Origin of the sequence: Pseudomonas viridiflava, from assembly GCF_900602065.1 — a bacterium.
In the GTDB taxonomy this organism is placed as follows: Bacteria; Pseudomonadota; Gammaproteobacteria; order Pseudomonadales; family Pseudomonadaceae; genus Aquipseudomonas.
This window is the reverse complement of sequence record NZ_UWFN01000265.1, coordinates 1-57,671: the sequence shown is the minus strand read 5'-3', so window position 1 is coordinate 57,671 and position 57,671 is coordinate 1. Positions and strand designations below refer to the sequence as shown.

The following is a 57,671-nucleotide window of genomic DNA, read 5'->3' as shown; positions in this document are numbered from 1 at the left end:
CTCGGTTGTACGGACTGAATACGAGTAGACAAGAAAAGGCGATAACTGAAAATGACCAAGACTTCGCGACCTTTATATATTTCCTATGCCGGCCCTTCGCTGCTGGAAATGCCCCTGCTGAATAAAGGCAGTGCTTTTACCCCGCAAGAGCGGGTCGAATTCAATCTGATCGGGCTGCTACCGCAAAACGTAGAGACGATCGAAGAGCAAGTGACGCGGGTGTACAGCCAGTATCAGCAGTGCGCGAGTGATCTGGACAAGCATATTTATCTGCGTTCGATCCAGGACAACAACGAAACGTTGTTCTTCCGCCTGCTGGATTCTCACCTCGATGAAATGCTGCCAATTATCTACACGCCGACGGTAGGGCAGGCCTGTCAGGAATTCTCCAAAATCTATCGTACTCACCGTGGTCTGTTTATTTCTTATCCGGATCGCGACCGTATCGACGATATTCTGCGCAGCGCCACCAAGGACCGCATCAAGATCATCGTAGTCACGGACAGCGAGCGGATTCTCGGTCTGGGTGATCAGGGCATCGGTGGCATGGGCATTCCGATTGGCAAGCTGTCGCTGTACACCGCGTGCGGCGGGATCAGCCCGGCTTACACGTTGCCTATCGTGCTGGACGTCGGCACCAACAATCAGGAGTTGCTCGACGACCCGATGTACATGGGCTGGCGCAACAAGCGGGTGACCGGCAAGGAATATGAAGACTTCATCGCGCTGTTCATCGAGGCTGTTCAGCGTCGCTGGCCGGACGTGCTGCTGCAGTTCGAAGACTTCGCCCAGACCAACGCCATGCCGTTGCTGGACAAGTACCGCGACGAGCTGTGCTGCTTCAACGACGACATTCAGGGCACTGCATCGGTTGCGGTCGGCACCTTGCTGGCGGCCTGTAAAGCCAAGAATGAAACCCTCGGTCAGCAGCGCGTGGTGTTCCTCGGCGCGGGTTCGGCCGGTTGCGGTATTGCCGAGCACATCATCGCCGCGATGGTGATTGAAGGCCTGACGGAAGCAGAAGCCCGCAAGCGGGTGATGATGGTGGATCGTTTTGGCCTGTTGACCGACAGCATGGACAACCTGCTGGACTTCCAGAAAAACCTGGCTCAGAAAGCTGGCGACGTGGCGGGCTGGTCGAGTGGCTCGGGCTACCCTGAGCTGCTGGACGTAGTGACTAACGGCAAGCCGACTGTGTTGATCGGCGTGTCCGGCCAGCGTGGCCTGTTCACCGAGCAGATCATCCGCGAGATGCATAAACACTGCGCCAAGCCGCTGGTCATGCCGTTGTCCAATCCGACGTCGAAGGTCGAAGTCACCCCGCAGGAAGTCCTGACCTGGACCAACGGCGATGCGCTGGTAGCAACCGGTAGTCCATTTGCCCCGGTGACTGTGGGTGATCGCACGTTCCACATCGCACAGTGCAACAACTCCTACATCTTCCCGGGCATTGGTCTGGGTGTGATCGCGGCAAAAGCCACACGGATCTCCGACAAAATGCTGATGGCGGCGTCCAACGCGCTGGCTGAGTGTTCACCGATGGTGACGGGCAAGGGCGACGCGGTATTGCCGCCGCTGAAGGAGATTCAGGAAGTCAGCAAGAAGATCGCTCTGGCCGTCGCCAAGCAGGCTCAGGCTGATGGCGTGGCGCTGGAAACTACTGAAGAGTTTCTGGTTGAGGCGATCCAGCGTAACTTCTGGCAGCCGAAGTACCGGGCTTATCGTCGCAGCGCGGTTTGATCGCGGGCTGACGGGATGAGCGAAAGCCGCGACAGGCAAACCTGTCGCGGCTTTTTTATGGGTTTAAACTTGGCTCATCTGGCGCTTTTATGCAGGATCTTTGCGTCACGCGTGACTTGTAGGAGCTGCCGAAGGCTGCGAAGGCGTTTTATCAGATAGATCGCTTTCGCAGCCTTCGGCAGCTCCTACAGGTTGGCAGTTTTTCCACTGATAACTGGCAAGGCACAGGAGAGATGTATTGGAAGGAATCGACAAGGCAGGAACTGAACAGATCTTCGCCTTCAACGCCGCCCTGAAAAATCTCCTCCAAACCAAACCGGCCAAACCCTCCACCGGCGAGCCGCTGTATTTCAAAATCTTGCCAACGCCTCTGGGCCCTATGCTGGCCATGGCGGAGAAGCGCGGGCTGGTAATGCTCGAATTCCTTGATCGACCGATCCTGATGCGCGAAATCGAAGAGCTGCGCAGCCGTTATGGTTACCTGGTTGGCGCAGGTGATACGCCCCATCTGCTGCAGGTCGCAGACGAACTGAAACGCTACTTCGAAGGCGCGTTGACCCGCTTTGAAGTACCGCTGCACACGCCAGGCAGTATTTTTCAGAATCAGGTGTGGGAAGCGTTACGTCAGGTCCCTTACGGCACCACCTGCACCTATGGCGAAATCGCGCTGTTGCTGGGTAAGCCGGGAGGCAGTCGCGCTGTAGGGCTGGCTAATGGCAGTAACCGCATGTCCATCGTTCTGCCGTGCCATCGGGTGATCGGCGCGGACGGCTCACTCACCGGTTATGGTGGTGGCAAGCATCGCAAGGAATTCCTGTTGCGTCTGGAGCGCGTAAAGCTACAAATCGACGAGCAAGGGCAGTTAGCGTTCTGAAGGTCGGCGCGCTGGCCCGATGAACGGTCGGTTTTTGCCCTTATTAGCCGCAAATCCAAGATGAAGATGTTCAACACTTGTAGGACAGATGCGCGGTAATTGCTGACGGCGATATATACTGCGCGCCATTCTTCAAGGGAGAGCCGTGTGGCCATCGATATTCACTGGATTCGCGACGACGACAGCCTCGCCCTGCATTGCGCACAGTGGCAGTCATTGCCCTTTGTTGCCCTCGACACCGAGTTCATGCGGGTCGACACTTTTTACCCTATCGCGGCCTTGCTGCAGATCGGTGACGGTACCAGCGCCTGGCTGATTGACCCTCTGTTGATCAATGACTGGCGGCCGTTGTCGGCACTGCTGGAAAACCCCGGCGTCATCAAAGTGGTTCACGCCTGCAGCGAAGATCTGGAAGTCCTGCTGCGTCTGACGGGCAGTCTGCCAGCGCCGCTGTTTGATACCCAACTGGCAGCGGCTTACCTGAACCTTGGCTTCTCGATGGGCTATTCGAGACTGGTTCAGGACGTACTGAACATCGATCTGCCCAAGGGCGAAACCCGTTCAGACTGGTTGCAACGCCCGCTGTCCGAGACCCAGATCAGCTATGCCGCCGAAGACGCGGTGCATCTGGCCGAGCTGTACGGCATTTTGCGTCCGCGCCTGTCAGATGAAAAATACGTCTGGCTGCTGGAGGACGGGGCGGAGCTGGTTGCCAATCTGCGTCGCGACGTTGACCCGTACGAGGTGTATCGCGACGCCAAGCTGGCCTGGAAGCTGTCCCGCGCGCAGTTGGCAGTGTTGCGTGAACTGTGTGCCTGGCGTGAACGTGAAGCCCGTGCCCGTAATGTGCCGCGTAATCGTATCGTGCGCGAACATTCGCTATGGCCGCTGGCCAGAACGCAGCCCGACAGTCTGGCCGCGCTGGCGAAGATCGACGACATGCACCCCAAGACAGTGCGTCAGGATGGCGAATTCATTCTTGATCTGATTAAAAAATCGGCCAGCGTGCCGCCAGATCAATGGCCGCCAGCGTTGCCGGAGCCTTTGCCGATCGAGGCTGCGGCCGTGATCAAGACACTTCGTGCCGTCGGCCAGCGCTATGCCGAACAACTGGATATGGCCCCAGAGTTGATGTTGCGCAAAAAGACCCTCGAAGCCTTGCTCAAAAGCGGCTTTCCCGATGGCCCCTATCAATTGCCCGATTCGCTGCGTGGCTGGCGCCGCGAATTGATGGGCCAAGCGCTGCTCGACAGCCTGGCCAACGCAGGAGAACAGCAGTGAAGCGTATTTGCTCGATTTACCGCAGCAGCAAGAGAAATGAGATGTACCTCTACGTGCTCAAGAGTGATGAACTCAAGCGCGTACCGCCGGAATTGATGGTTGCTTTCGGCAAGCCGTTTCACGCGTTTGATCTGGTCCTGAGCCCTGAGCGCACCTTGTCTCGCGAGGACATCAACAAGGTATTGGAAAACCTCGACACCCAGGGTTACCACCTGCAGATGCCGCCAGCAGAAGATGAGTACATCGAGCACTTGCCCGAAGAGTTGTTGCGTCGCAACGACCCGGTCTGAGCCTGAGCGAACAACCGTTAGCCGACGTTATAAAGACTGGTACTGGTCAGTGCGCACGATGATGTGCGTATTACCGGTCATCGGTCGCATGTATTGTTTTTAAGGTTTTGAAACCATGCGCGTTCTGATCGCCGAACACGATTACCCTGTCTATACCCAGTTGTTGCGCAAGGCTGCGCCTGAGCTGGAAATCCTCAGTACTGGCGACTCTGCCGAGCTGTCCAGGTTTGCCACTGATTGCCCGGTCTGGCTCGGTCAGCCGGACTTGCTGGCCAACCTGTTACGTCAGGGACACAAACCCGCATGGATGCAATCAACCTGGGCTGGCGTTACGCCGCTGCTGGTTGAGGGCCTTACCCGAGATTACCGTCTGACCCGTGCCGTGGGCATTTTTGGTCAGGTGATGGCCGAGTTCGTTCTGACCTATATGTTGGGGCATGAACGCGAAGTCCTGGCCCGCCTGGTCAGCCAGGTCGAGCGCAAATGGGACAACCGCACGGGCCACAGCCTCGCAGGCCGCAAGGCGTTGATCGTGGGGGCGGGTGATATCGGCCTGAGCGTCGCGCAGTTTCTCGTGCCATTTGGTGTGCAGGTCTACGGCATCGCTTCAAGCGCTCGTACTCAAGCGCCTTTTGTTGAAGTTGGCGCCATGGAAGATCTGGATCGGCTGGTAGGGGAGGTTGATTACGTCATTAACCTGCTGCCGAACACGCCGCAAACCCACGATCTGTACGACGCGAAACTGTTCGCCAAATTCAAGCCTACGGGTTTGTTCATGAACGTGGGACGCGGCGTGGCCGTGGTTGATGCCGATCTGGTGGAAGCCCTGAAAGAAGGCCATCTGGCTGGTGCCGTGATTGACGTATGCCGCCAGGAGCCTCTGCCGCAACGCCATCCATTCTGGACCGCCTGGGGCTTGTTGCTGACAGGGCACAGTTCCGCGCCGACGTCGCCAGTGGCAATGGTCGGTTTGTTTCTGGAAAACCTGAAGGCGTACGAGGCGGGTGATCAATTGCGCGGGGAAGTGGATTTTTCGCGGGGGTATTGAAGTTTCAGCCCGCTACGAGACTTGTGGGACCGGATTCATTCGCGAAGGGGGCATTACAGACGGCATGATTTTTCGACTGTACTGACCTATTCGCGAATGAATTCGCTCCCACAGGTAATCATCAGATTCACCTCGGCTTACAGGCTGAAATCACCTTCAGCCGCCAGCTGCGCCACGGTCTGACGTGGGCTTGGGACTTCGCGGCCTTGCAGGTACTCAGGCAAGGTCGATTTGTCGCCCAGCTTGCCGATCGCTACCGCTGCGTGCAGTGCGTAGCCTTCCGGAACGTTCAACTCTTTACGGGTCAGCTCCTGATCGAAACCGGCCATGCCGTGGGTGTGCCAGCCGCTCAGGCTGGCTTGCAGCGCCAGGTAACCCCAGGCAGAACCGGTGTCAAAGGTATGCCACAGCGCCGGGCTTTCTTCAGTCGCGCCAGGGGCTGTGAACGTCGTCTTGGAAATCACGATAACCAGCGCTGCCGCATGCTGCGCCCAGTTACGGTTGAACTCGTTCAGCAGGCCCAGGTAACGCTCCCAGTTTGGCGTGTCCCGACGTGCATACAGAAAACGCCAGGGCTGCGAGTTATAGGCCGAAGGTGCCCAGCGAGCGGCTTCGAAAACGCTCAGCAGGGTTTCCTCTGGGATGCTTTCGCCGCTGAAGGCGCGAGGCGACCAGCGCTCGGTGAATTGTGGGTCGATAGGGTAATCGGCGACGCGAGGGTTTGTGCTCATGAGAATCCTGAAAGGCAAGGATGGAGTAACGCTCAAGCGGTGGGCCGTTGACGGCAGGCATCGCGGATGTTGTATAGCGAATGTTGTAAAAGCAGCGGACTAAAGCTACTGCGCCGTCCGTCAGATGACAAGTATTGCGTACCGACAGTCGACCACACTTGGCCCACAGGCCTTGTCGCACTAGACTGGCCGCCTTTTTTCCTACCTGATGCTGATAGCCCGAACCCATGGCCGCTAAAGTCGAACCTTTCTGGATCCGCAAGACCCTCGCCCAACTGGACAATACCGAGTGGGAGTCGCTGTGTGACGGCTGTGGCCTGTGCTGTCTGCAGAAGCTTGAGGACGAGGACGACAACAGCGTCTATTACACGCGTATCGCCTGCAAGTTACTGGACCTGAAGACCTGTCAGTGCACGGACTACCCGAATCGTCGCGCCTCGGTGCCTGACTGCATCCAGCTCACGCCGGGGCAGGCTGATGAATTCAAATGGCTACCGCCAACCTGTGGTTATCGTTTGGTCAGTGAAGGCAAGGACTTGCCGCTCTGGCATCACCTTGTGTGCGGTGATCGGGATGCAGTGCATCAGGAGCGTATTTCCCAGTCTGGCCGTATGGTCAGCGAGAACAGCGTGCCTGAGGACGATTGGGAGGATTACCTGATCTTTCGGGCGGGGTAATGCGTGCTTCGGTTAGATATTCGTGGGAGCGAATTCATTCGCGAAGGCGGTATTTCAGCCGCTGAAAATGGGCCAGACATATTGGCCCCTTCGCGAATGAATTCGCTCCCACAGGTCATGCAAAATCCTACAAGCCGTTTTTAGGCTTGGTCAGCGCTTCCAGGCCTTCGGTCAGCGCATCTTCTGTGGCTACTTCAGCCTTGGTCTTCAACAGGCTCAATTCATCGCCGGCACGCTTGATACGTGATTTGGCGATGTCCAGGTCGCTGCGGCTTTTCTCGACGAGGCTCTTGGCCGAGCAATGCCCGGTGATACCGCGGGCCAATACTGCGCCACCGATGGCCAGCTGAATCAGGCCGAAGAAACCGCCACGGCGCAAGCCTTTACCCATCATCAGGACGCCTCCTGCCAGTGAGCCGACGCGCTCCCAGCCTTGAACGTTCTGTTGCGGTTGGCCCTGGACTGCGTTGTCGATGCGCTCAATGATCGGGGTATCGCTCATGATCGTGCTCCGTGATGAGATGATTTCGGTTCAGTAAGAACTGACTATTGCCATCCGAAACTGTTCAATCCATTTCTGCCGAGTGTTTACGAATCAGCTTGTTCGCGACCGAATTGCGGACCCGAGCGGGTGTTGATGCCTTTGGCCATGCGGTCGTACAGCACGACGTTTACGGTTGCAGCGAGGTTCATGCAGCCTTGGGTCGGGATGTACACCACGTCCTCGCACCAGTCACGAATCTCTTTGTCCAGCGAGCCATCTTCAGGGCCGAAAATGTACAGCGCGCGATCCGGGTGCGTGTATTCAGGCAGGGCGCGGGCCCCGTCCACCAGTTCGACGGCGACTGGAATGCAGCCCAGCGGCAGGATGCTTTTCAGGTCTTCGATGCCGATCAGCGGGATGTCCTGATGGATCTTCTTGGTGTCGGTAATGAAGTCCCGGGCGCGCTCGTAGCGCTTGCCGGTGTAGAACACCGACGCGACGCCATAGCAACCCGCCGCACGCATCACGGAGCCTACGTTTTCCGGAGACTTGGGATTGAACAGGCCGATGCAGGCATAGCGTTTGTTTGCCACGGGGAAAGTGCTCGCTGGGAAAAGCGGGCGATTATACGGGCTTTCTTGTTGTGCGCGGACACAGAGGCTTTTTGATGACCGAGATCTCAATTTGAAACACGGTCCTGTGGAAGACTCTATGCCGGCTGGCTTGCGCAGAATCCTTGTGGGAGCGAATTCATTCGCGAAGGGGCGGTACATTCGCCGCGTTTGTATCGCCTGAAATACCGCTTTCCCGAATGAATTCGGTCCCACAGATAGCGTTCACAGCAGAGCCTGGCGCTGTTACTCGTCTTTCTTCATGAGCCCCGCCAAAGCCGCAAACGGATTGTGGGTCGCCTTGGCTGTTTTCGGGCTGCTGGTGGAGGTTTCCGAGAAGTACTGCTGGTCGGTATAGCGCGAGTGTTCGTTGTCGTGGCAGTACAGGCAGAGCAATTCCCAGTTCGAGCCATCCTGAGGATTGTTGTCGTGGTTGTGGTCGCGGTGGTGAACGGTCAGTTCGCTCAGGCGCTTGCCGGCAAACTCGCGTGCACAACGGCCGCAGACGTGGGGATACATGCGCAGCGCCTTGTCGCGATAACCCATTTCGCGGTCACGCTGGGCGTCGGCCAGGATGCGATCCAGCTTGGCGGTGTGGGAGGGTGGGTTGGCCGTGCTCATGGGGTCACCTGTGTCGGATTCGGTCGTTGAAACAATAATGCGCCAAGTCTAGCGCGTCGCAAGGGCTTCAGCCCTTGAGTTTTTCGGCGATCCAGATGGTATGCCGTGTGCCCTTGTTGCCGTGGGCGAAAACCTGCACCTCTTCTGCCTTGAAACCGGCCTTGCGCAGCTTGTCGGAAAACTTCTGATCCGCACTCGCTGACCAGACCGCCAGTATGCCTTTAGGCCGTAATGCCTGTGCACACGCTGCCAGCCCGCCCGAAGAGTACAGCCAACTGTTGGATTTCTGCGTCAGGCCTTCCGGGCCATTGTCCACGTCGAGCATGATCGCGTCGAAGCCGTTTGGCTCGCTTTTGAGCACCAGGGCGACATCCTGCACGATCACTTTGGCGCGAGGGTCCAACAGCGGATTGCCGGATTTTTCCCCCAGCGGTCCGCGATTCCACTCGACCACACCCGGCACCAGTTCAGCGACAACCACTTCACCATTCTTGCCCAGATGCTTGAGTGCCGAGGCCAGCGTAAAGCCCATGCCCAACCCCCCGATCAGTACGCGGGGTTGCACGCGTGAGGCCACCTTTTTGCAGGGGATCTCCGCCAGCGCGTCTTCTGAGCCGTGCATGCGGGTGTTCATCAGTTGGCCGCCATCGCCGCCCTGAATCTTGATGACGAAGTCTTCACCGTATTCGAACAGGCACAAAGCACCGCCGTTATCGGGAATGGCAGTGGTGTCGAGCAGAACGAAACGTTTCATTGAAGACTCATTCAGAGGTAGATTTTTGACCACATGTCATCGGCCAGGAGTAGGCTGAGCCGCATAACAATCGTTTGGCACAGGAGGCCATTGATGAAGCGCGCTATTCTACCGGCGATTTTCCTGACTGCGCTCTGGGTAAATGTCGTGCAGGCAGATAATCAGTCAGCAGCGTCTATCCCCTCATCGGGTTCGCCGGGCACCGCGACGCCGACGCCGTATCCGCAAGTCGTGCCGTCGGGGCCGCCGCTCATAAACGGGACCCAGGGCAGCGGGCCGTTGTTGCCGAAAGTCGAACTGCCACAGCCGCCCAAGGGGCAACCCGTGCCGGGGCAGGACCAAAATGCACCTACACCCATGCCGCCTCGGCCTAAATAGCCGATTGAAAACCCGTGAATCACGAGTTGTGAGAAGGCTATGTAGGCTTGCAGGCGCAATCCCGGTGGGGATTCCATATTGGTCTGCAAACACGATTCCCGTGGGAGCGAATTCATTCGCGAAGGGGCCGTTCCTGAAAAGAATTCTGGGCTGACACACCGCTTTCGCGAATGAATTCGCTCCCACATTTAAAGCCAGTTTCTGCTCAGGCGTTGCGAATTACTTGAGACAAACAACTAAACCTGCTGCGCCAATAACTGGCCGTCAACCATGCGCAGGCGTTTGGACAGGGACGTTGCGAGTGCGCGGATAATTTTCGCTGCGACACGTGGCGCTTCATCGAGCATTTTTTCCAGCGCGTCACGGCCCAGGTTCAGCAACTGGCAATCGGTTGCGGCGATGCAACTGGCTGAACGCCGCTCGCCATCCAGCACGGCCATCTCGCCAAAGGCCCGACCGCGACGCAATACGGCGATTTCCACTGTCTGGCCTTCAGGGTTGAGCTTCTGCACAGAAACCGTGCCCAAATGGATGATGCTCATGAATGAGCCCGGATCGCCCTCGCTGAAGATGGCTTCGCCCTTGGCAATCGAAGCCATGTTGAAGTAACCCGCAGCGGTCTGAAAATCAGCAGGCAGCAGCGGGTCAAACAGCCCGCAGTCCATGAGCATGTCGCGGATTTCGTTGTTCAGGTGTGATGGTTGTTCTGCCATGGTTGGGTCTTGTTTTGGCCAATCGACGGTGATGGTAATTAAGCAAGGCCGTACGCTTTCACGCCCGACCCTGCTGCTACTAAGACACGGATTTCAAACCGAGTTCATTGATCGAGCTGCAATACCTTGAAGATAAATCCGTATTCGAGTGCTACGTCACGCAAACCCTGATAACGCCCGCTCATACCGCCGTGGCCCGCGCCCAGCTCGGTCTTGAGCAGCAGCACGTTATCGTCAGTCTTGTGCGCACGCAGTTTCGCCACCCACTTGGCCGCTTCCCAATACTGCACCCGGCTGTCGTTATAGCCCGCGATCACCAACATCGCCGGGTAGGCCTGGGCGCTGACGTTTTCATAAGGCGCATACGCCTTGATCCGCGCGTAGACCTCCGGCTCTTGAGGGTTGCCCCACTCGTCGTACTCGGTGACGGTCAGCGGCAAATCAGGGTCGAGCATGGTATTGAGCACGTCGACGAAGGGCACTTCCGCGATCGCAGCCTTGAACAGATCCGGGCGTTTGTTAACCACAGCGCCAATCAGCAAGCCACCGGCGCTGCCGCCGCTGATCACCAGTTGATCGGCACTGGTGCGTTTCTCGGCGATCAGGTGTTCAGCGCAACTGATGAAGTCGTCAAACGTGTTTTGCTTGTTCTCCTGTTTGCCATCGCGATACCAGGCTTCACCCAGCTCACCGCCACCACGGACATGCGCAATGGCAAACGCCACGCCACGGTCCAGCAGGCTCAGGCGCGCGTGGGAAAACCACGGATCCAGGCTTTCGCCGTAGGCCCCGTAGCCGTACAGATACAGCGGCGTCGGCTGACCGGCCAGTTCACGTTTGACCACCAGGCTGATCGGCACTTGCGTACCGTCACTGGCGGTCGCCCACAGGCGCTGACTGACATAAGCGTCGGCGTCGAACGGGCCGAGTACCGGGGTTTCCTTGAGAACCACTTGCTCACCGCTGGCGAGGTTCAACTGACGCACCTGAGCAGGGCGATTCAAGGACTGGTAACGCAGCCGGATTTTGTCGCTGCCGAATTCTAGTGTGTCTTGCACGTAAAGGCTGTAGGCCGCGTCCGGTAATTGCACCCGATAGGCAGGCAAGCCTTGCGGACGCACCTCGATGATCGGCAAGCCGCCTTCACGCAGGCTCAAGGTCAGGCCCTTGGCGTTCAGGCTCAAACCTTCGAGCATCACGCTGTCGCTGTGCGGCACTAGCACCTGCCAGTCCGCACGCGTCGGCACACCATTGGTTTTCTGCAGCGCTTGATAGAGCGCAAAGTTGATGCCGTCCTGATTGCTGCGGATCAACCAGCTCCACACGCCATCCACCTGGCCGTGATCGATGGAATATTCGTGACCTTCGACGCGTGGCGCCATGCACACAAAATCGTCCTGTGGCTGGTCGGCATCCAGCACCCAGGCTTCGCTGGTGGTCTTGCTGTCGAGTCCCAGGATCAGTTGCTTTTCCGAGCTGCTGCGATAGCAGTGCAGGAAAAAACGTCCGTCCGGCTCGCTGAAGACCAGCTCAGCCGAGTCATCACCCAGGCGGTGGCGATAAAGCTTGTGGGGCCGATGGGTGTCGTCCAGCTCGCCGAAGAACAACGTCTGGCTGTCATTGGCCCAGGTCATGCTGCCATCGCAATCTTCAAACGGCAGGCTGCTGACCTGGCCGCTGCTCAGCTCCTTGACGTAAAGCTGATACACCTCTTCCCCGGTAGTATCCAGGCTGTAGGCAAGGCGCTGGTGGTCCGGGCTGATGCTGAATGCACCCAGTGAAAAGAAACCGCCACCCGCCAGTGCGTTGGGGTCGAGCAAGACTTCTTCACGGCTTTCGTCGATGCTCAGCGAGTCATCGGTCGGGCGCGGGCAGCGATAGTGCCGCGCGTATTCATCGCCTTCGGTGGTACGGGTGTAATACAGATATGGCCCCCAGGGAGAGGGCAGGGACAGATCGGTTTCGAGGATGCGCGCCTTGATCTCCTGAAACAGCGTTTCGCGCAGGTCTTCCTGATCGGCCAGTTGCGCCTGTTGCCAGGCGTTTTCCGCTTTCAGGTAATCGAGGACTTCGTCGGTGTCGCGGTTTTGCAGCCACGCGTAGGGGTCTGTGCCGTCGGCCTGACGGGCGATCGGGGCGTTTGCAGCTGAATTCGATGAGGTCATGCTGGGCTCTCTTTTGGAGGCGCCAAACGCTGGCGGGTGAAAATGAAAACCGCTGCGCCGGACTAATACTCAACCCGGACAAGCCGGGTTGGCGAAAAGCCGTTATCATAAGCGCCTCTTTACCTGCCTTACCACGGACGTCATGACCGAGAACGACTATACGATCGCCTGGGGCCTCTACGCATTTGCAGCGCTGGGCTGTCTGCTGGTGGGTTTTCTGATGACCCGCTGGATGTGGCGCTACCTGCGCGAGCCGCTGGTAGTGATCCTTGGTGTGCTGCTGTTTACGCCGACCATGATCGACGCCACTAAAGAAATTTACGCGCCTGCTGTCGCCATCACTGCGCTAGACCTGTTGTTCAAGGTGGGCAGTAACGTCTGGAACGCGCTGTCTGATCTAGCCATGTACGGCATGATCGCCCTGGTGGTCTACGTGGTGTTTGCGCTGATTCGCTGGCCACTGGAGAAAAGCTGGAAAGCCCGTCATCCACAAAAACCGGCCCAGCCAGAAGCCGCGACTGAAACCGAAGAGGACGATGAGCCTTTTTCCGGTACCGACCGCTATGCGCGTAAACCTGCGGCACCCACCGTCAACACCAGCAGCCGTTCGCGGGTAGAGCCTCGCCTTTAGTACTTTCCCTGGCGCTTGTGTCGCCATGCTGCTGAATGTTTGCAAGCGAGAATCCGAGCATGTGTGAACTCCTGGGCATGAGCGCCAATGTCCCGACCGACATCGTTTTCAGCTTTACCGGTCTGATGCAGCGCGGCGGGCGTACCGGTCCGCACCGTGATGGCTGGGGCATCGGGTTCTACGAGGGGCGCGGCTTGCGTCTGTTTCAAGACCCGGCCGCCAGCAGTGAATCGGAAATTGCTCAGTTGGTGCAGCGTTACCCCATCAAAAGTGAAGTGGTGATCGGTCATATCCGTCAGGCCAACGTCGGCCGGGTATGCCTTTCCAATACCCATCCCTTTGTGCGCGAACTCTGGGGCCGTAACTGGTGTTTCGCCCATAACGGTCAGTTGGCGGATTTCGATCCTCTCGCCACGTTCTACCGCCCGGTCGGCGATACCGACAGTGAGGCGGCTTTCTGTGATTTGCTTAACCGCGTGCGGGAAGCATTCCCTGAGCCGGTAGAGGTGGAAGAACTGTTGCCGTCATTGGTCGACGCTTGCACTCACTACCGCAGCAAGGGCGTATTCAATGGCCTGCTCAGCGACGGTGACTGGCTGTTTTGCTTTTGCAGTACCAAACTGGCACATATCACCCGCCGTGCTCCGTTTGGCCCGGCACGTTTGAAAGATGTCGACGTTATCGTCGACTTTCAGGCCGAAACCACGCCAAATGATGTAGTCACGGTCATTGCTACCGAGCCGTTGACCGAGAATGAAAACTGGAACCGTTATGAGCCGGGTCAATGGGCACTGTGGCGGCGCGGTGAGTGTGTGGCGAGTGGTAATACTTAGGCTCCGCTCCCACATGGGCAATGTATTTCAATTTGATAGCTGTGGTTTGTCTGAGAGGGATCTAAATGCTGCGAAGTTATCTGCGATTGGTCTTGTTCACGGCGGGCTTGTTGTTCGGGGTTCAGATACCGGGGTTTATCAGCGACTACGGCAAGCGAGTCGAGGCGCATCTGCTTGAGGCCCAGCAAAGTGTCAGAGGCTACAACGCCACGGCGCAGCAGTTCTTCAAGGGTGATGTGCAGGCGCTGATTCAGCACTATCGCAACAGCGAAGACCCGGTCTTTCGTGCTGATGCCGATACTATCAATACTCTGTTGACCCGAACTCAGGTGCTGCAGCGTGAATGGCTGGCGATGCAGGGGCCGTGGTATGCGCGTGCGATTCATGTTGCCGTGGCCGCCGATGCCGATATCCGCAGCGAGACCTGGAACGGTTATACCTGGCAGGTTCTGCTGGCACCGGACGTCATCGCCTGGGGCATTATCTGCGCCTTGCTGCTCGCTTTCCTGATCGAGAGCTTCTTCCTGATGATCAACTGGGTGGCCACGGGCGGCCGTCGCAAGCATCGGCTGGAGCGGGACTGGCGCTGATAGCGACATATGTCGTGCTCCAGGGATCGCCCCGATCACCAGTGGGAGCGAATTTATTCGCGAATACGGCGGTTCAGACGCAGAAGAAGTAGTGGATGTACATGCCTCTTCGCGATTGAATTCGCTCCCACTGGGCAAGTTCAATGCTGTATCAAACGCCTCAATCACTTTTTCTTATCCGCCCCCCGCGCTTTTATTAGTTGGACGCCACGTCCGGCCTCATCCAAGAATAAGTCATGCCTGACAGGCCCGTCGCAACGCTGCCTTTGCCAGTAACTGGCGCGCTAGACTGAACCTGTTGTCCGAAAACGATAAGCACAGGAGAGACCCCATGGGCCGCCTGCTACTCAATTGCGACATCGGCGAAAGCTTTGGTGCCTGGAGCATGGGCCTTGACGCTCAGGTCATGCCATTCATTGACTGCGCCAACGTCGCCTGCGGCTTTCACGCCGGTGATCCCAGTGTGATGCGCAAGACGGTCAGCCTGGCACTGGCCAATGACGTCATGATTGGCGCGCATCCGGCTTACCCGGATCTGGTGGGTTTCGGTCGCCGTTCCATGGCATGCAGCCCTGAAGAGATTCAGGACCTGTTGCATTACCAGATTGGTGCGCTGGACGGCGTGTGTCGTGCTCAGGGAGGGCGAGTGCGCTACGTCAAACCCCATGGCGCGATGTACAACGACATGATGGCCAACTCTGCGCAACTGCGTGCAGTCATTGAAGGCATTGCCCGTTATGACGCGACGTTGCCATTGATGCTGCTGGCCATGCGTGACAACAGCAGGGCGCAGGCGTTGGCCGATGAGTTTGGTGTGCAGTTGTGGTTCGAAGCGTTTGCCGACCGTGGCTACGAGCCTGACGGCAGCCTGATGTCGCGCAAACTGCCCAACGCCGTGCACCATGATCCGGACGTCATCGTGGCCCAGGCCTTGACCTTCGCCCGCGGCGAGCCGTTGATTGCCAGTGATGGCAGCCAGCTCCCGCTCAAGCCGGATACTTTGTGCGTGCATGGCGACAACGCCAGTTCAGTCGCGGCTGTCCAGCGTATTCGCCAGTCTCTGGATGAGCTGTCCGGCGTATGAAGTTGCGTATCGAAGTGGTCGCGATCGATTGCCTGATGGTGCGTCTGTTCGACACCATCGACGAGAGCAATATGCCGTGGATGCTGGCTGCCACCGCTCGTTTGCGCGAGCAGTTTGCCGGGCATCTGGTGGAACTGGTGCCGTCCTACACCACCTTGATGGTGCAATACGATTTACTGGGGCTTAACCCGCAACAGGCACGTGAGCTGATTCATCTGGCGTTGCGCGATCTGGCCCCTGATCCATCCGTCAGTGGTCAGCACCATGTATTGCCTGTCTGGTATGACCTGAGTGTCGGTCCGGAATTGAGTTTGTTGTCCAAACGCAGCGGCCTGGAAATCACAGAAGTCATCCGTCGTCACAGCGAACGCCAGTATCAGGTATTCGCCCTCGGTTTTGCCCCGGGCTTTGCGTTCATGGGGCTTGTGGAGGAAATCCTCGCCGCACCTCGTTTGAACACCCCGCGCAAGCGGGTCGCAGCGGGCAGCGTCGGCATTGCCGAACGTCAGACAGCGGCGTACCCGGTGGTTTCCCCGGGTGGCTGGAACCTGATCGGCCGTACCTGCAGCAAGCTGTTTGATCGTCAGCGCGACGGCTACAGCCTGATGCAGCCCGGCGACACGGTCAGTTTTGCTGCCATTGAGCGTGCTGAATTCGTGCGCCTGGGTGGCGATGACACGCCATTGGAGGTGCAACCATGAGTGCGCTGCTGATCGAAAACAGTACGCCGTTATGCTTGTTGCAGGACGCTGGCCGGTTCGGTGTTCGTCATCTGGGGGTTACTCAGGGCGGGGCGCTGGACTGGGTGTCAATGTCGTGGGCCAATCGTTTGCTGGACAACCCGCTGGATGCGGCGGTCATCGAAGTGACGCTCGGCGGTCTGACCTTGTTGGCAGAAGAAGATTGCTGTCTGGCGCTGGCCGGTGCCGACCTGGGTGCAATGCTTGATGAGCGTCCACTGTCGCCATGGCGCAGCTTCTTCATGAGCAAGGGGCAGCGTTTACGTTTTACCCAGCCACACCTTGGTGCGCGAGCCTATCTGGCTGCGCCTGGCGGTTTTGACGCTCCCAAGGTCCTGGGCAGTTGCTCCAGCGTTGGTCGTGAAGAGCTCGGGGGGCTCGACGGGCTGGGTAAGCCTCTGGAGAAGGGCGATCGGTTGAGTTACTCGGGCGCCTCGTTTTTGCTCGGGGCGCTCACTGAGCAGCAAATCCCTGACTTCAATGACAATGCGCCGCTGGACATCGTACTCGGTGCCCAGGCCAGTGAATTCAGTGGCCAGAGCCTGTTCGATGTGTTCAACAACGACTGGACCCTGGACAGCCGTGCTGACCGCATGGGTGCCCGTATGCTGGGGCCACAGCTGGTTTACCAAGGCGCACCGATGATTTCTGAAGGTATTCCGTTGGGTGCTGTGCAAGTACCCCCGGATGGTCAGCCGATCATTTTGCTCAATGACCGGCAAACCATCGGCGGTTACCCCCGGTTGGGAGCGCTGACGCCATTGTCTCTGGCCCGTCTGGCGCAACGGCTGCCCGGCAGTACGGTGCGGCTCAAGCCGATTGTGCAGACCACGGCGCATGAGCAGCAGGTCGCGTATTTGCAGAGGCTACGCTAATCCCCCTGTAGGAGCTGCCGAAGGCTGCGAAAGCGTTTGATCTGACATAACGCTATCGCAGCCTTCGGCAGCTCCTACAGGGCCTGATTCCAATTCGGATCTGGATTACTTCGCCAGATACCGCATGCCTTCCTCCAGCCCGCGCAGTGTCAGCGGGTACATCTGATCCTCGATCAGGTCGCGCACAATATTGGTTGATGTGGTGTAGGCCCAGGCGTCTTTGGGATAAGGATTTATCCAGATGAGTTTCTTGAACTTGGCGGTAAAGCGCTGCATCCAGAGGTAACCGGGTTCTTCGTTCCAGTGCTCGACACTGCCACCCGCCTGAGTGATTTCATACGGTGCCATCGAAGCATCACCAATGAAGATCACTTTGTAATCCGCGCCGTATTTGTGCAGTAAATCCTGGGTCGAAAAGCGTTCCGAACCGCGGCGCATATTGTTCTTCCACACTGATTCATAGATGAAGTTGTGAAAGTAGAAGTACTCCAGGTGCTTGAACTCGGTCTTGCAGGCCGAGAACAGCTCTTCGCAGACTTTGACGTGGGCGTCCATCGAGCCGCCGATGTCGAACAACAGCAACAGCTTGATGGTGTTGCGCCGTTCCGGGCGCATCTGGATGTTCAGCAGGCCGGCATCGCGCGCGGTGTGGTCGATGGTGCCATCGATATCCAGTTCTTCAGCAGCACCCTGGCGGGCAAACTTGCGCAAACGGCGCAGCGCCACTTTGATGTTGCGTGTACCAAGCTCGACCTGATCATCCAGATTCTTGTACTCGCGCTGGTCCCAGACCTTGACCGCTTTGCCTTTGCGCTCGCCCGCATCGCCAACCCGAATGCCTTCCGGGTTATAACCGCCTGAGCCGAACGGACTGGTGCCGCCTGTGCCGATCCACTTGTTGCCTCCGGCGTGGCGTTCCTTTTGCTCTTCCAGACGCTTCTTGAATTCCTCGATCAGCTTGTCGAGACCACCCAGTGACTGAATCTGCGCACGCTCTTCATCCGTTAGCGAACGCTCGAACTCTTTGCGCAGCCAGTCTTCGGGGATCAGGGCCTTGAGGTGATCGTCGAGCTTCTCCAGGCCATTGAAATAGGCGCTGAAAGCACGATCGAACTTGTCGAAGTGCCGCTCGTCCTTGACCAGAATCGTGCGGGCGAGAAAGTAGAACTCGTCCATGTCGGCGAACGTCACCCGTTGTTTCAGGGCGTTGATCAGGTCCAGCAGCTCACGGACCGAGACCGGCACCTTGGCGGCGCGCATTTCGTTGAACAGATTGAGGAGCATGGTTTCTCCTGGCTCAACGGTTGCCGCGACGGCTCATGAACGCCAGACGTTCGAGCAACTGCACGTCCTGCTCGTTCTTGACCAGTGCTCCGGCCAGCGGCGGGATGGCCTTGGTCGGATCGCGCTCACGCAGCACGGCTTCGCCAATATTGTCGGCCATCAGCAGTTTCAGCCAGTCCACCAGTTCCGAGGTTGAAGGTTTTTTCTTCAGGCCGGGTACTTTGCGCACATCGAAGAACACGTCCAGCGCTTCGCTGACCAGGTCCTTCTTGATGTCCGGATAATGCACGTCAACGATTTGTTGCAGCGTGGCACGGTCCGGAAAGGCGATGTAATGGAAGAAGCAACGGCGCAGGAAAGCGTCTGGCAGCTCTTTCTCATTGTTGGAGGTAATGATGATGATCGGCCGGACTTTGGCCTTGATGGTCTCGTCGATCTCGTAGACGTAGAACTCCATCTTGTCGAGTTCTTGCAGCAAGTCATTGGGGAACTCGATGTCGGCCTTGTCGATTTCGTCGATCAGCAGGATCACACGTTCTTCTGCTTCGAACGCTTCCCAGAGCTTGCCTTTCTTCAGGTAGTTACGCACGTCGTGGACTTTATCCACGCCCAGTTGCGAGTCCCGCAGGCGGCTGACGGCATCGTACTCGTACAACCCTTGATGAGCCTTGGTGGTGGATTTGATGTGCCAGGTAATCAGCTTGGCCCCGAACGATTCGGCCAGTTGCTCGGCAAGCATGGTTTTACCGGTGCCCGGCTCGCCCTTGACCAGCAATGGACGCTCCAGGGTGATTGCCGCATTGACCGCCAGCTTCAGATCGTCAGTGGCGACGTATGCGCGGGTGCCTTCAAACTTCATCGGTAAGTCCTCGATAAACAATGCGCGGACTATAGCGCGCAGGTCTGGCGACTGTGAATGTGGGGCGGGTATTCAGTTACTGAATGAGGAGTCGGCGTCGCACAGATCATCGGCATTCGGTGGAAAAGCCTGTGGGAGCGAATTCATTCGCGAAGGCGGTGTTTCAGACACCGATATTTTTCAGGCCCGACCTCTTCGCGAATGAATTCGCTCCCACAGGTTTTGCGTTCGTCTGGCGGAAATCAGCCTTTGCTGTTGTCATACCGCGCATTGAACGCCTGCACGAACGCATTCCTCAGGATCTGCAAAAAGGCCTGAAAGGCGCTGACATCCTGGTTATGTACGCTGCCGCTCAGTTCAACCCGGGTCGCGAACTGATTTTCGCTCTGGTTCTTCAGCACGGTTTCACCGCCGCCGACTACGGCTTCCCAGATTGAACGGAAGAAGCCCTTGTTTTGATTTTCGACGTCCTGCTTCCAGTTGAAAACTTCAACATCGCGCAGCAGCGGTTTGATGTAACCAGTCAACTGGCCTTTATCCGCTTGAGCTTCGATGACCAGATCACCTTGCCCTGCATTGAAATCGAAATTGCCATACGCGGATGCAAAGTCGTTCAAGCGTTTGAGCTGGATCCCGGTGGCACGTAGCCGCAAGTCAAAGTCTTCGAAGTTGGTGAACGGGTCGAAGGTTGCGGACGCTTCCATTCTGGCGTGACCTTCGAGCAGCGCCTTGCCTTCGAAGCGAGCGTCGCGGTTGCCTTTCAGGTCTTCAACGTTCGTCAGGTTATAAAGGCTGGCGTTGAGCTTGTCGGCCTCGATTTTCACTTTCGGCGTGGTGCTGAAATTGTTGAAAGTGATCTTGCCGTCATTTATCCGGACTTCGTTGAGGGTGATTGGGAGCAGCTTGTTTATTTGCTCCTGCCAGTCAGTACCCTGACCGGTCTGCGACGCTTGCTTGTTTTTGCCGCCATCGACAAAGTTGATCTCCGGCTGAGCGAATACCATCTCAGCGACCACTGCATGGTCGTACCACAGATGTTTCCAGCTCACCGCCAAATCAATGACCGGTACTTTGACGAAGGGCACCGGCACCTTGCCGTCCACCTTGACGATGTTTAGCCCGTTGATTCTGTAGGCACCGCGCCATAACTCGACGTCGACATCGGTAACCTGACCACGGTAGTCGCCCATGTCGGCGAGCTTGTCATTGAGGTAGTTGCGGACCAGATAGGGCAGGGCAATGTGCACGGCGACCAACAGGACAACAATCCCGGCCAGGGTCCAGAGTGGCCAGCTGTAACGACGTTTCATGGCGAGGGTCTCAGGTTCTGATGAGTTGTTGACTCTTCACGTCGGCATCCGTTCGCTGCGACTGGACGCCTACCAGTCATGAGGCATAGGCTTTCACTTTCCAGACCACTGAAGAACGTGCACAAGGACACCGCCATGAGCCGTATTTACGCTGACAATGCCCACTCCATCGGCAACACCCCGCTGGTGCAGATCAATCGCATCGCGCCCCGTGGAGTCACGATTCTGGCCAAGATCGAGGGCCGTAATCCGGGCTATTCGGTGAAGTGCCGGATCGGTGCCAACATGATCTGGGACGCTGAAAGCAAGGGCAAACTCAAGCCTGGCATGACCATCGTCGAACCCACATCGGGTAACACCGGTATCGGCCTGGCGTTTGTGGCTGCCGCCCGTGGCTACAAACTGATGCTGACCATGCCGGCATCTATGAGCATCGAGCGGCGCAAAGTACTCAAGGCGCTGGGCGCCGAGCTGGTCCTGACCGAGCCTGCCAAAGGCATGAAAGGCGCTATCGAGAAAGCCGAAGAGCTGCTGGCCAGCGATCCTGAAAAATTCTTCATGCCAGCCCAGTTCGAAAACCCGGCCAACCCGGCGATTCATGAAAAGACCACTGGCCCGGAAATCTGGAATGACACGGATGGCGCGGTCGATGTGCTGGTCGCGGGCGTCGGCACAGGCGGCACCATCACCGGCGTTTCCCGTTACATCAAAAATACTGCGGGCAAACCGATTCTGTCCGTCGCTGTAGAGCCGCTGGTTTCGCCGATCATTACCCAGGCGCTGGCTGGTGAAGAGATTAAACCCAGCCCGCACAAGATTCAGGGCATTGGCGCCGGTTTCATCCCGAAAAACCTCGACCTGTCGCTTGTCGACCGGGTTGAATTGGTCAGTGATGACGAAGCCAAAGCCATGGCACTGCGCTTGATGCAGGAAGAGGGCATCTTGTGCGGTATTTCCTGTGGCGCAGCCATGGCGGCAGCGGTACGCATGGCCGAAACCCCGGAAATGCAGGGTAAAACCATTGTGGTGATCCTGCCGGATTCGGGTGAGCGTTACCTGTCGAGCATGCTCTTCAGCGACCTGTTTACCGACCAGGAGCTGCAACAGTAAGACCTCGTTTACGCTTGTCCGCTTTTTGTCAGGTCGGCGAGGGTTTATGATGCCCGGCTGGCGAACCTTCCCTGCGATGGTTCGCCTTCCAGCACGATCACCACGACAAGATGTACAGCGGTAAACGAGGAGAGTTAGATGACGTTTTCATTGGCTGCCAAGGTATCGATCCTGATGCTTTTCGTGTGCAGCACGCTGTATGTGCATTTGCGTGGCAAGGCGCGATTGCCGCTGTTGCGTCAGTTCGTCAATCATTCGGCGTTGTTCGCTCCTTATAACGCCCTGATGTACCTGTTTTCCCGCGTGCCGTCCAAGCCGTATCTGGACCGTACCGCGTTCCCCGAGCTGGATGTGCTCAAAGATAATTGGCAGACAATCCGCGAAGAAGCCATGCATCTGTTCGATGAAGGCTACATTCGTGCAGCCGAGAAGAACAACGACGCCGGTTTTGGCTCGTTCTTCAAGAAGGGCTGGAAGCGTTTTTACCTTAAGTGGTACGACAAAGCCTTGCCGTCTGCCGAGGCGCTGTGCCCGAAGACGGTAGCGCTGGTCAATTCGATCCCCAACGTCAAGGGCGCGATGTTCGCCCTGTTGCCTGGGGACAGCCACCTGAACCCGCATCGTGATCCGTTCGCCGGTTCGCTGCGTTATCACCTGGGGCTGTCGACGCCCAACTCCGACGATTGCCGGATCTATGTCGATGGTCAGGTCTACGCCTGGCGGGATGGCGAAGACGTCATGTTCGATGAAACCTATGTGCACTGGGTCAAGAACGAGACTGACGTGACCCGTGTAATCCTGTTTTGCGACATCGAACGACCGTTGCGCACTCGCGTCATGACCCGCATCAACCGCTGGGTCAGCGCCTTTCTGGGCCGCGCCACCGCTCCTCAGAATACCGATGACGAACGTGTAGGCGGCATCAACCAGGCTTATGCCTGGAGCAAGCGCTTCAGCGATACCTTCAGCGGCAAGGTCAAGCAATTCAAGCGCAAGAACCCCAAAGCCTATCGCGTGCTACGCCCGGTGCTGGCGGTGGTGGTGCTGACGTTGCTGGGGTATTGGCTGTTTGGGTGAGTCTGGACACTCATTACTGTGGGAGCGAATTTATTCGCGAAAGCGGGGCGTCAGGCACCGATGTTCTCAGGTCTGCCCCCCTCGCGAATAAATTCGCTCCCACGGGATCGCACTCCAACGCAATCTTCCGTCAGATCGTCTTCACTGCCGCAGGCCGCAACACCAGCCACAACGACAGCGCAATCAGCACGCCGCCATAGACATGCGCCATCGACAGCGGCTCATCCAGAAGTAACGCACCCCATAGCACGCCAAATGGCGGGATCATGAACGTCACCGTCATGGAGCTGAGCGGGCCGATGCTGGTCATCAGGCGGAAATACAGGATGTAGGCGAACGCCGTGCACACCAGACCCAGCCCCAGTAGTGATACCCAGACGCTGACCCCGCCCCAACTGGCAGGCGGATCGGTCAAGACTCGATAGCCGAAGAACGGCAACAGCAACAAGGTTGCGCCCAGCATGCTGCCCAGTGCCGAAAGACGGCTGTCCAGCCCACCCTGTTGGTCCAGCCAGCGTCGCGTGAGAAAGCCGGCGAACGCATAGCAGGTGGTCGCCAACAGGCAGGCAAGGGCACCCATCAGCAACTCCAGGTTGAAAGCCACCGGCCCCGCTCGGGTCAGAATGCCGACACCGACCAATCCCAGAAAAACACCGCTGATCTTTACCGCCGAGAGCTTCTCGCTGAAGAACAGCCCGCCGACCAGCACGCCCATCAGTGGTGTAGTGGCATTGAAGATCGACGAGTAACCGGCAGGCAGTGTCTGTGCCGCGATCGAATAAAGCGTCGCAGGCAGTCCGGAGTTGATTACCCCTAAGAGCATGCAGGTTTTGAGCTTGCCGCGAAAATCCAGACGTACGCGCATCAGCAGGAAAATGACCAGCAGACCAGCTGCGGCGATCGATACTCGGAAGAATGCGGTCGGTACGCTGCCCAGCACGGGCGCGATAATACGCATGAACAAAAAGCTCGCTCCCCAGATGGCGGCGAGCACCAGCAGGTTGACGATATCGGCAGGTTTCATGAAAGGTCCTTCTTGGCAGAAGGCCGGGAGTTTTACCGGGAGACGCAATGTCTTGCAATGATTTGTGACGTAAATTCCCAAGCTCGTCTGCATATGCACAGCCCGATAGGGAATCACCTGTTTCTTGCCTGTCGTGTCGAAAAACCAGGCTTATTAACGTTTCAATTATATGAACAGCGCCTGATAGTTAAGAGATCAACGGTCGGCTGAATAGCACTTTCATATTTAACTTATCTACAGGCCAGCCGAAATAGCCGTTATGGACTGTCCATAAAATTGCTTCGCAGGGAGAGCGACTGGATTCCAGCGCCAACCTATTGGCTTTTTTTATGTAGAGCCAGGGTTGGCAAGGCCTCCAGCTCGGGAGCTGGTCAGAACATGAGAGGTGGCGGTGGTGGTATCAGCGTTAAAAACATCATGAATGTTGATCTCGAGTTAATAGAACGTCAGTGCCAGTAAAGGCCGGCGTTTTGTGAACCTATATATAGACGCTATTGCACCTGCAATAAGACGTTTGTGCGATTTGAGAGGAAGTCTCGATGACTTTGAAGTTTCGTCATAAAATTTTGCTGGCTGCCTCGATTATCGTGGTATTGGCGTTCGCATTATTCACGTTGTACAACGACTATCTGCAACGCAACACCATTACCAAAAACCTTGAAAGCTCGGTGGCCCAGGCGGGCGAGTTGACCGCGACCGGCATTCAGAGCTGGCTGAGCGGACGCATTCTTGTGCTGGAAAACCTCGGGCAGAACGTCGCCCGCCAAGGCACCAAGAGTGATCTTGGTGGCCTCGTCGGTCAGCCGTCGCTGACGTCGACTTTTCAGTTCACTTATATCGGTGATGCCGACGGCGTGTTCACGCAGCGGCCGGACGCTGAAATGCCTGCCGGTTATGACCCGCGTAAACGTCCTTGGTACACCTCGACGGTAACCGCCGACAAGACGATTATCAGCGCGCCTTACCTGGCTTCGGTCGGCGGGCTGGTTGTCACCATTGCCAGCCCGATCAAGATCAACGGCAAGGTTGCCGGGGTGGCAGGCGGCGACCTGAGCCTGGATACCCTGGTGAAAATCGTCAACTCGGTTGAGTTCGGTGGCTTGGGCCATGCCTTTCTGGTCAGCGGCGACGGGCAGGTCATCGTCAGTCCGGACAGAGATCAGGTCATGAAAAACCTCAAGGATATCTATCCAGGCCAGACGCTGAGTCTGGACAAGACCTTGCGTGAAGTGACCCTCAACGGCCAGCAACGCCTGTTGTCATTTACACCGATCAGTGGGTTGCCGGGTGCTGATTGGTACATCGGTCTGTCCATCGACCGGGACAAAGCCTACGCGCCATTGAGCGAGTTCCGTACCTCTGCGCTCATTGCCATGGTCGTCGCAGTGCTGGTGATCGCCTTGTTGCTGAGCGTGCTGATCAGTGCGCTGATGCGTCCTTTGACGGCCATGGGCCGTGCCATGCAGGACATTGCTCAGGGCGAGGGCGACCTGACCCGCCGCCTGAGCATTCAGGGCAAGGACGAGTTTGCCGAGCTGGGTGGTTCATTCAACCAGTTCGTTGAGCGCGTGCACGCGTCCATCGTTGAGGTTTCATCGGCAACGTTGCTGGTTCATGACCTGTCGCAACGGGTAGAGCAATCGTCCAACTCCTCAATCCTCGGGTTTGATGAGCAAAGTGCCCGCACCAACAGCGTCGCTGCAGCGATCAACGAACTGGGCGCTGCCACTCAGGAAATCGCCCGCAATGCGTCGGACGCCTCGACTCAGGCCAGCCAGGCCCGGGAGCAGGCAGAAGACAGCCGCGCAGTGGTGGAAAAGACTATTCATGCCATGACCAGTCTTTCATCCAAGATCAGCGATTCCTGCACGCAGATCGAAACCCTGAACACCAGCACTGAAAACATCGGGCAAATTCTCGACGTGATTAAAGGCATCTCTCAGCAAACCAACTTGCTGGCGCTCAATGCGGCCATTGAGGCGGCGCGTGCGGGCGAAGCCGGTCGTGGTTTTGCGGTGGTGGCTGACGAGGTGCGTAATCTGGCGCATCGGACTCAAGAGTCTGCTGACCAGGTGCACAAGATGATCGGCGAGCTGCAGCAGGGCTCTCACGATGCGGTCGAGAACATGAACCAGAGCCAGGTCAGCAGCCGCGACAGCGTCGAAGTTGCCAACCAGGCGGGCACCCGACTGACCAGCGTGACCCAGCGCATCAGCGAAATCGACGGCATGAACCAGTCGGTGGCCGCCGCCACCGAAGAGCAGACCGCTGTGGTGGAAACGCTCAACGTCGACATCAGCCAGATCAACATGCTTAACCAGCAGGGCGTGGCCAACCTCAACGAAACCTTGTCCGACTGCGCCGCGCTCTCGCAGCAGGCAGGGCGGCTTAAACAGTTGGTGGCAAGCTTCAAGATCTGACCGGCTGGATTTGTGGGCTGAACCTGTTCCAAGGGGGGGGCGCCTGATTCTGACGTCATACCCTGTTCTGCCAGCAGGGTTGCATTCTCCTGTGGGAGCCGAGCAAGCTCAGCTCCCACAGGTACGATCCCGATATTGGCGCGATGGCGTGTGATCGGCTTACGGGCCAACATAAAATCTGCCACTTAGTAGTCAAGGTCGCGGACAAACCGCGTAAGACTGCTCCTGATCACACTCTTCTCGTCTGACAAACCTTTGATTTTCCGGCGTAATCCCGGACAATCGCGCCCCTCTTTTCTGAGGGGACGCGAAACTGCCCAGTTTTTCTGACGCGTCCCTGCCATGTTGTATTAACCGGCACGGAGATTCGACCGGATGAATGATCAGGCCAATAGCGTCGAGCAACGTTTCGACGCAGCCGCTAAACCGATTGCGGCGTGGAGTCGTCATGACACCACCTGGATGCTCGGGTTGTTCGGCACCGCCATCGGCGCAGGCACGTTGTTCTTGCCCATCAACGCAGGCATCGGCGGCTTCTGGCCGTTGTTGGCCCTGGCGTTGCTGGCGTTTCCGATGACTTATTACGCGCACCGTGGTTTGACCCGTTTTGTGCTGTCCGGTCGTGAAGGCGCAGACATTACGGAAGTCGTTGAGCAGCACTTCGGCAAGAGCGCCGGCACGCTGATCACCGCGTTGTACTTCTTTGCGATCTTCCCGATTCTGTTGATCTATAGCGTGGCGCTGACCAATACCGTCGGCAGCTTTCTTGAGCACCAACTGCACATTCAGCCGCCACCGCGCGCCTTGCTGGCGTTTGTGCTGATCCTGGGTTTACTGGCAGTGGTGCGTTGTGGCGAACGGTTTATCGTCAAGGCCATGAGCCTGATGGTTTATCCGTTCATCGTGGCGTTGCTGTTCCTGGCGGTGTTTCTGATCCCGCACTGGAACGGCGGCATCCTTAGCACCGCTACCACACTGCCGGAGCCATCGGCATTCCTGCATACCTTCTGGCTGGCGATTCCGGTGATGGTATTTTCCTTCAACCACTCGCCGATCATTTCCGCGTTTGCTGTTGATCAGAAGCGCATGTATGGCGATCAGGCTGAAGGGCGCAGCTCGCAGATTCTGGCGCGTGCTCACGGTTTGATGGTGATCATGGTGATGTTCTTCGTGTTCAGTTGCGTGCTGACCCTGTCGCCCGCGCAACTGGCTGAAGCCAAGGTTCAGAACATCTCGATCCTGTCGTACCTGGCCAATCACTTCAGCAACCCTACGATTGCGTTCGTGGCACCGTTGATTGCTTTTGTGGCGATTGCCAAGTCGTTCCTGGGCCACTACATCGGTGCCAGTGAAGGTCTTAAAGGTATCGTTGTGAGAACCGGTCTGCGTCCCGCGCCCAAAGCGCTTGATCGCCTGACCGCGGCCATGATGCTGGTGGTGTGCTGGGTTGTTGCCACGCTTAACCCAAGCATCCTCGGCATGATCGAAACCCTTGGCGGGCCGATCATTACCGCGTTGCTGTTCCTGATGCCGATGTACGCCATCCACAAAGTCCCGGCCATGCGTCAATACGCAGGCAAGGCGTCCAACGTGTTTGTGGTGATTGTGGGTGTGGTGTCGATGCTGGCGCTGGTTTATTCGTTGATGCAGTAAGCCTCTGATGCAATTCCTGTAGGAGCTGCCGAAGGCTGCGAAGCTTTAATACCGATACACCGCCATTCGCAGCCTTCGGCAGCTCCTACAGGGAGGCGGGCTGCCGGAGAAACTTACTGCGCCGGGTAGTCCGCCACGACCCGCTCTTGACCCGAAGCCGTCAGGCCAATGATCTGATGAGCGCTTCTACGATTACCTGATTCCATACCCGGCGAGCCCATGGGCATGCCGGGTGCGGCGACGCCGATCAGGTCCTTCTGCGCGACCAGTTCGCGAATTTCCGAGACTGGCACGTGACCTTCGACGAACTTGCCATTGATCACGCCGGTGTGACATGAGCCCAGTTTCTCGGGCACGCCGAGTTTTTCCTTCACGGCGCTCATGTTGTCTTCGGGGTGATCATTCACGGTAAAACCGTTTTCCTTGAGGTACGCCATCCACTTGGTGCAGCAACCGCAATTCGGGTCGCGGTAGACGTCGATGGTTTGCGGCGCGGCGTGCAGCAGCGCGCTGAAACCGAGGAGGGCGATCAGGCTGGCTTGTTTGATCTTCGAAAACGTCATGAGAGATGTGCTCAAGGATGTTCAAAGTGCAGAGGCTACACGGGTTGTGAGGGCTGGAAAATACCTTGGTCCGCGGCGCCCTTATCGCGGGCAAGCCTCGCTCCCACATGAAAATAACATTCTCCTGTGGGAGCGAGGCTTGCCCGCGATAAGGGCTACAAAGTTTTTAGCTGGATTGCGTTAGCTTAGGCTCAATACGCAGCCACCAAACCATCCTTCCTAGGATCTGTCCCGCCCACATACCCATGGGCCGTGCGCTGGATGATCTGGGCACCGCCAAAGGCAAACACGCCGCTTGGCTCTTCGACATCAATGTCATGGCCTTTGGCGCGCAGGGCTTTGACCACTTCAGGGTCAAACGCACGCTCCACAGCAACCTTCAAACCAGACTCGATCCTCCAGCGCGGGGCATCGGCAGCGGCTTGCGGGTTCTGTTTGTAACGCAGAATGCGCATCATCATCTGCAAGTGACCCTGCGCCTGCATTGGACCGCCCATCAAGCCGAAGGACATCAACGGCGTACCGTCGGCGTTCATCACAAAGCCGGGGATGATCGTGTGGAACGGGCGTTTGCGCGGTGCCACGTAGTTGACGTGCGTTGGATCCAGCGAGAAACCCGCGCCACGGTTTTGCATGCTGATGCCGGTACCCGGCACGACGACGCCGGAGCCGAAGCCCATGTAGTTGGACTGGATGAACGAGATCATCATGCCGCTTTCATCGGCTGCTGACAGATACACCGTGCCACCCGGTTTTGGCGAGCCATGACCGGGATTCGCAGCCTGATCAGTGACCAATCCGGCGCGCTCCTTCAGGTAGGCCTTGCCCAGCAAATCCTCGGAAGGCACACGCATGTGATCGCTGTCTGCGACGTGTTCGTCGAGGTCGGCCAGGGCCAGTTTCATGGCTTCCAGCACCGGGTGAACGGTTTCAAGGCTGTCCACCGGATGCTCGCCGACACCCAGCGCTTCAAGCATGGTTAAACCGGCGAGCGTTGCAATGCCCTGGCCATTCGGTGGCAGTTCGTGAACCACGGCACCGGCATACGGCACCGACAGCGTGTCGATCCAGTCCACGGTGTGCGTCGCCAGATCGTCGAGGCTCATGACGCTGCCGTTAGCGTTGGCATGAGCAATGATTGCCTCAGCCAGTTCGCCACGATAGAACGCTTCGCCTTTGGTCTGGGCAATCAGTTCCAGGGTGCGGGCATGGTCCTTGAGCTGGATTTTTTCGCCAGCCAGCGGCGCCTTGCCATCCGGCATGAAGCACTCGGCAAAGCCCGGTTGATCCTTGAGCAACTGTGAGCCGCGCTTCCACAGCTCGGCGATGATCGGCGTGACCTGATATCCATCGCGGGCATAGCCTATCGCCGGTTCAGCGAGGGTAGCGAAAGGCAGTTTGCCGTAACGCTCCGACAACTCGACCCAGGCCGATACCGCACCCGGCACACTGACGGCGGGCCACCCACGTTGCGGCATCTGGCTCTGGCCCGCGAAATACTCGGGCGTCCAGGCCTGCGGTGCACGACCGGAAGCGTTCAGACCTTGCAGCTTGTTGCCGTCCCAGATAATGGCGAAGGCATCGCTGCCAATCCCGCAACCAGTGGGCTCGACCACGGTCAGCACCATCGCCGCCGCGATGGCGGCATCGACTGCGTTGCCGCCTTTGCGCAGCATGTCCAGCCCGGCCTGAGCGGCCAGTGGCTGGGAGCAGGCGACCATGTTGTTGCCCATCACCGGCGAGCGCGCCGAAGCGTAAGGTTGGCTGTAATCCAGATCATCGAACATAAGCTTTTTCTCTTTGGCAGAAGACGAAAGTTTTAGCCTTTGGGGTCCAGCGCATCGCGCAGGCCGTCACCCAGCAGGTTGAAACACAGGACCGTGATGTAGATCGCCACGCCGGGCGCAATCGACATCCACGGAGCCTGCTCCATGAAATTCTTTGCAGTATTGAGCATCGAGCCCCAGGACGGCGAAGGTGGTTGCTGGCCCAGACCGAGGAACGACAGGCTGGCTTCAGCCAGAATCGCCGAAGCGATGGTCAGCGTCGCTTGCACCACCAGCGGCGACATCACGTTGGGCAGCACGTAGCGCAGGATGATCCAGCGATCTGGCAGACCAATGGCGCGAGCACCTTCCAGATAATCCTCATGCTTGATCGACAGCACCTGGCCACGCGTCAAACGAGCGAAAATCGGCATGGCGGACAGGCCGATGGCGATCATCGCGTTGGTCAGGCTTGGGCCAAGAAATGCACCCAACGCGATGGCCAGCACCAGAAACGGACAGGACAACAGCGCTTCCATAACCTGTGAAATGATCATGTCCAGCTTGCCGCCGAAGTAGCCGGCGAGCAGGCCCAGCGGCACGCCGATGCACATGGCGATAGCCACTGACACGCCACCGGCCAGCAGCGAACTGCGGGCGCCATACAGCAGGCGTGAAAACAGATCCCGGCCCAGTTCGTCGGTGCCCAGCCAGTAGATCAGCGAGGGCGCTTTACGCACCGCGAGAAAGTTGGCTTTCAGCGGATCATGGGGCGCAATCCAGGGCGCCAGAAGGGCCGCCAGGACAAACAGCAGCAACACCGCTGCGCCAATCACCGCGCCTTTGTTGGCGAGGAATTTCTTCAGGAACGGCGAGCGACTGCGGGGCAGGATCGCGCTGTGCGGGAGGCTGGCAATAGCGGTCATCAGGCAGTCCTCAGACGCGGGTTGATCAGACGGTAAAGCACGTCGGCCAGCAGGTTCAGCATCAGGAAGCCAATCGCGACACACAGCACCACGCCTTGCACCACGGCGTAATCACGATTGAACACGGCATCGACGATCATCTTGCCGAAGCCCGGAATACTGAACACCTGCTCGGTGAGTACGGCACCGCCCAGCAGTTCACCGAACAGCAACGTGGTCAGCGTAACGATGGGCATCAACGCATTGCGCAGCGCATGCTTGAGAATCACCGTGCGCGGGAACAGCCCTTTGGCCCGCGCAGTACGGACGTAATCGGTACGCAACACTTCGAGCATGGCGCTGCGGGTGTGGCGCATGAGAATCCCCGACAGCCCGGCCCCCAGCACGAAGGCTGGCAGGATCAAGGTCTTCAGGTTTTGCCCGAAGTCCTCGCCCATGGGCACAAAGCCGGAGGCAGGCAGCCATTGCAGTTTCACGGCGAAGATCATGATCAGCAGGATGCCCAGCCAGAAGTGCGGAATGGAAATCCCCGACAGCGCCACCACGTTGGCTCCGTAATCCACGGCGGTGCCTTTGCGCACCGCCGAAATAATCCCGGTGGGAATACCGATCAGCAGCGCAATCAGCAGCGCCAGGACCGCCAGCTCAATGGTCACCGGCAACTTGGACGCCAGCAGCGTGGTCACCGGTTGCTCGGTGCGCAGCGAGGTGCCGAAGTCGCCGGTCAGCACGTTGCCGACCCAGTTCAGGTACTGCAACGGGATCGGGTCGTCGAGCCGGTACTTGTCGCGCAGGTATTCCATGACCGCCGGATCGCGTTCCTCCCCGGCCATGGCCAGCACCGGGTCACCCGGCAGCAGCTTCTGCAGGGTGAAGACGAACAGCGAAACCAGAATCAGCGTCGGGATCGAGCTGAGCAGGCGTCGCAGGATAAACATCAGCATGCCGGAACCTCGCAGGTGCGTCCGTCAGTCATGGTTTGAACGCGACATTGGTCAGACGAATCAGGCCGTCCGGGTTTGGTACAAAACCGGTCACGTTGTTACGCATGGCAATGATCCGTGGATCGAAATACAGGTACGCAGTCGGTACTTCGTCAGCGAGCAAGCGCAGGGCTTCGTTGTACAGCGCCTGGCGTTGTGGAACGTCGTTGACGGTGCGCGCCTTGTTCAGCAGTTCGTCGAGTTTGGCGTTGCAGTATTTACCGTCGTTCTGGCCACCTTTGCAGGTCACGAACTGGTGGATGTCGCCATCCGGATCAGGACGGCCCGACCAGGCGCTCATGCCGATCTGGAAGTTGCCGCTCTGCTGTTCGCTGAGCATCGTGGCGTATTCGGTCGCAACCAGATTGACCTTGAAACCAGCCTCTTCAGCCATAGCCTGGATGATCTGCCCGACTTGTTGCGCAATCGGGTTGTTGGCCACTTTCAGTTCGACTGCCAAAGGCAGTTTCACGCCGGCCTCAGCCAGCAGCGCCTTGCTCTTCTCGACGTCGCGAGTCGGGATCGGCAGCGCCTGATCGTAGTACGGGCTGTTTTTCGGGAACGGTTGGGCGCTCGGCGCGTAGAGGCCTTCGAAGACCACCTGGTTGATTGCATCGCGGTCGATGGACAGCTCAAACGCCTTGCGTACGCGCTTGTCTTTACCGATCGGCGAGTTGGCTTTTTCGCCATTGCCGATGTTGAACATCAACTGCATGTAGCCCAGGCCCGGCGTGTTGTAGATCGCCAGCTTGCTGTCGCCCTTGACGGTTTTCACGTCGGTCGGTGCGACTCGTTCAATGATGTCCAGATCGCCGGAGCGCAGGTTGGCCAAGCGTACCGAGGTATCAGGAATCGGCAGGAACACGACTTTGTCGAAGTGATACGCCTGCTTGTTCCAGTAGTTGTCAAAACGCTCCAGCACGATGCGATCCTGCTGCACGCGCTGGACGAATTTGTAAGGGCCGGAGCAGACAGGTTTGGACGCGAATTCGCCCTGAGCGGCTTTCGGCGCGAGCATCATCCCGGCGCGGTCCGAGAGCTGCGAAACCAGCGTGGCATCGGCCTGCTTGAGCTTGATGGCGACGGTTTTCGCGTCGATCACTTCAACGCTGTCCACCGACGCCAGCTCGCTTTTGCGCAGGGAGTCGGGCAGGGTGCGGGCACGGTCCAGGTTGAATTTCACCGAGGCCGCATCGAAAGGTTCGCCATCGTGGTAGGTCACGCCTTCGCGCAAGGTCATGGTCAGGGTTTTGCCGTCTTCGCTCCAGTTCCAGGCGGTGGCCAGCTGTGGCGCGTAGGTCAGGTCCGGGTTGACGTCCACCAGCTTGTCGCACAACGCGGTGTATACCAGACGGCCGGAATAGGTACGTGAACGATGCGGATCCAGCACATCGGGATCGTCCTGAATGCCGATGCGCAAGGTCGATTCGGCAAAGGCTGCGTTGGCGGCCAGCAATAACAATGTTCCTGTCATGACGCGTGCGATTTTCATGGCTGGCTCTCCACTGCAAGGGATTGATGGTTCTTGAACAGATTCAGGCGCTGCGTGTAAGCAGCGCTGGGTGTCGGAAGGATCAAGGTGCCGCTGCCCGCGTTGGCGATTTCCCGCCAGAAGTGGCACGCCACCTGACGTTCCGCCTCGACGGTTTCCATGACCGGCACGGCTTCTTTGCACAGCGCGCGGGCATGGGGGCAGCGGGTATGAAAACGGCAACCGGAAGGCGGGCGGCTGGGGCTGGGCATGTCGCCGCCCAGCAAAGGGCGCGGCTGGCGTAAATCCGGGTGGCTCACCGGTACGGCGGCCATCAGCGCCTGGGTATAAGGATGCAAAGGGTTTTCGAACAGCGCGTTGACCGGCGCCAGCTCGACGATTTCACCCAGATACATCACCGCGACCCGGTCGCTCATGTGGCGGATTACGGCCAGTCCATGGGCGACAATCACCAGGGTCAGGCCGAACTGATGCTTGAGGTCTTCCAGCAGGTTGACCACTTGCGCCTGCACTGAAACGTCCAGTGCCGAGACCGGCTCGTCACCGAGGATCAGGCGTGGATCGGACGCCAGTGCGCGGGCAATACCGATACGCTGGCGCTGACCACCGGAGAATTCGTGAGGATGGCGGCCGCCGTGCTCCGGGGCCAGGCCGACCGTGCGCAGCAACTCTGCAACCTTGGCATGGCGGTCGCTGCGGCTGGCTTCGCTGTGCAGCCAGATCGGTTCGCCGACGATGGATTCCACCGTCATGCGCGGGTTCAGCGAAGCGAACGGGTCCTGGAAAATGATCTGCAAGTCGCGGCGTACCTGACGCAGTTTTTCCGGCGATAGGTTGGCCAGGTTTCGGCCTTCGTAAATCACATCGCCTGCGGTGGGTTGCAGGAGGTTGAGCAGCAAGCGGCCAAGGGTTGATTTACCTGAGCCTGATTCGCCCACCAAGGCCAGCGTTTCACCTTTGCGTACCGCCAGATTGACCTGATTGACCGCTTGCACGGGCGGCTTCTTTGGCTGGAACAAGCCACTTTCTACCGCGAAATGCTTGCTTAGGCCGATGCCTTCGAGGATCGGCTTTTGCAGGCTGGCGGCCTCGACGAGGTTGCGTTCGGAAAGGCTCACGCGCTGACTCCCACATGCTGTTCCAAAGGCGCGCGGATGCACGCGGCGAAGTGTCCGGGGGATAATTCAAGCAACGGCGGGCGCTCATCTCTGCACTGCTGGATCACGAACGGGCAGCGTCCTGCAAACCGGCAACCGCCGGGCATTTCCGCCGGGGTCGGCACGCGGCCATTGATCGTTGCCAGACGACCTTCGCGTGGGCCAATGGACGGCATCGAACCCATCAGGCCAATGGTGTACGGATGCTGCGGATCGTCGAACAGAGTCTTCACCGGGCCGCTTTCCACCACGCGACCGGCGTACATCACCATCACGTCGTCGGCGACTTCGGCGACCACGCCCAAATCGTGGGTGATCAGTATCATCGCGGTGCCGGTTTCGGTTTGCAGGTTGGCGATCAGCGAGAGGATCTGCGCCTGAATGGTCACGTCCAGTGCGGTCGTCGGTTCGTCGGCAATGATCAGTGCCGGATCGTTAGCCAGCGCCATGGCAATCATCGCCCGCTGACGCATGCCCCCAGACAGTTCGTGAGGGTAGGCATCCAGTCTCTGGCGAGCGTCAGGTACGCGGACTTTTTCGAGCATTTCCAGCGCCCGTTGCCGGGCGTCTTTATCCGGGAGGCCCTGATGGCGGATCACGCTTTCGGCGATCTGCTCACCGATGGTGAACACCGGGTTCAGCGATGTCATCGGTTCCTGAAAAATCATCGCCATGCGGTTGCCGCGCACATCCAGCAGGCGCTCTTCGGACATGCCCAGCAAGGCTTCATCAATCAGCAGCGAATCGCTTGCGGTTACTTTTGCGGTGGCAGGCAGCAGCCCCATCAGTCCCATGGAGGTCACGCTCTTGCCACAGCCGGATTCGCCGACGATGGCCAGCGTCTTGCCGCGCTTGACGGAGAACGACACGCCATCGACCACGTTGGCCGGTGCTCCGGCAAAGCGTACGGTGAGGTCGTTGACGCTGAGGACCGTCGGGTTTGTCGATTCAGTGGTGGCGCTCATAAGCTGGCCTCCAGGTCTTGATTGATGACGTTATCCAGCGCCTGTTGCAGCGCTCGCAAATGGCCGCGCATGGCCGTGGCGGCTTTGATCGGGTCGCGACTTTCGATGGCGCTGACGATGTCGTCATGGTCATGGCTATAGGTATCGAGGCGGTCGGCGTTGCGTGCCCGGTGACGCAAATCACGCCAGGCCGGATCGAGACGGATCGCATCGAGCATTTCAAAGATATCCAGCATCAGGCGGTTGCCCGCTGCTTCAGCAATGGCGCGGTGCAGTGCGCTGTCCCACAGTTCAATGCCTTCGGCATCGGGATGCTCGGCTGCCTGCTGGCGGGTAGTGCGTTCGGTAAGGCGACGCAGGATCGCCATCTGTTCACCATTGGCCCGCACCGCTGCCAATGAAGCCAGTGCCGGTTCCAGGTGCAGGCGCGCCTCCATGACCTCACTGAAGTTGGTCCGCCCGGACAGCCGGGCGAAGCTCATTGCAGCGCTGGGCGGGGTGGGGCCGACAAAGGTTCCTTTGCCTTGCCGCCGCCAGATCTGCCCTTCGGCTTCGAGCACCGATAGCGCCCGGCGAATCGCCCGGCGGCTGACGCCGAAATCCGTAGCCAGATCACGCTCGGTAGGCAGCGCCCGCTGGGGGAACGCAGCATGCTGGGCAACGATCTGCCGCAAGGCATCCAGTGCCAGTTTCGAAGCGTTATCAATGGGGGTGTCAGGGTCGAACCTTTGCATCGTGGTACTCGCGCCAGACCAGAAAAAGATGCCCTGAGCTGCCTGTAGGCAGTGATTCGAGGCAAGACGGCTGGTGCAAGAGCGATGCCAATGGAAATTGGTTCGTTCAGGGATTGGTGCTATTTGATCCGTGATTGCTCAAGAGCAATGGCTGTCGGGCCAATGTGCAAAGGTCCGTCTGGTTGGTTCGGGGGATGAAAGAGGATTGGTCCGTGGGTGGGTGGACCAATTTCAGGGGAGGTTCAGATTTTGTGCATCAATGCGGGCGTGGTGCGCCGGGGCGGTGCCTGATGCGGAGATGAAATGCGATTCTTACGTGCGAGATTTAAGTTGCTCCTCAGGCACCGATACCCGTGGGAGCGAATTCATTCGCGAAGGGGCAGGTACATCCGCAGCCTATGTATAGCCTGAAATGCCGCCTTCCCGAATGAATTCGGTCCCACAAGGATTGTGTTCAATCTACAGAAACCTGAGTCTTCAACCTGATCAATCAGCAGCAGGCGACCCAGCCTTCACCGGCTCATTTTCATCCTTCATCTTGCGGAAGTACGTCGACAACAATGCACCGGAGATGTTGTGCCATACGCTGAACAGCGCGCTCGGCACAGCCGCCAGTGGCGAGAAGTGCGCGCTGGCCAGTGCGGCACCGAGACCTGAGTTCTGCATGCCGACTTCAAGTGCCAGGGATTTACGCTGAGGCAGCGGCAGTTTGAACACCTTGCCGGTGAAGTAACCCAGCAGGAAGCCGAAGGTGTTGTGCAGGATCACCACGGCCATGATCAGCAGGCCGGATTCAGCGATTTTCGCCTGGCTGGCGGCAACCACGGCGCAGACGATCATCACGATGCTCACCACCGAAATCAGCGGCAGTACATCAATCGCGTAAGTGACCCGGGCACCGAGCAGGCGCTGGGCCAAAACCCCAAGCACGATCGGCAGCATCACCAGTTGCAGGATTGACCAGAACATATCCATGAAGGACACCGGCAACCAGGCCGAAGCCAGGAACCAGATCAGCGTCGGGGTCAGCAGCGGAGCGAGCAGGGTGGTGACCGCCGCAATGGCAACGGCCAGCGCCAGATCGCCCTTGGCCAGCCACGCCATCACGTTGGATGAGGTGCCGCTCGGGCAGCAACCGACAAGAATCACACCGACGGCGATTTCTGGCGGCAGGTGAAACACCTGACACAACAGCCATGCCACTCCGGGCATGATCACGAAGTGTGCAACTACGCCCAGGGCTACCCGCCATGGGTTGCGGGCCACTTCGGAAAAGTCTTCAAGCTTCAGGGTCAAGCCCATGCCAAACATCACCAGACCCAGCAACGGCACGATGAGGGGCTTGAGCCCGATGAATGCTTGGGGGAACACGAACGCCAAGATGGCGAACAGAAGCACCCAGTACGCAAAGGTATTACCGACAAAACGACTCAAGGCTGCCAATGCACGCATGGCGGGTTCCTTTCTTATTAGGTTGCAGGAGAGGACTGTGATCTGGCTGGATCAATAAACTGTAGGAGCTGCCGAAGGCTGCGAAGCGGGTTAACAGGTAAATTGCTTCGCAGCCTTCGGCAGCTCCTACAGATGATCAGCGGTGTTTAAATGCCCTGCGGAATCTCTTCGCCGCCCAGTGCTTCAAACAGCTCCGGCAGGAATTCGCCGAAGGTCAGCATCATCAGGGTGAAGCTGGCGTCCAGTTGGCCCAGGGCTTCGTCGCCGCCGTCCTGTTCTGCCTGATCCTGCAGCAGATCTTCGAACTTCAGACGCTTGACGGTCATCTTGTCGTCGAGCACGAAGGACAGCTTGTCCTGCCATGCCAGCGACAGCTGGGTCACGACTTTGCCCGTGCTCAGGTGCAGCTGGATTTCATCGCTGGTCAGGTCCTGCCGCTTGCAACGCACGATCCCGCCATCTTCATGGGTGTCACGCAGTTCGCATTCATCCAGCACGAAGAAGTTATCGGCGGCTTTCTGCGTGGTGACCCAGTCGGTCATCACTGCCGTTGGTGCTGTTTTAACGGTCAGCGGACGTACCGGCAATGTGCCGATCACTTCACGCAGTGTCGACAACAGGTCTTCGGCGCGTTTCGGGCTGGCCGAGTTGACCAGAATCAGGCCCTGTTTCGGCGCGATAGCGGCAAAGGTCGACGAACGACGAATAAAGGCACGCGGCAGGAACGCCTGGATGATTTCATCCTTGAGCTGCTCGCGTTCCTTCTTATAGACCTTGCGCATTTGCTCGGCTTCGATCTCGTCGACCTTCTCCTTCAATGCGTCGCGCACCACGCTACCCGGCAGGATGCGTTCTTCTTTACGGGCCGAGATCAGCAGGAAGTCGCCGCTGACGTGCACCAATGGAGCGTCTTCGCCTTTGCCGAAAGGGGCGACGAAACCGTAAGTGGTCAACTCCTGGCTGGCGCAGGCGCGGGCCGGTTTGGTCGCCAAAGCAGTTTCCAGTGCTTCAGCGTCAAAAGGCAGATCCTGGGTCAGGCGGTAGACAAGCAGGTTTTTGAACCACATGAGGTGAATCTCTCCTTCTATACAAAGGGGGGCATTATTCGCTGCTATTACCTCGCGGCCAACCCTGTGCTAAGCCTTTGGAAGGATTATAAAAATTATTTAAAAAAGTGCTTGCCAGAGGTTAGGTCGCTCCGTAGAATGCGCGCCACACCGAGAGTGAAGGGTGATTAGCTCAGCTGGGAGAGCAGCTGCCTTACAAGCAGCGGGTCGGCGGTTCGATCCCGTCATCACCCACCAACTCGCTCTAAGTGTTACGCGCAGCGGTAGTTCAGTCGGTTAGAATACCGGCCTGTCACGCCGGGGGTCGCGGGTTCGAGTCCCGTCCGCTGCGCCATATTCCGCTTCAAGGCCCTTGAACTCCTTGAAGCAACAGAAAGCCCGCCTAGTGCGGGCTTTTTGTTGTCTGGGTTTTTTGCTCCTGCGATTTGGTCAGGCGTCAGCCCGGGAATCTGTAGGAGCTGCCGAAGGCGGCGATGGCAGACTGTCTGATTCAAAGCTATCGAGGCCTCGCGGTGCTCGTTGCAAACATCGTAAACCTTGCGCCGGGCGTGAGCCCCGCACGCAGCTTGCTGAATAGTGCCTGTCGCATACATCTGAGCAAAACCGGCATAGCCGTCAGCCTGCAAGATCCCACCAAAGCCCTTGAAATGAACGCGCGGATGGCCGGGCCAGCATTGCCCGTTGATGCCTCGACACCGGAACTGGCTCGGGACCGGGTCGCGCGCTTGCGCCGCACGCTGCGCGGCCCGTCCGTTGCAACAACACCCGCAACACCCGCAACACTCGCATCACGGTGCAATGCCGGCTGCGGCGCAGGCTGAAACAATCTCTCACTTAATCATAATTATTCTCATCCCCCCTTCGTCTTATTGGAAAGCAGGTAAGAAGGCCGACGTAAAAGGCCTTCTACCGATCTATTCGCTGGCGACAGGAGAGTAAGTCCGATGGCATTTGATCGCGAAGACGCGCTGTACAAGGTTCTGATCAATCAGCAAGAACAGTATTCGCTGTGGCCCGACTACAAGGCCGTGCCGGCCGGCTGGCGTGAGGCGGGCAAGCAGGGCAACAAGGCTGATTGCCTGGCCTACGTCGAGCAGGTCTGGACCGACATGCGGCCCCTGAGCCTGCGGCAAAAGATGGACGGGCAGGCGGAGGCACGTTAAGCCATGCAGCGTCCTGCCCTGCGACTGTTCTGTCTGCCTTATTCGGGTGCCAGCGCCATGGTTTATCTGCGCTGGCGTCGCTCGCTGCCAGCATGGATAGAAGTCTGTCCGCTTGAGTTGCCCGGTCGTGGCCGACGTTTTAACGAGCCGCTGCAAACCGATATGCCAGCGCTGGTGGCGCAGCTTGCCGTCGAACTGGAAGGTCGCCTTGATCTGCCTTACGTGCTGTTCGGTCACAGTCTGGGAGCGTTGCTCGCCTTCGAGTTGGCCCACGCCTTGCGGCGCAAAGGGGCACCGCCTGCGCGAGCGCTGTTCGTCTCCGGCGCACCGGCTCCCGCCCACCGTGAGTACCACACCGACTTGCAGGCAGAGCAGAGCGATGAGCAGTTGCTGGCCCGTTTGCGTCAGTTGGGCGGAACCGATGATGCGGTGTTCGCGGACCCGGAAATGCTGCTCCTGACTCTGCCGGTACTGCGTGCCGACTTTCTCTTGTGTGGCCGTTATCGCTATGACCGCCGGGCATTGCTCAGTAGCCCGATTCATGTGTTTGGCGGCAAGCATGACCGCATGTCGGTAGAGGCTTTGTCGGCGTGGCAGAACGAAACCGCTGAAGGCTTCTCTCTGGAGATGTTTGACGGCGACCACTTTTTTATCAATGCCCATGAAGCGCACCTGCTCGAGCTGATGGTCGAGCGCCTGCAGCCAGTCGGGCCAGTGCAACAGCCGGTTACGGCTTGAGCGGAGAATGCGCGATGGATTCCAGTCAACTGTTTACCTTTGAGACGTTGCCCGGCGTTCGCGGCGACCTGCCGTTGTTGGTCCAGGCGCGCCACGAAGGCATTGATCTGCAGGATGCGCTCGCCGAGTTGCGCGTGTTGAGCACCGAGCGCCTGGAAAAGTGCGGTGGCCTGTTGTTGCGTGGTTTTCACGTCGGCGGTGCCGAGCGCTTCAGAGAGTTTGCGGCAGGCTTTGGTCATCCGCTGCTCAAATACGAGTTCGGTTCAACGCCACGCAGCAATGTGACCTCCGGTGTTTATACGTCCACCGAGTATCCGGCCCATCAGCACATTCCACTGCACAACGAGCAGGCCTACACCCGCGAATGGCCGATGAGAATCTGGTTCTATTGCGTGCAGGCCGCGCTGGTCGGCGGTGAAACCCCGGTGGCGGACAGCCGCGAGGTCTATCGGCGTGTGCCGCAGGCTATTCGCGAGCGCTTCACCGAACGCGGCCTGATGTACGTGCGCAATTTCGGCAACGGTCTGGATGTTTCGTGGGAACAAGTGTTCAACACCGATAACCAGCAGGAAGTCGAAGCCTACTGCCGTCAGCACTGTATCGAGTGCGAGTGGAAAGACGACGGCGAACTGCGTACGCGCCAACTCTGCCAGGCGGTGGCGCGTCATCCGCGCACTGCGGAGTGGGTCTGGTTCAACCAGGCGCACCTGTTTCACATCTCCAACCTGCCACAGGAAGTACGGGAAAACCTGCTGGAGGTGGTCGACGAGGAGGACTTGCCGCGCAATGTGTACTACGGCGACGGCAGCCCAATCGAAGATTCGCTGCTCGATGAAGTGCGCGGTGTGCTGGAGGAAACCAAAGTGGTTTTCCCGTGGTACAGCGGCGACGTCCTGATGCTCGACAACATGCTGGCTGCCCACGCCCGCTCGCCGTTCAGCGGGCCGCGCAAAGTAGTGGTGGCTATGGCTGAAGGTCATCAAGTCAGCACGCTTTCCTGAAGCGTTGATTACCGCGTCAGCTTTTTAGCTCTGGCTCTTCAGCGCTTGAGGCAAGGCTGACGCGGCTTTTTTCTTTTTTCAGAACTGCCCCGGCGGGCGGGCCACTGCCCGTCGTCCATAACAGGTGATGCCATGAATGACCCCTACGAAGCCGTCAACCTGGTTGAGGTGTTGCAGCAGCGTGCCTGCCAGACACCTGAAAAGATCGCACTGCGTTTCATAGCCGAAGACGGCGATCAACCGCTCAGTTACCGAGAGCTGGACGAGCGTGCACGAGCCCTGGCTGTACAGATGCGCCAGCATGCCGCTTCGGGAGCGCGTGCGGTGTTGTTGCTGCCGAGTGGTCCAGATTACGTCACCGCCTTTTTCGCTTGCCTGTATGCGAACATTATTGCCGTTCCGGCCTATCCGCCAGAATCGGTACGCCCGCAGCATCTGATGCGCCTGCGCGCTATTCTCGACGATGCCGAGCCGAGCCTGGTACTGACCGATTCGACTCTGATCGAGGCTCTGCGCCCAGCCTGTGAGCGTAGCAACGGTGAGTCGCCGCTGCTGCTGGCGGTCGATCAGGTGCCGAGCGCGCTGGCCGAACAATGGCAACTACCGACGCTGCATGACGACGACATAGCCTTTCTGCAATACACCTCTGGCTCCACGTCGACTCCCAAGGGGGTACAGGTCACTCAGGGCAACCTGTTGGCCAATGAGCGGCTGATTCGCCACGGGCTGTCGATTGGCGATAACGATGTGATGGTCAGCTGGCTGCCACTGTTCCATGACATGGGTCTGATTGGCGGTCTGCTGCAACCGATCTACAGCGGCGTTCCCTGCGTATTGATGTCGCCCCGTTACTTTCTCGAACGGCCGCAGCGCTGGCTCGAAGCGATCAGCAAGTACCGGGGGACCATCAGCGGCGGCCCTGACTTTGCCTATCGTCTGTGCTGCGAGCGACTCAAGGAATCCGCGTTCAAAGGCCTCGACCTGAGCTGCTGGCGACTGGCGTATTCCGGCTCCGAGCCGATCCGTCCCGACACGCTGGAACGCTTTGCCAGCCAGTTTGCCGTGGCCGGATTCGACGAAAACGCCTGGTTCGCCAGTTACGGCCTGGCGGAAGCCACGTTGTTCGTCAGCGGCAGTCGGCGTGGTCAAGGGATTGCCCAGATTGAGGTGGATACCCACGCGCTGGCCGATAACCTCGGTCGCCCGGGCTCCGGCAGCCGTCTGGTCAGCTGTGGCTGGGGCCAGCCACAGCATCCGTTGATGCTGGTTGATCCGGTCAGTACTGAGCCGGTAGCCGAGGGCGGTGTCGGCGAAGTCTGGAGCTCTGGCCCGAGCGTAGCCAGCGGCTACTGGCGCAACCCACAAGCCACTGCCAAGAGCTTCATTGAGCGTGACGGCCGTGTCTGGCTGCGCACCGGCGACCTGGGTTTCATGCACGGCGGTGAGTTGTTCATCACCGGTCGCCTGAAAGACATGATCATTATTCGTGGCCAGAATCTGTACCCGCAGGATCTCGAACGCTGCGTTGAAGAAGAAGTGGACGTGGTGCGCAAGGGCCGTGTTTCGGCGTTCGCCATTGAACATGATGGCAATGAAGGGATTGGCATCGCGGCAGAAATCGGCCGCAGCGTGCGCAAGCTGGTGCCTGCCGAGGCGCTGATCAAGGCCATCAGTGAGGCCGTGGCAGAGCGTTTTCAGGAAGTCCCTGTGTTGATCGCGCTGCTTGAACCGGGTGCTCTGCCAAAAACATCCAGTGGCAAACTGCAACGCTCAGCCTGCCGTCAGGGCCTGGCCGACGGCAGTGTCGCCAGCTATGCCATACAGCGTGCCGGGCGGATGCTCGACAACGCGAAGCAGGACAATACGCCGCTCAGTGCTGCCGAGCAGGCCATGGCCGAGTTGTGGACGCAGGTGCTGGATTCGCCTGTGACGCAGCGTGACGCTAACTTCTTTGCCTTGGGCGGTAACTCGATCAAGGCAGCGCAACTGATGGCTCGACTGCGTGAACACCGAGGTCATGCAGTGGAGTTGCGCCTATTGTTCGAGGCGCCTCAACTGGACGCTTTCGTCGCCGCGCTGGGCAGCCAGCCGCAGCAATCGGTCGTCCCCGTCGCGCTGCTCGACCGTCAGGGCCTATTGCTGCCATCTGCTGCCCAGCAGCGTTTGTGGTTCCTGTGGAAGCTCGAACCGCACAGCGCCGTGTACAACATTGGCGGCCGTTTGCGGCTGCGTGGTCAGCTCAACCTGACCGTATTGCAGGAGGCTTTCGCGGCCTTGTTGCAACGGCATGAAGTGCTGCGCAGTCGTTTTGTCGAGTCCGAAAACGGCGAGGTAACGCTGCAGTTTGCCGCGCCCGGCGCGGTCCCTCTGAGCGAGGTAGAACTTGGTTCCCTGGCCGAGGCCGAGCGTGAAATCGAAGCCCGTGCCGATGCCGAGCGCTTTGTCGCTGAGCCGTTCGATCTGACCAGCGGCCCGTTGCTGCGTCTGCGTGTGCAGCAGCTGGACACTGACCGCCAGCAGCTGTTGCTGTGTGTGCATCACATCGTGGCCGATGGCTGGTCCCTGAACCTGCTGCTCGGGGAGTTCGCTGAGCTGTACAGTGCCCGTCTGCAAGGTCGTGAAGCCACTATCGCGCCCTTGTCACGCCAATACCTGGACGTTGCCGAGGCCCAGCGCCAGCAACTGCAAGCCGGTGAGGGCGAGCGTCAGTTGCAGTGGTGGAAAGAGCGCCTCGGCACCCGGCATGTGCCGCTGGAGCTACCTTTTGCCTTGCCTTACCAGCCACAGCAAAGCCGCCGTGCCGCATTCATTGACGATGAACTGGGCGCTGACTTGAGTGCGAAACTCGGCCAGTTGGCACTGCGCCATGGCGTCACCCCGGCAATGCTGCTGCTGGCCGCCTTCAATCTGTTGTTGCAGCGCTACAGCGCAACCCACGACTTGCGCGTGGGCCTGACCCAGGCGGGACGCGAAAGTCTGGACAGCGAAGCGTTGGTAGGTTTCTTCGTTAATCTGCTGGTTTTGCGTTGCGAGCTGCCTGCGGGTATTACCCTGGCAGAGCTGCTGCATCAGGTGCGAGACAACGTGCTGCAGGCGCAGGCGCATCAGTCTTTGCCGTTCGAGCAACTGGTGGAAGCCTTGCACCCGGAGCGTGGTCATGGCCGTCATCCGCTGTGCCAGGTGGCCTTCGATTATCAGTGGCAAACCCGTGCCGCGGACAACCTCAGCGGCTTGCAGGTCGAAGCGCTGGAACAGATCGACCTGCAAACGCCATTCGATCTGGTGTTGCGTGTGCGTGAAAGCCAGGACGGCCTGCATCTGAACTTCTGCTATGCCAGCGAGGGCTATGCCGCCGCCGGCATGCAGCGTCTGGCGAGTAACTTCCGGCGCCTGCTGCAAACCCTGCTGCAGCAGCCTGCTGATCAGCCGCTGCAAGCCGCGGCATGGCTGCCCGAAAGCGAATGGCGTGACACCGCCGATTGGCCAGTGCAGGCTTTTACCCCGCTGAGCGAGCGGATTGCCGAGCAGTGTCTGGCGCTGGGCGATCGCCCAGCCCTGATTGACCAGCAGCATCAGTTCAGTTTTACCCAGTTGGAAACGCGTTCCAACGCACTGGCGAATCACCTCATCGCCCAAGGCATTGGCGCCGAAGTACGCGTCGGTGTGGCCCTGCCGCGTGGAGTGGAAATCCCTTTGGCCCTGCTGGCGATCATGAAAGCCGGGGGCGCCTATGTACCGCTGGATATCGACTACCCGCGTGAACGTCTGACGTGGTTGATACAGGACGCCGGTATTCACTGGGTACTGACCCACAGCAGCTTGCGCGACCGGTTGTCTCTGCCGGACGGTGTGCTGAGTCTGGAGCTTGATCAACTGGTCCTGAGTCGCGAATCGACGCAGCGCCCGCCAGTGACTGTCGAGGCGCAAAACCTCGCGTACCTGATCTACACCTCGGGTTCGACTGGCCAGCCAAAAGGGGTGGCGGTCGCCCACGGTGAAATCGCCATGCATTGCCAGGCGATTGGTCAGCGTTATGCGATGAGCGCTGCCGACCGTGAGCTGATTTTCATGTCCTTTGCGTTCGACGGTGCTCACGAGCGCTGGCTGACGGCGCTGTCGCACGGGGCCAGTGTGCTGATTCGCGGTGACGAGCTGTGGACCGCCGAGCAAACCCTGAATCAACTGCGTGAACATTCGGTCAGCGTGGCGGCTTTCCCGCCGGCTTACCTGTTGCAGTTGGCCGAGGAGGCCGCGCGCCAAGGCCCTGTGCCGAGCATGCGGATCTATTGCTTTGGCGGCGACGCGGTGCCCGAAGCCAGTTTCGAACTGGCCCGGCGACACCTCAAGGCCGAACATCTGATCAACGGCTACGGCCCGACCGAAACAGTGGTCACGCCGCTCTTGTGGAAGGCAGATGCCAGCGCCCAGTGCGGCGCGGCGTATGCGCCGATTGGCGAAGTGGTCGGCGCGCGTCGCCTGTACGTGCTCGATGATCAGTTGCAGCCTCTGCCACGTGGCGTCGCGGGCGAGCTGTACATCGGCGGCGAAGGCTTGGCGCGGGGTTACCACCAGCGTCCGGCAATGACCGCCGAGCGCTTTATCGCTGATCCGTTCAGCGCTGCTGGCGGCCGCCTGTATCGGACCGGTGACCGGGTCCGCCTGCGTGAAGACAACGCCATGGACTATTTGGGGCGTGTCGACCAACAGGTAAAAATTCGTGGCTTCCGGATCGAACCGGGGGAAATCGAAGCGCGCCTGCAAGCGCTGCCGGGCGTTCATGCGGCGGCGGTATGCGCCCGTGAGTCGGCGCAGGGCCTGCAACTGGTGGGCTACGTGGTTGCCGTCGGCGGTCAGCCATTGAACACCGACAGCTTGAAAACGGCCCTGCGCGATCAGGTGCCGGACTACATGGTACCTGCACACATTCTGTTGCTCGACAGCCTGCCGCTGAACATCAACGGTAAGCTGGACCGCAACGCGCTGCCGGAACCGCAAGGGCAGGGTGCCGAATTCGTTGCGCCACTGGACGGCATCGAATGCCAGGTCGCTGCGATCTGGAGTGAAGTCCTCGGCGTGGCGCGTGTCGGTCGTCAGGATGATTTCTTTGATCTGGGCGGGCACTCGCTGCTGGCGACTCAGGTGGTGTCGCGGATCATGCGTGACCTGGGCCTGGAGTGCCCGCTGCGTACCCTTTTCGAATGCTCACGGTTGAACGAGTTCGCGGCGCGACTGGCTGCCCAGGACGTCTCGGTCAGCACCCACTCAGTGCTGCGAGCCCTGCCGCGCAATGGCGCGATGCCGCTGTCAGCCGCCCAGAGCCGCCTGTGGTTCTTCTGGCAAATGGAGCCGCAAAGCGCGGCCTACAATGTGCCCGGTGCGCTGCGTTTGCGCGGTGCGCTGGATCTTGCCGCGCTGCGCCGCGCTTTCGATGCGCTGGTACAGCGTCACGAGACCCTGCGCACCCGTTTCGACGAAATCGACGGCCACCCATTCCAGGTCATCGAGTCCGCGCAACCATTGCCTCTGGTCGAACACGACCTGTCTGGCGTCGTTGATGCTGAGCAGCAGGCACGACAATTGGCGGCAACCGAAGCGCTGCAACCCTTCGATTTACGCCAGGGGCCGTTGCTGCGTCTAAGCCTCATTCGTTTGGGGGACGATCACCACGTGCTGCTTTTGACCATGCACCACATGGTCTCCGATGGCTGGTCGATCCGGGTACTGGTCAATGAGTTCAGTGAGCTATATGGGGCATTCACGGGGCAGCGCGAACCAGTTCTGGCTCCGCTGTCGGTGCAATACGCCGACTATGCGCAGTGGCAACGCGAGCTGTTGGCCAGCGCCGAGGGCGCGCGGCAGCTTGCCTGGTGGAAGGAGCGCCTGGGCACCGAGCAGACCGTGCTCGAACTGGCGACCGATCGTCCGCGTCCTGCCGTACAAAGCTACCGTGGCGCGAGCCTGGGCTTCGAACTGGACCGCGAGCTTGGTACTCGCCTCAAGGCGTTGGCCAAGGCGCATAACGTGACGTTGTTCATGCTGCTGCTGGCCGCTTACGGTGTCTTGCTGCGGGGCTACAGCGGTCAGCGCGACCTGCGCATCGCAGTGCCGGTGGCCAGTCGACAGCAGATGGAAACCGAAGGCCTTATCGGTTTCTTCGTCAACACCCAGGTCATGCCGTGCCAAATAGACGACTCAGCCAGCTTTGCTGCGCTGCTCGCCGAAACCCGTCAACTGGCACTCGGCGCCCAGGCCAATCAGGACTTGCCGTTCGAACAACTGGTAGAAGCCTTGCAGCCCGAACGCAGCCTGGCGCACAACCCGTTGGTGCAGGTGAAGTTCAACTTCGGCTTCGATGTGAGCGTCCTGCCGAATGCTGGCGACCTGCGGCTTGAGCTGTTCAGTGAAGAGCAATACGGCGCACGGTTCGACCTCGCGCTGGACATGGCCGAAGGGCAGGACAATGTGCTGCGCGGCAGCTTTGTCTATGCCAGCGACTTGTTTGATGCACCAAGCGTGGCGGCCATCGCGCAGACCTTCCGCCAGTTGCTCACCCGTCTCTGCGAAGCACCGGCACGTCCGTTGTCCGAGCTGCCGCTGGCGGCATTGGGTGAGGCTGCCGAGTTGCGCGGCGAACTGCAACAGTGGCCGTTCAGCGATGTGTTGGCCGGGTTCGCCGCTCAGGTTTTGACACGGCCAGAGGCGATTGCCGTGCAGGCCTGGGATGGTCAGTTGAGTTATGCCCAGCTTGACGCTGCAACCAATCGACTGGCGCGACGCTTGCAGGCCGCCGGTGTGCAAGCGGGCGACCGCGTGGCGCTGTGTCAGGTGCGCAGCAGCCAGTGGGTGCTGATGTTGTTGAGCGTCATGAAGGCGGGGGCGGCGTACGTGCCACTGGACCCGGCGCTGCCGTTGGCGCGGCTGCAACGTCTGGTGGTCGAGAGCGACGCACGTTGTGTATTGCTCGGTGATCCTGCGTGGCTGACCAGCTTCGGTGATGCGGCACTGTTGGTCGATGCTGGCAGCGAGGACGGTTTCTCCGACGCCGCACCTTCACTGCCAGTCGACGCTGCTCACGCGGCGTATGTGATTTTTACCTCCGGCTCGACCGGACAACCCAAGGGCGTTGTCGTCAGCCACGGCGCATTGGCCAACTACGTTCAAGGTATTCAGGCACGTCTGGATCTGCAGCCCGGGCAGGGCATGGCGATGGTCTCGTCGGTGGCCGCCGACCTGGGCAACACCACGCTGTTCGGGGCGTTGTGCTCCGGTGGCCGCCTGTGTCTGGCCAGCCAGGATGATGTAGCGGATGCCGAATGTTTTGCCGCCTTCATGCAACAGCATGCGGTGGATGTACTGAAAATTGTTCCCGGTCATCTCAGCGGTTTGCTCGCCGCACTGCCCGAAGCCCGGCTGCTGCCGCGTCAACTGCTGGTAGTGGGCGGCGAAGCGTGCGACCGCAGTCTGTTGCACCAGGTGCGGGAGCTGGCACCGGCTTGCCGCATCGTCAATCACTATGGCCCGAGCGAAGCGACGGTCGGTGTTTTGACCCATGAACTGGCGCATGACGCCGAACTACCGTTGGGCGCGCTGGCAATCGGTCGGCCATTGCCCAACTGCCACGTGCGGGTTGTCGACGAGTACCGCAACCCGTTGCCGGTTGGCGTGCCGGGTGAGCTGTTGATTGGAGGTGCCGGGCTGGCTGATGGCTACCTTGGCCAGCAGGAACTCACCGCCGAGAGTTTCGTGCACATCGACGGAGAGCGTCTGTACCGCAGCGGTGACCGGGTACGCCTGCGCCATGACGGCCTGATCGAGTTCCTCGGCCGTCTCGATGAGCAGGTCAAGATTCGCGGTTACCGGGTTGAGCTGGGGGAAATTACCCAGGCCCTGAAAGCGCTGCCTGGCGTCAGTGCCGCGCTGGTACTGGCCGAGCGCGAAGCCGAGGGACCATTGCGCCTGTTGGCATGGTGCGTCAGCAGTGCTGGCAACGCTGAAAGCCTGCGTCAGGCACTGGCAGGGCAGGTCCCTGAATACATGCTGCCCGCGCAGTTGATGCTGCTGCCTGGTATTCCATTGACCGCCAACGGCAAGGTTGACCGCCAGGCACTGCCGCGTGGCCCGGTGGTGGAGGCTGGCAGTGCGCCGGAAACGGCGATGAGCGAACTGGAAAGCCAGTTGGCCGACATCTGGCAAGCCGTGCTGAAGATTGAAACAGTACGTGCCGAAGACAACTTCTTCGAACTGGGCGGCGACTCGATTCTCAGCCTGCAAATCATTTCGCGCATTCGCAAGCTGGGTTATAAACTCAGCCCCAAACAACTCTTCGAGCGTCAAAGCGTCCGCCAACTGGCGCAGTGGCTGGAAAGTCGCGGCCCGGCCAAGCCGGTGGCGACAGCCGCCGCAGCTGCGGTGTCCGTCGGTGGCGAGTTGCCGTTGGCGCCGGTGCAGGCGCGGTTCTTCGAGCGTGTTCACAGTGACCAACGCAACCACTGGAACCAGGCAATTTTGCTGCAGCCCAAGTCGCCGCTGGACCTGGACACCCTGGCGCGTGCGCTGCACTGGTTGCTCGGTCAGCACGACAGCCTGCGCCTGCGCTTCGACAGTCACACCCAGCCTGTGCGGCAGGTCTATGCCGAGCCGGGTTTGCTGGACCTGACGCTGCTGTGGCGTCGCCGTGCCAGTGATGAGCAGACCCTGGAACGGCTGTGTGACGAGGCGCAACGCAGCCTTGATCTGAGCGCAGGTCCGTTGCTGCGAGCGATGCATGTCAGCCTGGAAGATGGCAGCGAGCGCCTGTTACTGGTTATTCATCACCTGGCGGTAGACGGTGTGTCGTGGCGGGTGCTGCTGGAAGACCTCGAAAGCGCCTACCGTCAATTACTGGCAGGCAAGGCTGCGGCGCAACTGGTTAAAAGTGACAGCTATCAGGCCTGGACCCAGCGTCAGCATGCCTTCGCCAACAGCGTCGAGTTGCAAGCCGAACTGGGTTACTGGCAAGCGCAGCTGCAAGACGCTCCGGCGTTGCCGCAGACGCGCAGTGATGCCCGCACCACTTGGCGCGAAGCCGCACACTCAGGCTTCAGCCTGGACAGCGAAGCTACCCGGCAACTGCTCGGCCCGGCTCAGCAGGCGTACCGCACCCAGATCAACGACCTGTTACTCACCGCACTGGCCCGTGCGCTGTGCAGCTGGAGCGGTGCCGAACAGGCGCTGATCGAACTGGAAGGCCATGGCCGCGATGCTTTTGATCAGGGTGCGGCGCTGGACCTGAGCCGCAGCGTGGGCTGGTTCACCAGTCTTTACCCTGTGCGCCTGAGTCCTCAAGGCGATGCCGCCGCATCGTTGAAAGCCATCAAAGAGCAGTTGCGTGGCGTGCCACGTGCCGGTATCGGGTACGGCTTGCTGCGCTACCTCAGTCCATTGGGTGCGCAGTTACAAGAGCTGCCGCCAGCACGAGTAACCTTCAATTACCTGGGGCAGTTCGACCAGCAGTTCACTGATTCGGCATTCCTCCCGGCCAAAGAGTCGGTCGGCCGCAGCCATGCCGATGACGCGCAATTGGGCAATTGGCTGGTGTTCAACGGCAAGGTCCTCGGCGGTTGCCTGCAACTGGAATTGCACTACAGCCGTGAGATGTTCGACGCCTCACTGATCGATCAATTGTTGAGCGTGCTCCAGGCAGAGCTTCAAGGTTTGTTGCAGCACTGTCTGCAAGCCGCTCCGGCGTTGACCCCGAGTGACGTACCACTGGCGGGCCTGGATCAGGCCACGCTGGACAGCTTGCCGGTGGACGCCAGTAACCTGGAAGACCTGTATCCGCTGGCTCCGATGCAGCAGGGCATGCTGTTCCACGCCCTTGATGTGCCGGGCTCGGCGCTCTACGTCAACCAACTGCGCGTGGACCTGGACAACCTCGACGAAGCCCGCTTCGTGGCGGCCTGGCAGCAGGTGCTGAGTCGCCATGCCACGCTGCGCAGTGGCTTCCTGACTGAAGGTCTTGAAGTGCCCTTGCAGTTCGTGTTGCGCCACGCCGAACTGCCGGTGGAGCATTTCGATTGGCGCGAGCGCAGTACCGACCGGGTAGCGCTCGACGCATTGGCCGACAGTCAGCGGCACCGCGGCTTTGACCTGACGCGTCCGCCCTTGCAGCGTCTGGCACTGGTACGTCTCGGTGAACGGCGCTTCCACTTGCTGTGGACCTGTCATCACCTGTTGCTGGACGGCTGGAGCAGCGCCCGCTTGATCGGTGAAGTGCTGGCCGCTTATCAGGGCAGCAGTCTGCCGCCGGTAGCGGGCCGTTACCGTGATTACATCGCGTGGTTGCAGGTGCAGGATGCCAGCCTCGGTGAGCGCTTCTGGCGTCAGCGTCTGGCGGGTTTTGACGAGCCGACGCTGTTGGCGACTGCCTGCGCGGGCAGCTATGTCGTGGAACCGACGCGCGAGGTGCGCAGCCAGTTCGATGCCGTCGCCAGTCAGCGTTTGCAGCAGTTTGCCCAGCAACAGCGCGTGACCCTCAATACCCTGCTGCAAGGGGCGTGGCTGTTGCTGCTGCAACGCTACAGCGGTCAGTCGCGGGTAGCCTTCGGGGCCACTGTGGCCGGGCGTCCGGGAAATCTGCCGGGTGCCGAGGACATGCTCGGGCTGTTCATCAATACCTTGCCTATCGTTCAGCAACCGCAGGCCGCTCAGGCACTGGGTGACTGGCTGCGTGAATTGCAGGCCTACAACCTGGAAGTGCGCGAGTTCGAACACAGCCCGCTGTACGACATTCAGCGATGGGCCGGGCGTGGTGGTCAGGCGTTGTTCGACAGCATTCTGGTGTTCGAGAACTTCCCAATGGATACCGCGCTCACGCATTCGGCGGCAGGTGAAGACGGCCTGCGTGTCCTCGGTCATCAGCCGGTGGACTCCACCAACTACGCGCTGACCCTGGTCGCCAGTGCCGGTGAGTGCCTGGATGTGCGTTACGGCTATCGTTCCGAGCGCTTCTGCGCCAGCCAGGTCGAGCGTCTGCGTGAGCATTTCGAGTGCCTGCTGCTGAGCTTCTGTGACAGCGCCGAGCAAGCACTGGCGCACTTGCCGATGCTGGCCGCGACTGAGCGCGAACAGTTGCTGCACGGCTGGAACGACACCGCCACTGACTTCCCTGATCAGGTGCAACTGCAAAGCCTGATCGAACAGCAAGTCGCTGCAACGCCGGATGCTTTGGCCGTGCAGTTCGGCAATCAGCAACTGAGCTACCGCGAACTCAACGCCCGCGCCAACCAACTGGCTCGCTGGCTGCGCGAGCAGGGTGTAGGCCCCGATGTGCTGGTCGGTGTGTGCGCAGAGCGTTCGCTGGAACTGGTGCTGGCCTTGCTGGCCATCGTCAAGGCCGGTGGTGCTTACGTGCCAATGGACCCGGACTACCCGCGTGAACGTCTGGAACACATGCTCGGCGACAGCGGTGTGCAACTGTTGCTGACGCAGCAGCACCTGCTTGAGCAATTGCCCGCCAGTTCCGCGCAGACCTTCTGCCTAGACAGCCAGTGGCCTGAGTTGCAGGCGCTGGACGCCAGCGATTTGCCAACCCTGGGCAGCCCGCAAAACCTGGCGTATCTGATTTACACCTCCGGCTCCACCGGCAAACCCAAGGGTGCAGGCAACAGCCATGCGGCGCTGATCAACCGTTTGCACTGGATGCAGAAGGCTTATCAGCTGGATCACACCGACCGCATCCTGCAAAAGACCCCGTTCAGTTTCGACGTGTCGGTCTGGGAGTTCTTCTGGCCGTTGCTGACCGGCGCTGCGCTGGTGGTGGCAGAACCCGGAGCACATCGCGACCCGCTGGAATTGCGTCGGGTGATCAACGAAGGTCAGGTCAGTGTGCTGCACTTTGTGCCGTCGATGCTGCAAGCCTTTGTCATCTCCGGCGAGCTGGAAAACTGCCCGTCACTGAAACAGGTGATGTGCAGCGGCGAAGCGCTGCCTTACGAGCTGCAGCAGCAGTTCCGTCAGCGTCACAGTGCGCAGTTGCACAATCTTTATGGCCCTACCGAAGCGGCCATCGACGTCAGTTACTGGGCCTGCGATGAAGAAAATGATCGTCATCAGGTACCGATTGGCCGACCTATCGACAACCTGCGGCTGTACATCCTCGACGCATTCCTGGAACCCGTGCCGCAAGGCGTGGCAGGCGAGTTGTACATCGGCGGCGTGGGCCTGGCGCGGGGTTATCACCTGCGTCCGGGGCTGACCGCCGAACGTTTCGTGGCCGACCCCTTCACAGCGGGCGAGCGCCTGTACCGTACTGGCGACCTGGCTCGCTGGCGCGCAGATGGCGCCATCGAATACGTCGGTCGCATCGACCATCAAGTGAAGATCCGCGGCCTGCGTATCGAACTGGGTGAAATCGAGGCCCGCCTGCAAGGGCTGGCATCGGTGGAAGAGGCCGTGGTAATTGCCCGCGACACGCCGCAAGGCAAGCAGCTGGTGGGTTATGTGGTGGTTCATGGCACTGAAGGAAACGACAGCGAAAGCCTGCGCCGTGAACTGCTGGAGCAACTGCCGGAATACATGGTACCTGCGCAGATTCTAGTGCTGCCCGCCATGCCGCTGTCGCCTAACGGCAAGCTGGACCGCAAGGCCTTGCCTGCACCGGAGTTCGCTTCCAGTCCGCGTGGTTATGTCGCGCCGGGCACTGAGCTTGAGCAGCAACTGGTCGAGATCTGGCAGAGCGTGCTGGGGATCGAAAAGGTCGGCATCACTGACGACTTCTTCGAACTGGGCGGGCACTCGCTGCTCCTCACTCAGGTCGGCATGACCCTGCGCAAGCGTCTGAATGTGGAGTTGCCGCTGCACCGATTGTTCGAATTGAGTTCCATCCAGGCGTTGGCCGCTCACCTGCAGGCTCAGCCTGACGCTGCGCAAAATAAACAGGTTGATCTGGACCTGATGGACGAGTTGCTGGGCGAGTTGGAGAATTTTTGATGAGTAACACCGAACAACAGAAGTTGCAGCAGGTTGCCGAACGCCTGGCCGCTCTGCCGGAAGACCGCCAGCTGATTTTCCTGCGCCAACTGGGCGAAAAGGGTGTGCGCCTGGAGCGCCTGCCGATTGTGCGCCAGCCGTGTGAACAGGCGCCGCTGTCGGCTGCGCAAAGTCGCTTGTGGTTTCTGTGGCAGATGGAACCGCACAGCGCGGCCTACAACATCCCGGCGGCAGTCCGGCTGCGCGGTGAGCTGGACGAAGATGCGTTGCAACGCAGTTTTGCGGCGCTGATCGCCCGGCACGAAAGCCTGCGCACGCTGTTTCGCGAAATAGAGGGAGAGCACGGCCCGCAAGCGGTTCAGGTAATACTGCCGAGCCTTGATCCGGAGCTGCAACGTTTTGATCTGACGACGCTGCCTGTTGAACAGCGCGAGGCACGAGCCCGTGAACAACTGGAACACGCGGCCCGGCAACCCTTTGATCTGAGCACTGGGCCGCTGCTGCGTCTGGCGCTTATTCGGCTCGATGCTCGCGAACACATCCTGCTGCTGACACTGCACCATATCGTCTCTGACGGTTGGTCAATGGGCGTGCTGACTGACGAGTTCGCCAGTCTGTACACCGCGCACGTCAGCGGTGCCACAGCACAATTGGAAGCCTTGCCGGTTCAATACGCCGACTATGCGCGCTGGCAGCGCTTGTGGATGGCGGCCGGTGAAGGTGACCGCCAGTTGGATTACTGGATCCGTCAACTGGGCGACGAAGCGCTGGTGCTGACCCTGCCCAGTGACCGCCCACGCCCGGCAGTGCAGAGCTACCGTGGCGCGGCGCTGGACTTCCAGTTGCCGGCAGCCTTGAGCAGCGGCCTGCGTGAGTTGGCTCGCAGCCAGGGCGCAACGCTGTTCATGCTGTTGCTGGCGGCGTATCAAGTGCTGCTGTTTCGTTACAGCGGCCAGCGTGAACTGCGGGTCGGTGTGCCCGTGGCCAACCGTGGTAGGGGGGAGAGCGAACGGCTGATCGGCTTCTTCGTCAACACTCAGGTGTTGGGCACGGAGATGAACGAGCACGAAACCTTCGTCGCGTTTCTGGACCGCACCCGTCAGGCGGTGCTCGGCGCCCAGGCCCATCAAGACTTGCCGTTCGAGCGCCTGGTCGAGGCTTTGCAACCAGAGCGCAGCCTCAGCTACAACCCGTTGTTTCAGGTGGCCTACAACCATTTGCCGAGTCAGCGCGACGGCTTGCGCGAACTGCCTTCAGCCGATGGTCGCGGGTTGACCCTGGAAAGCCTCGAACTGGACGTTGGCATCGCCAAGTTCGACCTGATGCTGAGCACCGAAGAGAGCCGTGATGGCCTGGTGCGCGGTCAGTTTGGCTACGCCACCGATTTGTTCGATACCGCGAGCATTGCGCAGATGCGCGAGCATTTCCTGCACCTGCTGCAGGCGCTGCTCACAGATCCACGCCAGGTCGTGGGCCGCTTGCCGATGCTCTCGGGCAATGATCGCGAACAGTTGCTGCACGGCTGGAACGACACCACCGCGGACTTCCCTGATCAGGTGCAACTGCAAAGCCTGATCGAACAGCAAGTCGCCGCCACACCTGACGCCCTGGCGGTGCAGTTCGGCAATCAGCAACTGAGCTACCGCGAACTCAACGCACGCGCCAACCAACTGGCTCGGTGGCTGCGCGAGCAGGGTGTAGGCCCGGACGTGCTGGTCGGTGTGTGCGCGGAGCGTTCGCTGGAACTGGTGCTGGCCTTGCTGGCCATCGTCAAGGCCGGTGGTGCTTACGTGCCGATGGACCCGGACTACCCGCGTGAACGTCTGGAACACATGCTCGGTGACAGCGGTGTGCAACTGTTGCTGACCCAGCAGCACCTGCTTGAGCAACTGCCCGCCAGTGCCGCGCAGACCTTCTGCCTGGACAGCCAGTGGCCTGAATTGCAGGCGCTGGACGCCAGCGATCTGCCAACCCTGGGCAGCCCGCAGAACCTGGCGTATCTGATTTACACCTCCGGCTCCACCGGCAAACCCAAGGGCGCAGGCAACAGCCATGCGGCGCTGATCAACCGTCTGCACTGGATGCAGAAGGCTTATCAGCTGGATCACACCGACCGCATCCTGCAAAAGACCCCGTTCAGTTTCGACGTGTCGGTCTGGGAGTTCTTCTGGCCGTTGCTGACCGGTGCCGCGCTGGTGGTGGCAGAGCCTGGCGCGCATCGCGACCCACTGGAATTGCGTCGTGTGATCAACGAAGGTCAAGTCAGCGTGCTGCACTTTGTGCCGTCGATGCTGCAAGCCTTTGTCATCTCCGGCGAGCTGGAAAACTGCCCGTCACTGAAACAGGTGATGTGCAGCGGCGAAGCGCTGCCTTACGAGCTGCAACAGCAGTTCCGCCAGCGCCACAGTGCACAACTGCACAATCTTTATGGCCCGACCGAAGCGGCCATCGACGTCAGTTACTGGGCCTGCGATGAAGAAAATGATCGGCACCAGGTACCGATTGGCCGACCTATCGACAACCTGCGGCTGTACATCCTCGACGCATTTCTGGAACCCGTGCCGCAAGGCGTGGCAGGCGAGTTGTACATCGGCGGCGTGGGCCTGGCGCGGGGTTATCACCTGCGTCCTGGGCTGACCGCAGAACGTTTCGTGGCCGACCCCTTCACGGCGGGCGAGCGCCTGTACCGTACCGGCGACCTGGCTCGCTGGCGCGCAGACGGCGCGATCGAATACGTCGGTCGCATCGACCATCAAGTGAAGATCCGCGGCCTGCGTATCGAACTGGGTGAAATCGAGGCCCGCCTGCAAGGGCTGGCATCGGTGGAAGAGGCCGTGG

The 57,671-nt window shown here is 59.5% G+C and carries 42 protein-coding genes, 2 tRNA genes and 3 pseudogenes; 25 read left to right on the top strand and 22 right to left on the bottom strand.

Annotation, left to right across the window (positions count from 1 at the left end; all coding sequences use genetic code 11):
- The first annotated feature begins 51 nt into the window (after positions 1-51).
- From EE949_RS15235 to EE949_RS15215, 5 genes and pseudogenes are all read left to right on the top strand, one after another.
- Positions 52-1,740 (top strand): NAD-dependent malic enzyme, encoded by a 1,689-nt coding sequence (locus EE949_RS15235; protein ID WP_122665043.1) that lies wholly within the window; start codon positions 52-54, stop codon positions 1,738-1,740.
- A 256-nt stretch (positions 1,741-1,996) separates the two neighbouring features.
- Positions 1,997-2,614: pseudogene (locus EE949_RS15230) on the top strand (methylated-DNA--[protein]-cysteine S-methyltransferase); the annotation flags it as partial.
- Positions 2,615-2,761: 147 nt separating this feature from the next.
- Positions 2,762-3,895: a ribonuclease D gene (gene rnd / locus EE949_RS15225; protein ID WP_122665041.1), complete on the top strand. Its 1,134-nt coding sequence runs from the start codon at positions 2,762-2,764 to the stop codon at positions 3,893-3,895.
- Positions 3,892-4,185 carry a YcgL domain-containing protein gene (locus EE949_RS15220; protein WP_122665040.1) on the top strand — a complete coding sequence of 98 codons (294 nt, stop codon included), beginning with the start codon at positions 3,892-3,894 and terminating at the stop codon, positions 4,183-4,185. Before rnd ends, EE949_RS15220 begins: the two co-directional genes overlap by 4 nt.
- Positions 4,186-4,300: 115 nt before the next feature.
- On the top strand, positions 4,301-5,233 hold the full coding sequence (locus EE949_RS15215) for a D-2-hydroxyacid dehydrogenase (RefSeq protein WP_122665039.1): 933 nt from the start codon (positions 4,301-4,303) through the stop codon (positions 5,231-5,233).
- Between the two features lie 137 nt (positions 5,234-5,370).
- On the opposite strand, the gene EE949_RS15210 is transcribed toward EE949_RS15215, so the two are convergent.
- The gene (locus EE949_RS15210; protein WP_122665038.1) at positions 5,371-5,964 is read right to left on the bottom strand and encodes a nitroreductase family protein; all 594 of its coding nucleotides are present in this window, start codon (positions 5,962-5,964) and stop codon (positions 5,371-5,373) included.
- Between the two features lie 227 nt (positions 5,965-6,191).
- On the opposite strand from EE949_RS15210, the gene EE949_RS15205 reads away from it, so the two are divergent.
- A complete protein-coding gene (locus EE949_RS15205) occupies positions 6,192-6,641 on the top strand; it encodes a YcgN family cysteine cluster protein (protein ID WP_122665037.1) in 450 nt (149 codons plus the stop codon).
- A 127-nt stretch (positions 6,642-6,768) separates the two neighbouring features.
- On the opposite strand, the gene EE949_RS15200 is transcribed toward EE949_RS15205, so the two are convergent.
- From EE949_RS15200 to EE949_RS15185, 4 genes are all read right to left on the bottom strand, one after another.
- Entirely contained in the window at positions 6,769-7,143 is a 375-nt protein-coding gene (locus tag EE949_RS15200; RefSeq protein ID WP_122665036.1) for a YgaP family membrane protein, read from the bottom strand.
- An 86-nt stretch (positions 7,144-7,229) separates the two neighbouring features.
- Positions 7,230-7,718 (bottom strand): RNA methyltransferase, encoded by a 489-nt coding sequence (locus EE949_RS15195; RefSeq protein WP_122665035.1) that lies wholly within the window; start codon positions 7,716-7,718, stop codon positions 7,230-7,232.
- A gap of 264 nt (positions 7,719-7,982) precedes the next feature.
- Positions 7,983-8,357, bottom strand: coding sequence for a YajD family HNH nuclease (locus EE949_RS15190; RefSeq protein WP_122665034.1), 375 nt, complete (start codon positions 8,355-8,357; stop codon positions 7,983-7,985).
- Positions 8,358-8,424: 67 nt separating this feature from the next.
- Entirely contained in the window at positions 8,425-9,111 is a 687-nt protein-coding gene (locus tag EE949_RS15185; protein WP_122665033.1) for a spermidine synthase, read from the bottom strand.
- A gap of 93 nt (positions 9,112-9,204) precedes the next feature.
- Here EE949_RS15185 and EE949_RS15180 point away from each other — a divergent pair, with 93 nt between their 5' ends.
- Positions 9,205-9,489 (top strand): hypothetical protein, encoded by a 285-nt coding sequence (locus EE949_RS15180; protein ID WP_122665032.1) that lies wholly within the window; start codon positions 9,205-9,207, stop codon positions 9,487-9,489.
- A gap of 236 nt (positions 9,490-9,725) precedes the next feature.
- On the opposite strand, the gene EE949_RS15175 is transcribed toward EE949_RS15180, so the two are convergent.
- Together EE949_RS15175 and EE949_RS15170 are read right to left on the bottom strand one after the other, a co-directional pair.
- On the bottom strand, positions 9,726-10,202 hold the full coding sequence (locus tag EE949_RS15175; RefSeq protein WP_122665031.1) for a cyclic nucleotide-binding domain-containing protein: 477 nt from the start codon (positions 10,200-10,202) through the stop codon (positions 9,726-9,728).
- Positions 10,203-10,306: 104 nt separating this feature from the next.
- The gene (locus tag EE949_RS15170) at positions 10,307-12,367 is read right to left on the bottom strand and encodes a S9 family peptidase (protein WP_122665030.1); all 2,061 of its coding nucleotides are present in this window, start codon (positions 12,365-12,367) and stop codon (positions 10,307-10,309) included.
- 142 nt (positions 12,368-12,509) lie between these two features.
- On the opposite strand from EE949_RS15170, the gene EE949_RS15165 reads away from it, so the two are divergent.
- The 6 genes from EE949_RS15165 (at position 12,510) to EE949_RS15140 (ending at position 17,120) form a co-directional block, all read left to right on the top strand.
- A complete protein-coding gene (locus EE949_RS15165; RefSeq protein WP_122665029.1) occupies positions 12,510-12,998 on the top strand; it encodes an MFS transporter in 489 nt (162 codons plus the stop codon).
- Positions 12,999-13,057: 59 nt separating this feature from the next.
- Positions 13,058-13,831, top strand: coding sequence for a class II glutamine amidotransferase (locus tag EE949_RS15160; protein WP_122665542.1), 774 nt, complete (start codon positions 13,058-13,060; stop codon positions 13,829-13,831).
- Between the two features lie 65 nt (positions 13,832-13,896).
- The gene (locus tag EE949_RS15155; RefSeq protein WP_122665028.1) at positions 13,897-14,421 is read left to right on the top strand and encodes a DUF2937 family protein; all 525 of its coding nucleotides are present in this window, start codon (positions 13,897-13,899) and stop codon (positions 14,419-14,421) included.
- Positions 14,422-14,752: 331 nt separating this feature from the next.
- Complete coding sequence (locus EE949_RS15150; protein WP_122665027.1) at positions 14,753-15,505, top strand: 5-oxoprolinase subunit PxpA; 753 nt, start codon at positions 14,753-14,755, stop codon at positions 15,503-15,505.
- On the top strand, positions 15,502-16,206 hold the full coding sequence (locus EE949_RS15145) for a 5-oxoprolinase subunit B family protein (RefSeq protein ID WP_122665026.1): 705 nt from the start codon (positions 15,502-15,504) through the stop codon (positions 16,204-16,206). The genes EE949_RS15150 and EE949_RS15145 overlap by 4 nt, the downstream gene beginning before the upstream one ends.
- Positions 16,203-17,120 carry a biotin-dependent carboxyltransferase family protein gene (locus EE949_RS15140; RefSeq protein WP_122665025.1) on the top strand — a complete coding sequence of 306 codons (918 nt, stop codon included), beginning with the start codon at positions 16,203-16,205 and terminating at the stop codon, positions 17,118-17,120. The genes EE949_RS15145 and EE949_RS15140 overlap by 4 nt, the downstream gene beginning before the upstream one ends.
- A 105-nt stretch (positions 17,121-17,225) precedes the next feature.
- Here EE949_RS15140 and EE949_RS15135 read toward each other — a convergent pair whose 3' ends face one another.
- The 3 genes from EE949_RS15135 to EE949_RS15125 all read right to left on the bottom strand — a co-directional run bounded on the left by EE949_RS15135 (position 17,226) and on the right by EE949_RS15125 (position 20,573).
- On the bottom strand, positions 17,226-18,404 hold the full coding sequence (locus tag EE949_RS15135) for a vWA domain-containing protein (RefSeq protein ID WP_087265387.1): 1,179 nt from the start codon (positions 18,402-18,404) through the stop codon (positions 17,226-17,228).
- A 13-nt stretch (positions 18,405-18,417) separates the two neighbouring features.
- The gene (locus tag EE949_RS15130) at positions 18,418-19,263 is read right to left on the bottom strand and encodes an AAA family ATPase (RefSeq protein ID WP_087265388.1); all 846 of its coding nucleotides are present in this window, start codon (positions 19,261-19,263) and stop codon (positions 18,418-18,420) included.
- 242 nt (positions 19,264-19,505) lie between these two features.
- Positions 19,506-20,573, bottom strand: a complete 1,068-nt coding sequence (locus tag EE949_RS15125; RefSeq protein WP_122665024.1) for a DUF748 domain-containing protein — start codon at positions 20,571-20,573, stop codon at positions 19,506-19,508.
- A gap of 135 nt (positions 20,574-20,708) precedes the next feature.
- Here EE949_RS15125 and cysK point away from each other — a divergent pair, with 135 nt between their 5' ends.
- Entirely contained in the window at positions 20,709-21,683 is a 975-nt protein-coding gene (cysK, locus tag EE949_RS15120) for a cysteine synthase A (RefSeq protein ID WP_087265390.1), read from the top strand.
- Positions 21,684-21,821: 138 nt separating this feature from the next.
- Positions 21,822-22,760 (top strand): aspartyl/asparaginyl beta-hydroxylase domain-containing protein, encoded by a 939-nt coding sequence (locus EE949_RS15115; RefSeq protein WP_122665023.1) that lies wholly within the window; start codon positions 21,822-21,824, stop codon positions 22,758-22,760.
- A 130-nt stretch (positions 22,761-22,890) separates the two neighbouring features.
- On the opposite strand, the gene EE949_RS15110 is transcribed toward EE949_RS15115, so the two are convergent.
- Positions 22,891-23,784 (bottom strand): DMT family transporter, encoded by an 894-nt coding sequence (locus tag EE949_RS15110; protein WP_122665022.1) that lies wholly within the window; start codon positions 23,782-23,784, stop codon positions 22,891-22,893.
- A 539-nt stretch (positions 23,785-24,323) separates the two neighbouring features.
- Between EE949_RS15110 and EE949_RS30270 the strand changes: the two are divergent.
- The 3 genes and pseudogenes from EE949_RS30270 to EE949_RS15100 form a co-directional block, all read left to right on the top strand.
- Positions 24,324-25,298 (top strand): annotated as a pseudogene (locus tag EE949_RS30270) (cache domain-containing protein); the annotation flags it as partial.
- Between the two features lie 54 nt (positions 25,299-25,352).
- Positions 25,353-26,204 (top strand): methyl-accepting chemotaxis protein, encoded by an 852-nt coding sequence (locus tag EE949_RS30265; protein ID WP_422765575.1) that lies wholly within the window; start codon positions 25,353-25,355, stop codon positions 26,202-26,204.
- Positions 26,205-26,579: 375 nt separating this feature from the next.
- Positions 26,580-27,857, top strand: coding sequence for an aromatic amino acid transport family protein (locus tag EE949_RS15100; protein ID WP_122665020.1), 1,278 nt, complete (start codon positions 26,580-26,582; stop codon positions 27,855-27,857).
- A 113-nt stretch (positions 27,858-27,970) separates the two neighbouring features.
- On the opposite strand, the gene EE949_RS15095 is transcribed toward EE949_RS15100, so the two are convergent.
- From EE949_RS15095 to rdgC, 10 genes are all read right to left on the bottom strand, one after another.
- Positions 27,971-28,420 carry a DUF411 domain-containing protein gene (locus EE949_RS15095; RefSeq protein ID WP_122665019.1) on the bottom strand — a complete coding sequence of 150 codons (450 nt, stop codon included), beginning with the start codon at positions 28,418-28,420 and terminating at the stop codon, positions 27,971-27,973.
- Positions 28,421-28,611: 191 nt separating this feature from the next.
- Complete coding sequence (locus EE949_RS15090) at positions 28,612-30,207, bottom strand: gamma-glutamyltransferase family protein (protein WP_122665018.1); 1,596 nt, start codon at positions 30,205-30,207, stop codon at positions 28,612-28,614.
- A gap of 32 nt (positions 30,208-30,239) precedes the next feature.
- Positions 30,240-31,112, bottom strand: coding sequence for an ABC transporter permease (locus EE949_RS15085; RefSeq protein ID WP_122665017.1), 873 nt, complete (start codon positions 31,110-31,112; stop codon positions 30,240-30,242).
- Positions 31,112-32,056, bottom strand: a complete 945-nt coding sequence (locus tag EE949_RS15080; RefSeq protein ID WP_027898078.1) for an ABC transporter permease — start codon at positions 32,054-32,056, stop codon at positions 31,112-31,114. Before EE949_RS15080 ends, EE949_RS15085 begins: the two co-directional genes overlap by 1 nt.
- 28 nt (positions 32,057-32,084) lie before the next feature.
- Positions 32,085-33,587, bottom strand: coding sequence for an ABC transporter substrate-binding protein (locus EE949_RS15075; protein ID WP_122665016.1), 1,503 nt, complete (start codon positions 33,585-33,587; stop codon positions 32,085-32,087).
- A complete protein-coding gene (locus EE949_RS15070; protein ID WP_122665015.1) occupies positions 33,584-34,705 on the bottom strand; it encodes an ABC transporter ATP-binding protein in 1,122 nt (373 codons plus the stop codon). The genes EE949_RS15075 and EE949_RS15070 overlap by 4 nt, the downstream gene beginning before the upstream one ends.
- A complete protein-coding gene (locus EE949_RS15065; protein ID WP_122665014.1) occupies positions 34,702-35,709 on the bottom strand; it encodes an ABC transporter ATP-binding protein in 1,008 nt (335 codons plus the stop codon). The genes EE949_RS15070 and EE949_RS15065 overlap by 4 nt, the downstream gene beginning before the upstream one ends.
- The gene (locus tag EE949_RS15060; protein WP_122665013.1) at positions 35,706-36,443 is read right to left on the bottom strand and encodes a FadR/GntR family transcriptional regulator; all 738 of its coding nucleotides are present in this window, start codon (positions 36,441-36,443) and stop codon (positions 35,706-35,708) included. The genes EE949_RS15065 and EE949_RS15060 overlap by 4 nt, the downstream gene beginning before the upstream one ends.
- Positions 36,444-36,929: 486 nt before the next feature.
- Positions 36,930-37,895 (bottom strand): bile acid:sodium symporter family protein, encoded by a 966-nt coding sequence (locus EE949_RS15055; RefSeq protein ID WP_122665012.1) that lies wholly within the window; start codon positions 37,893-37,895, stop codon positions 36,930-36,932.
- A 146-nt stretch (positions 37,896-38,041) separates the two neighbouring features.
- A complete protein-coding gene (rdgC, locus tag EE949_RS15050; protein ID WP_087265406.1) occupies positions 38,042-38,962 on the bottom strand; it encodes a recombination-associated protein RdgC in 921 nt (306 codons plus the stop codon).
- A gap of 161 nt (positions 38,963-39,123) precedes the next feature.
- Between rdgC and EE949_RS15045 the strand changes: the two genes are divergently transcribed.
- Together EE949_RS15045 and EE949_RS15040 are read left to right on the top strand one after the other, a co-directional pair.
- A tRNA-Val gene (locus tag EE949_RS15045) sits at positions 39,124-39,199 on the top strand.
- A gap of 20 nt (positions 39,200-39,219) precedes the next feature.
- Positions 39,220-39,296 (top strand) — tRNA-Asp (locus EE949_RS15040).
- A gap of 208 nt (positions 39,297-39,504) precedes the next feature.
- Here the strand turns inward: EE949_RS15040 and EE949_RS30260 are convergent.
- A pseudogene (locus EE949_RS30260) lies at positions 39,505-39,588 on the bottom strand (IS66 family transposase); the annotation flags it as partial.
- 318 nt (positions 39,589-39,906) lie between these two features.
- Between EE949_RS30260 and EE949_RS15030 the strand changes: the two are divergent.
- The 5 genes from EE949_RS15030 to EE949_RS15010 form a co-directional block, all read left to right on the top strand.
- Positions 39,907-40,125 (top strand): MbtH family protein, encoded by a 219-nt coding sequence (locus tag EE949_RS15030; protein ID WP_122665011.1) that lies wholly within the window; start codon positions 39,907-39,909, stop codon positions 40,123-40,125.
- A gap of 3 nt (positions 40,126-40,128) precedes the next feature.
- Positions 40,129-40,863, top strand: coding sequence for a thioesterase II family protein (locus EE949_RS15025; RefSeq protein ID WP_122665010.1), 735 nt, complete (start codon positions 40,129-40,131; stop codon positions 40,861-40,863).
- A gap of 14 nt (positions 40,864-40,877) precedes the next feature.
- Positions 40,878-41,864 carry a TauD/TfdA family dioxygenase gene (locus EE949_RS15020; RefSeq protein ID WP_122665009.1) on the top strand — a complete coding sequence of 329 codons (987 nt, stop codon included), beginning with the start codon at positions 40,878-40,880 and terminating at the stop codon, positions 41,862-41,864.
- Between the two features lie 132 nt (positions 41,865-41,996).
- Positions 41,997-54,833 carry a non-ribosomal peptide synthase/polyketide synthase gene (locus EE949_RS15015; protein ID WP_122665008.1) on the top strand — a complete coding sequence of 4,279 codons (12,837 nt, stop codon included), beginning with the start codon at positions 41,997-41,999 and terminating at the stop codon, positions 54,831-54,833.
- Positions 54,833-57,671, top strand: a 2,839-nt coding sequence (locus EE949_RS15010) for an amino acid adenylation domain-containing protein (protein ID WP_122665007.1), incomplete at its 3' end; no start/stop codon positions are given. The genes EE949_RS15015 and EE949_RS15010, both read left to right, overlap by 1 nt.

Coding starts and splice junctions, on each gene's coding strand:
- EE949_RS15235 (WP_122665043.1), top strand. CDS start 52: ATGACCAAGACTTCGCGACCTTTATATATTTCCTATGCCGGCCCTTCG.
- EE949_RS15215 (WP_122665039.1), top strand. CDS start 4,301: ATGCGCGTTCTGATCGCCGAACACGATTACCCTGTCTATACCCAGTTG.
- EE949_RS15210 (WP_122665038.1), bottom strand. CDS start 5,964: ATGAGCACAAACCCTCGCGTCGCCGATTACCCTATCGACCCACAATTC.
- EE949_RS15205 (WP_122665037.1), top strand. CDS start 6,192: ATGGCCGCTAAAGTCGAACCTTTCTGGATCCGCAAGACCCTCGCCCAA.
- EE949_RS15200 (WP_122665036.1), bottom strand. CDS start 7,143: ATGAGCGATACCCCGATCATTGAGCGCATCGACAACGCAGTCCAGGGC.
- EE949_RS15190 (WP_122665034.1), bottom strand. CDS start 8,357: ATGAGCACGGCCAACCCACCCTCCCACACCGCCAAGCTGGATCGCATC.
- EE949_RS15185 (WP_122665033.1), bottom strand. CDS start 9,111: ATGAAACGTTTCGTTCTGCTCGACACCACTGCCATTCCCGATAACGGC.
- EE949_RS15180 (WP_122665032.1), top strand. CDS start 9,205: ATGAAGCGCGCTATTCTACCGGCGATTTTCCTGACTGCGCTCTGGGTA.
- EE949_RS15175 (WP_122665031.1), bottom strand. CDS start 10,202: ATGGCAGAACAACCATCACACCTGAACAACGAAATCCGCGACATGCTC.
- EE949_RS15170 (WP_122665030.1), bottom strand. CDS start 12,367: ATGACCTCATCGAATTCAGCTGCAAACGCCCCGATCGCCCGTCAGGCC.
- EE949_RS15165 (WP_122665029.1), top strand. CDS start 12,510: ATGACCGAGAACGACTATACGATCGCCTGGGGCCTCTACGCATTTGCA.
- EE949_RS15160 (WP_122665542.1), top strand. CDS start 13,058: ATGTGTGAACTCCTGGGCATGAGCGCCAATGTCCCGACCGACATCGTT.
- EE949_RS15155 (WP_122665028.1), top strand. CDS start 13,897: ATGCTGCGAAGTTATCTGCGATTGGTCTTGTTCACGGCGGGCTTGTTG.
- EE949_RS15150 (WP_122665027.1), top strand. CDS start 14,753: ATGGGCCGCCTGCTACTCAATTGCGACATCGGCGAAAGCTTTGGTGCC.
- EE949_RS15145 (WP_122665026.1), top strand. CDS start 15,502: ATGAAGTTGCGTATCGAAGTGGTCGCGATCGATTGCCTGATGGTGCGT.
- EE949_RS15140 (WP_122665025.1), top strand. CDS start 16,203: ATGAGTGCGCTGCTGATCGAAAACAGTACGCCGTTATGCTTGTTGCAG.
- EE949_RS15135 (WP_087265387.1), bottom strand. CDS start 18,404: ATGCTCCTCAATCTGTTCAACGAAATGCGCGCCGCCAAGGTGCCGGTC.
- EE949_RS15130 (WP_087265388.1), bottom strand. CDS start 19,263: ATGAAGTTTGAAGGCACCCGCGCATACGTCGCCACTGACGATCTGAAG.
- EE949_RS15125 (WP_122665024.1), bottom strand. CDS start 20,573: ATGAAACGTCGTTACAGCTGGCCACTCTGGACCCTGGCCGGGATTGTT.
- cysK (WP_087265390.1), top strand. CDS start 20,709: ATGAGCCGTATTTACGCTGACAATGCCCACTCCATCGGCAACACCCCG.
- EE949_RS15115 (WP_122665023.1), top strand. CDS start 21,822: ATGACGTTTTCATTGGCTGCCAAGGTATCGATCCTGATGCTTTTCGTG.
- EE949_RS15110 (WP_122665022.1), bottom strand. CDS start 23,784: ATGAAACCTGCCGATATCGTCAACCTGCTGGTGCTCGCCGCCATCTGG.
- EE949_RS15100 (WP_122665020.1), top strand. CDS start 26,580: ATGAATGATCAGGCCAATAGCGTCGAGCAACGTTTCGACGCAGCCGCT.
- EE949_RS15095 (WP_122665019.1), bottom strand. CDS start 28,420: ATGACGTTTTCGAAGATCAAACAAGCCAGCCTGATCGCCCTCCTCGGT.
- EE949_RS15090 (WP_122665018.1), bottom strand. CDS start 30,207: ATGTTCGATGATCTGGATTACAGCCAACCTTACGCTTCGGCGCGCTCG.
- EE949_RS15085 (WP_122665017.1), bottom strand. CDS start 31,112: ATGACCGCTATTGCCAGCCTCCCGCACAGCGCGATCCTGCCCCGCAGT.
- EE949_RS15080 (WP_027898078.1), bottom strand. CDS start 32,056: ATGCTGATGTTTATCCTGCGACGCCTGCTCAGCTCGATCCCGACGCTG.
- EE949_RS15075 (WP_122665016.1), bottom strand. CDS start 33,587: ATGAAAATCGCACGCGTCATGACAGGAACATTGTTATTGCTGGCCGCC.
- EE949_RS15065 (WP_122665014.1), bottom strand. CDS start 35,709: ATGAGCGCCACCACTGAATCGACAAACCCGACGGTCCTCAGCGTCAAC.
- EE949_RS15060 (WP_122665013.1), bottom strand. CDS start 36,443: ATGCAAAGGTTCGACCCTGACACCCCCATTGATAACGCTTCGAAACTG.
- EE949_RS15055 (WP_122665012.1), bottom strand. CDS start 37,895: ATGCGTGCATTGGCAGCCTTGAGTCGTTTTGTCGGTAATACCTTTGCG.
- rdgC (WP_087265406.1), bottom strand. CDS start 38,962: ATGTGGTTCAAAAACCTGCTTGTCTACCGCCTGACCCAGGATCTGCCT.
- EE949_RS15030 (WP_122665011.1), top strand. CDS start 39,907: ATGGCATTTGATCGCGAAGACGCGCTGTACAAGGTTCTGATCAATCAG.
- EE949_RS15025 (WP_122665010.1), top strand. CDS start 40,129: ATGCAGCGTCCTGCCCTGCGACTGTTCTGTCTGCCTTATTCGGGTGCC.
- EE949_RS15020 (WP_122665009.1), top strand. CDS start 40,878: ATGGATTCCAGTCAACTGTTTACCTTTGAGACGTTGCCCGGCGTTCGC.
- EE949_RS15015 (WP_122665008.1), top strand. CDS start 41,997: ATGAATGACCCCTACGAAGCCGTCAACCTGGTTGAGGTGTTGCAGCAG.